The sequence below is a fragment of the Acidovorax sp. GW821-FHT11A03 genome (assembly GCF_058809075.1).
On the sequence record NZ_JBXASG010000003.1, the window covers coordinates 514536 to 569408 of the forward strand.

The 54873-nt window shown below is 67.4% G+C and carries 53 protein-coding genes and 3 tRNA genes (2 of these 56 running past the window's edge); 26 read left to right on the forward strand and 30 right to left on the reverse strand.

Annotation, left to right across the window (positions count from 1 at the left end; all coding sequences use genetic code 11):
• From AC1RVY_RS09650 to AC1RVY_RS09700, 11 genes are all read left to right on the forward strand, one after another.
• Nucleotides 1-174: the 3' portion of a CaiB/BaiF CoA transferase family protein gene (locus AC1RVY_RS09650; protein WP_369642244.1), read on the forward strand. Its footprint begins 1032 nt before the window's first position; 174 of the gene's 1206 nt are visible here — the last part of the coding sequence; its start codon lies off the left edge, out of view; the stop codon is at nucleotides 172-174.
• A complete protein-coding gene (locus AC1RVY_RS09655; protein WP_492806395.1) occupies nucleotides 171-1151 on the forward strand; it encodes a hydroxymethylglutaryl-CoA lyase in 981 nt (326 codons plus the stop codon). The genes AC1RVY_RS09650 and AC1RVY_RS09655 overlap by 4 nt, the downstream gene beginning before the upstream one ends.
• Before the next feature lie 47 nt (nucleotides 1152-1198).
• Nucleotides 1199-2179, forward strand: a complete 981-nt coding sequence (locus AC1RVY_RS09660) for a Bug family tripartite tricarboxylate transporter substrate binding protein (RefSeq protein WP_218338933.1) — start codon at nucleotides 1199-1201, stop codon at nucleotides 2177-2179.
• 82 nt (nucleotides 2180-2261) lie between these two features.
• The gene (locus AC1RVY_RS09665) at nucleotides 2262-3242 is read left to right on the forward strand and encodes a Bug family tripartite tricarboxylate transporter substrate binding protein (RefSeq protein WP_218294241.1); all 981 of its coding nucleotides are present in this window, start codon (nucleotides 2262-2264) and stop codon (nucleotides 3240-3242) included.
• Between the two features lie 112 nt (nucleotides 3243-3354).
• The gene (gene uvrC, locus AC1RVY_RS09670; RefSeq protein WP_492806397.1) at nucleotides 3355-5364 is read left to right on the forward strand and encodes an excinuclease ABC subunit UvrC; all 2010 of its coding nucleotides are present in this window, start codon (nucleotides 3355-3357) and stop codon (nucleotides 5362-5364) included.
• Nucleotides 5365-5424: 60 nt separating this feature from the next.
• A complete protein-coding gene (gene pgsA / locus AC1RVY_RS09675; RefSeq protein ID WP_218294243.1) occupies nucleotides 5425-5991 on the forward strand; it encodes a CDP-diacylglycerol--glycerol-3-phosphate 3-phosphatidyltransferase in 567 nt (188 codons plus the stop codon).
• Nucleotides 5992-6466: 475 nt separating this feature from the next.
• Nucleotides 6467-6739 carry an HU family DNA-binding protein gene (locus AC1RVY_RS09680; RefSeq protein WP_008906675.1) on the forward strand — a complete coding sequence of 91 codons (273 nt, stop codon included), beginning with the start codon at nucleotides 6467-6469 and terminating at the stop codon, nucleotides 6737-6739.
• A 15-nt stretch (nucleotides 6740-6754) separates the two neighbouring features.
• A tRNA-Val gene (locus AC1RVY_RS09685) sits at nucleotides 6755-6830 on the forward strand.
• A gap of 60 nt (nucleotides 6831-6890) precedes the next feature.
• On the forward strand, nucleotides 6891-8819 hold the full coding sequence (locus AC1RVY_RS09690; protein ID WP_492806398.1) for a SurA N-terminal domain-containing protein: 1929 nt from the start codon (nucleotides 6891-6893) through the stop codon (nucleotides 8817-8819).
• Nucleotides 8820-8867: 48 nt separating this feature from the next.
• Nucleotides 8868-8943: transfer RNA gene (locus AC1RVY_RS09695), tRNA-His, on the forward strand.
• A gap of 181 nt (nucleotides 8944-9124) precedes the next feature.
• Nucleotides 9125-9328 (forward strand): hypothetical protein, encoded by a 204-nt coding sequence (locus AC1RVY_RS09700; protein WP_055400780.1) that lies wholly within the window; start codon nucleotides 9125-9127, stop codon nucleotides 9326-9328.
• A gap of 127 nt (nucleotides 9329-9455) precedes the next feature.
• Here the strand turns inward: AC1RVY_RS09700 and AC1RVY_RS09705 are convergent.
• Nucleotides 9456-9532 (reverse strand) — tRNA-Arg (locus AC1RVY_RS09705).
• Nucleotides 9533-9747: 215 nt separating this feature from the next.
• Between AC1RVY_RS09705 and AC1RVY_RS09710 the strand changes: the two genes are divergently transcribed.
• Nucleotides 9748-11499, forward strand: a complete 1752-nt coding sequence (locus AC1RVY_RS09710) for a cation:proton antiporter domain-containing protein (protein ID WP_218294245.1) — start codon at nucleotides 9748-9750, stop codon at nucleotides 11497-11499.
• Nucleotides 11500-11563: 64 nt separating this feature from the next.
• Here AC1RVY_RS09710 and AC1RVY_RS09715 read toward each other — a convergent pair whose 3' ends face one another.
• The 4 genes from AC1RVY_RS09715 to AC1RVY_RS09730 all read right to left on the reverse strand — a co-directional run bounded on the left by AC1RVY_RS09715 (nucleotide 11564) and on the right by AC1RVY_RS09730 (nucleotide 17312).
• Nucleotides 11564-13435 (reverse strand): M14 family zinc carboxypeptidase, encoded by a 1872-nt coding sequence (locus tag AC1RVY_RS09715; RefSeq protein WP_370627725.1) that lies wholly within the window; start codon nucleotides 13433-13435, stop codon nucleotides 11564-11566.
• Nucleotides 13436-13714: 279 nt separating this feature from the next.
• Nucleotides 13715-14824 carry an endonuclease/exonuclease/phosphatase family protein gene (locus tag AC1RVY_RS09720; RefSeq protein WP_492806400.1) on the reverse strand — a complete coding sequence of 370 codons (1110 nt, stop codon included), beginning with the start codon at nucleotides 14822-14824 and terminating at the stop codon, nucleotides 13715-13717.
• A gap of 54 nt (nucleotides 14825-14878) precedes the next feature.
• Nucleotides 14879-15454, reverse strand: a complete 576-nt coding sequence (locus AC1RVY_RS09725) for a Rossmann-fold NAD(P)-binding domain-containing protein (RefSeq protein WP_492255113.1) — start codon at nucleotides 15452-15454, stop codon at nucleotides 14879-14881.
• Nucleotides 15455-15491: 37 nt separating this feature from the next.
• On the reverse strand, nucleotides 15492-17312 hold the full coding sequence (locus AC1RVY_RS09730) for a DEAD/DEAH box helicase (protein ID WP_492806401.1): 1821 nt from the start codon (nucleotides 17310-17312) through the stop codon (nucleotides 15492-15494).
• A gap of 242 nt (nucleotides 17313-17554) precedes the next feature.
• Between AC1RVY_RS09730 and ettA the strand changes: the two genes are divergently transcribed.
• Nucleotides 17555-19216, forward strand: a complete 1662-nt coding sequence (ettA, locus tag AC1RVY_RS09735) for an energy-dependent translational throttle protein EttA (RefSeq protein ID WP_010460919.1) — start codon at nucleotides 17555-17557, stop codon at nucleotides 19214-19216.
• Between the two features lie 58 nt (nucleotides 19217-19274).
• Nucleotides 19275-21740 carry a DUF1631 family protein gene (locus AC1RVY_RS09740; protein WP_492806403.1) on the forward strand — a complete coding sequence of 822 codons (2466 nt, stop codon included), beginning with the start codon at nucleotides 19275-19277 and terminating at the stop codon, nucleotides 21738-21740.
• Nucleotides 21741-21835: 95 nt separating this feature from the next.
• Here the strand turns inward: AC1RVY_RS09740 and AC1RVY_RS09745 are convergent, their stop codons facing one another.
• Nucleotides 21836-23158 carry a TAXI family TRAP transporter solute-binding subunit gene (locus AC1RVY_RS09745; RefSeq protein ID WP_218294250.1) on the reverse strand — a complete coding sequence of 441 codons (1323 nt, stop codon included), beginning with the start codon at nucleotides 23156-23158 and terminating at the stop codon, nucleotides 21836-21838.
• A 300-nt stretch (nucleotides 23159-23458) separates the two neighbouring features.
• On the opposite strand from AC1RVY_RS09745, the gene AC1RVY_RS09750 reads away from it, so the two are divergent.
• Complete coding sequence (locus AC1RVY_RS09750) at nucleotides 23459-24121, forward strand: gamma-glutamylcyclotransferase (RefSeq protein ID WP_492806405.1); 663 nt, start codon at nucleotides 23459-23461, stop codon at nucleotides 24119-24121.
• A 31-nt stretch (nucleotides 24122-24152) separates the two neighbouring features.
• On the opposite strand, the gene AC1RVY_RS09755 is transcribed toward AC1RVY_RS09750, so the two are convergent.
• From AC1RVY_RS09755 to AC1RVY_RS09805, 11 genes are all read right to left on the reverse strand, one after another.
• The gene (locus AC1RVY_RS09755) at nucleotides 24153-24656 is read right to left on the reverse strand and encodes an EF-hand domain-containing protein (RefSeq protein WP_492806407.1); all 504 of its coding nucleotides are present in this window, start codon (nucleotides 24654-24656) and stop codon (nucleotides 24153-24155) included.
• Nucleotides 24657-24666: 10 nt separating this feature from the next.
• The gene (locus AC1RVY_RS09760; protein ID WP_369642256.1) at nucleotides 24667-25464 is read right to left on the reverse strand and encodes a lectin; all 798 of its coding nucleotides are present in this window, start codon (nucleotides 25462-25464) and stop codon (nucleotides 24667-24669) included.
• A gap of 329 nt (nucleotides 25465-25793) precedes the next feature.
• Nucleotides 25794-26804, reverse strand: coding sequence for a P1 family peptidase (locus AC1RVY_RS09765; protein WP_492255116.1), 1011 nt, complete (start codon nucleotides 26802-26804; stop codon nucleotides 25794-25796).
• 65 nt (nucleotides 26805-26869) lie between these two features.
• Nucleotides 26870-27238 carry a copper-binding protein gene (locus AC1RVY_RS09770; RefSeq protein ID WP_218338901.1) on the reverse strand — a complete coding sequence of 123 codons (369 nt, stop codon included), beginning with the start codon at nucleotides 27236-27238 and terminating at the stop codon, nucleotides 26870-26872.
• Nucleotides 27235-27813: a DUF411 domain-containing protein gene (locus AC1RVY_RS09775; RefSeq protein WP_492806409.1), complete on the reverse strand. Its 579-nt coding sequence runs from the start codon at nucleotides 27811-27813 to the stop codon at nucleotides 27235-27237. The genes AC1RVY_RS09770 and AC1RVY_RS09775 overlap by 4 nt, the downstream gene beginning before the upstream one ends.
• 26 nt (nucleotides 27814-27839) lie before the next feature.
• Nucleotides 27840-28337 (reverse strand): cupredoxin domain-containing protein, encoded by a 498-nt coding sequence (locus AC1RVY_RS09780; RefSeq protein ID WP_218338899.1) that lies wholly within the window; start codon nucleotides 28335-28337, stop codon nucleotides 27840-27842.
• Between the two features lie 44 nt (nucleotides 28338-28381).
• Nucleotides 28382-29764: a multicopper oxidase family protein gene (locus tag AC1RVY_RS09785; RefSeq protein ID WP_492806411.1), complete on the reverse strand. Its 1383-nt coding sequence runs from the start codon at nucleotides 29762-29764 to the stop codon at nucleotides 28382-28384.
• 1 nt (nucleotide 29765) lies between these two features.
• A complete protein-coding gene (locus AC1RVY_RS09790) occupies nucleotides 29766-31226 on the reverse strand; it encodes a TolC family protein (RefSeq protein ID WP_492806413.1) in 1461 nt (486 codons plus the stop codon).
• Nucleotides 31223-31675 carry a hypothetical protein gene (locus AC1RVY_RS09795; RefSeq protein WP_492806415.1) on the reverse strand — a complete coding sequence of 151 codons (453 nt, stop codon included), beginning with the start codon at nucleotides 31673-31675 and terminating at the stop codon, nucleotides 31223-31225. The genes AC1RVY_RS09790 and AC1RVY_RS09795 overlap by 4 nt, the downstream gene beginning before the upstream one ends.
• A gap of 103 nt (nucleotides 31676-31778) precedes the next feature.
• Complete coding sequence (locus tag AC1RVY_RS09800; RefSeq protein WP_492806417.1) at nucleotides 31779-32240, reverse strand: hypothetical protein; 462 nt, start codon at nucleotides 32238-32240, stop codon at nucleotides 31779-31781.
• An 87-nt stretch (nucleotides 32241-32327) separates the two neighbouring features.
• Nucleotides 32328-32951 (reverse strand): YitT family protein, encoded by a 624-nt coding sequence (locus tag AC1RVY_RS09805; RefSeq protein ID WP_218294261.1) that lies wholly within the window; start codon nucleotides 32949-32951, stop codon nucleotides 32328-32330.
• A 336-nt stretch (nucleotides 32952-33287) separates the two neighbouring features.
• On the opposite strand from AC1RVY_RS09805, the gene AC1RVY_RS09810 reads away from it, so the two are divergent.
• Genes AC1RVY_RS09810 through AC1RVY_RS09825 form a run of 4 tightly spaced genes read left to right on the forward strand, consistent with a single transcriptional unit; the run spans nucleotide 33288 to nucleotide 37978 of the window.
• Entirely contained in the window at nucleotides 33288-34058 is a 771-nt protein-coding gene (locus AC1RVY_RS09810) for a DUF3348 family protein (RefSeq protein WP_492806418.1), read from the forward strand.
• Nucleotides 34055-36736: a DUF802 domain-containing protein gene (locus tag AC1RVY_RS09815; protein WP_492806420.1), complete on the forward strand. Its 2682-nt coding sequence runs from the start codon at nucleotides 34055-34057 to the stop codon at nucleotides 36734-36736. The genes AC1RVY_RS09810 and AC1RVY_RS09815 overlap by 4 nt, the downstream gene beginning before the upstream one ends.
• Complete coding sequence (locus AC1RVY_RS09820) at nucleotides 36733-37392, forward strand: OmpA family protein (RefSeq protein ID WP_218294264.1); 660 nt, start codon at nucleotides 36733-36735, stop codon at nucleotides 37390-37392. The genes AC1RVY_RS09815 and AC1RVY_RS09820 overlap by 4 nt, the downstream gene beginning before the upstream one ends.
• Nucleotides 37385-37978, forward strand: a complete 594-nt coding sequence (locus tag AC1RVY_RS09825; RefSeq protein ID WP_492806421.1) for a DUF2894 domain-containing protein — start codon at nucleotides 37385-37387, stop codon at nucleotides 37976-37978. The genes AC1RVY_RS09820 and AC1RVY_RS09825 overlap by 8 nt, the downstream gene beginning before the upstream one ends.
• Nucleotides 37979-38068: 90 nt before the next feature.
• Here the strand turns inward: AC1RVY_RS09825 and AC1RVY_RS09830 are convergent, their stop codons facing one another.
• Nucleotides 38069-38344, reverse strand: a complete 276-nt coding sequence (locus tag AC1RVY_RS09830; protein ID WP_218294266.1) for a hypothetical protein — start codon at nucleotides 38342-38344, stop codon at nucleotides 38069-38071.
• Between the two features lie 127 nt (nucleotides 38345-38471).
• On the opposite strand from AC1RVY_RS09830, the gene AC1RVY_RS09835 reads away from it, so the two are divergent.
• A complete protein-coding gene (locus AC1RVY_RS09835) occupies nucleotides 38472-38918 on the forward strand; it encodes a response regulator (protein WP_218294267.1) in 447 nt (148 codons plus the stop codon).
• Nucleotides 38919-38921: 3 nt separating this feature from the next.
• Here AC1RVY_RS09835 and AC1RVY_RS09840 read toward each other — a convergent pair whose 3' ends face one another.
• Together AC1RVY_RS09840 and AC1RVY_RS09845 are read right to left on the reverse strand one after the other, a co-directional pair.
• Entirely contained in the window at nucleotides 38922-39809 is an 888-nt protein-coding gene (locus AC1RVY_RS09840) for a DUF3703 domain-containing protein (RefSeq protein ID WP_492806423.1), read from the reverse strand.
• 3 nt (nucleotides 39810-39812) lie between these two features.
• Nucleotides 39813-40472, reverse strand: a complete 660-nt coding sequence (locus AC1RVY_RS09845) for a cation efflux transmembrane domain-containing protein (protein WP_218294269.1) — start codon at nucleotides 40470-40472, stop codon at nucleotides 39813-39815.
• Nucleotides 40473-40551: 79 nt separating this feature from the next.
• Here AC1RVY_RS09845 and AC1RVY_RS09850 point away from each other — a divergent pair, with 79 nt between their 5' ends.
• The 4 genes from AC1RVY_RS09850 to AC1RVY_RS09865 all read left to right on the forward strand — a co-directional run bounded on the left by AC1RVY_RS09850 (nucleotide 40552) and on the right by AC1RVY_RS09865 (nucleotide 43824).
• On the forward strand, nucleotides 40552-41022 hold the full coding sequence (locus AC1RVY_RS09850) for a Cd(II)/Pb(II)-responsive transcriptional regulator (RefSeq protein ID WP_492806425.1): 471 nt from the start codon (nucleotides 40552-40554) through the stop codon (nucleotides 41020-41022).
• 202 nt (nucleotides 41023-41224) lie between these two features.
• Nucleotides 41225-42025: an MlaE family ABC transporter permease gene (locus tag AC1RVY_RS09855; RefSeq protein WP_218294271.1), complete on the forward strand. Its 801-nt coding sequence runs from the start codon at nucleotides 41225-41227 to the stop codon at nucleotides 42023-42025.
• Between the two features lie 57 nt (nucleotides 42026-42082).
• The gene (locus AC1RVY_RS09860; RefSeq protein ID WP_492806427.1) at nucleotides 42083-43126 is read left to right on the forward strand and encodes an MlaD family protein; all 1044 of its coding nucleotides are present in this window, start codon (nucleotides 42083-42085) and stop codon (nucleotides 43124-43126) included.
• Nucleotides 43123-43824, forward strand: a complete 702-nt coding sequence (locus AC1RVY_RS09865; protein WP_492806428.1) for a hypothetical protein — start codon at nucleotides 43123-43125, stop codon at nucleotides 43822-43824. The genes AC1RVY_RS09860 and AC1RVY_RS09865 overlap by 4 nt, the downstream gene beginning before the upstream one ends.
• Nucleotides 43825-43849: 25 nt before the next feature.
• On the opposite strand, the gene AC1RVY_RS09870 is transcribed toward AC1RVY_RS09865, so the two are convergent.
• Nucleotides 43850-44233 (reverse strand): hypothetical protein, encoded by a 384-nt coding sequence (locus AC1RVY_RS09870; protein WP_492806429.1) that lies wholly within the window; start codon nucleotides 44231-44233, stop codon nucleotides 43850-43852.
• Between the two features lie 157 nt (nucleotides 44234-44390).
• A complete protein-coding gene (locus AC1RVY_RS09875; RefSeq protein WP_218294274.1) occupies nucleotides 44391-44573 on the reverse strand; it encodes a hypothetical protein in 183 nt (60 codons plus the stop codon).
• 410 nt (nucleotides 44574-44983) lie between these two features.
• Between AC1RVY_RS09875 and AC1RVY_RS09880 the strand changes: the two genes are divergently transcribed.
• Nucleotides 44984-45577 carry a low affinity iron permease family protein gene (locus AC1RVY_RS09880; RefSeq protein ID WP_492806431.1) on the forward strand — a complete coding sequence of 198 codons (594 nt, stop codon included), beginning with the start codon at nucleotides 44984-44986 and terminating at the stop codon, nucleotides 45575-45577.
• 47 nt (nucleotides 45578-45624) lie between these two features.
• Here the strand turns inward: AC1RVY_RS09880 and AC1RVY_RS09885 are convergent, their stop codons facing one another.
• Nucleotides 45625-45948 carry a hypothetical protein gene (locus AC1RVY_RS09885; protein WP_218294276.1) on the reverse strand — a complete coding sequence of 108 codons (324 nt, stop codon included), beginning with the start codon at nucleotides 45946-45948 and terminating at the stop codon, nucleotides 45625-45627.
• Nucleotides 45949-46224: 276 nt separating this feature from the next.
• Here AC1RVY_RS09885 and AC1RVY_RS09890 point away from each other — a divergent pair, with 276 nt between their 5' ends.
• Nucleotides 46225-46599 carry a hypothetical protein gene (locus tag AC1RVY_RS09890; RefSeq protein ID WP_492806433.1) on the forward strand — a complete coding sequence of 125 codons (375 nt, stop codon included), beginning with the start codon at nucleotides 46225-46227 and terminating at the stop codon, nucleotides 46597-46599.
• Between the two features lie 134 nt (nucleotides 46600-46733).
• Here AC1RVY_RS09890 and ligD read toward each other — a convergent pair whose 3' ends face one another.
• The 7 genes from ligD to phnC all read right to left on the reverse strand — a co-directional run.
• On the reverse strand, nucleotides 46734-49223 hold the full coding sequence (ligD, locus tag AC1RVY_RS09895) for a DNA ligase D (RefSeq protein ID WP_492806434.1): 2490 nt from the start codon (nucleotides 49221-49223) through the stop codon (nucleotides 46734-46736).
• Nucleotides 49224-49300: 77 nt separating this feature from the next.
• Nucleotides 49301-49456 carry a DUF3606 domain-containing protein gene (locus tag AC1RVY_RS09900; protein ID WP_492255127.1) on the reverse strand — a complete coding sequence of 52 codons (156 nt, stop codon included), beginning with the start codon at nucleotides 49454-49456 and terminating at the stop codon, nucleotides 49301-49303.
• A gap of 148 nt (nucleotides 49457-49604) precedes the next feature.
• The gene (phnY, locus tag AC1RVY_RS09905) at nucleotides 49605-51050 is read right to left on the reverse strand and encodes a phosphonoacetaldehyde dehydrogenase (protein ID WP_492806436.1); all 1446 of its coding nucleotides are present in this window, start codon (nucleotides 51048-51050) and stop codon (nucleotides 49605-49607) included.
• Nucleotides 51047-52156 (reverse strand): iron-containing alcohol dehydrogenase PsrA, encoded by a 1110-nt coding sequence (psrA, locus tag AC1RVY_RS09910; protein WP_218294281.1) that lies wholly within the window; start codon nucleotides 52154-52156, stop codon nucleotides 51047-51049. Before psrA ends, phnY begins: the two co-directional genes overlap by 4 nt.
• A 10-nt stretch (nucleotides 52157-52166) precedes the next feature.
• Entirely contained in the window at nucleotides 52167-53408 is a 1242-nt protein-coding gene (phnA, locus tag AC1RVY_RS09915; RefSeq protein ID WP_492806438.1) for a phosphonoacetate hydrolase, read from the reverse strand.
• Nucleotides 53408-54223 (reverse strand): phosphonate ABC transporter, permease protein PhnE, encoded by an 816-nt coding sequence (gene phnE / locus AC1RVY_RS09920; protein ID WP_218338880.1) that lies wholly within the window; start codon nucleotides 54221-54223, stop codon nucleotides 53408-53410. The genes phnA and phnE overlap by 1 nt, the downstream gene beginning before the upstream one ends.
• Nucleotides 54220-54873 carry the 3' portion of a phosphonate ABC transporter ATP-binding protein gene (gene phnC / locus AC1RVY_RS09925; protein ID WP_492806439.1) on the reverse strand. 171 nt of this gene lie beyond the right edge of the window, so the window shows 654 of its 825 coding nt (coding positions 172-825); its start codon lies beyond the right edge, outside the window — the gene reads right to left on this strand; it ends in the stop codon at nucleotides 54220-54222. Before phnC ends, phnE begins: the two co-directional genes overlap by 4 nt.

The window sequence follows — 54873 nt, forward strand, 5'->3', positions numbered from 1 at the left end:
CGCGACGGCTACAGCGTGGAGGTGCCCGGCATCGTACCCAAGCTCTCGGCCACGCCGGGCAGCATCCGCAGCAGCGCTCCGCACCTGGGCGACGACACCGATGCGGTGCTGGCCGAGGCAGGCCTCACGGCCGAACAGATTGCGCTGCTGCGCAGCAAGGGGGTGATTCAATGAGTGCATCCAATACGGTGTGGCAGGGCGCAGGCCGCCGCATCCACATGCAGGAAGTCGGCCTGCGCGACGGCCTGCAGATGGAGAAGGCCTTTGTGCCCACGGCCGACAAGATCGCGCTGTGCAATGCGTTGTCGGCAGCGGGTCTGGCCAAGATCGAGGTGACTTCGTTCACATCGCCCACCGCCATCCCCGCGCTCAAGGATGCCGAGGTCGTGATGCACGAGATCACGCGCCGCCCGGGCACGGTCTACACCGCACTGGTGCCCAACCTGCGCGGGGCCGAGCGCGCCATCGAGTCGCGCACGGACGAGCTGAATCTCGTCATGTCGGTGAGTACCACGCACAACCTGGCTAACCTGCGCATGACGCAGGAACAGTCGTTCGCGGCGTTGGCGCAGGTGGTGTCCCTGGCGCAGGGCGCCAACGTGGCGGTGAATGTGTCGCTGTCCTGTGTGTTTGGCTGCCCCATGGAGGGTGATGTGGCCCAGGCCGATGTGTTCGGCTGGGTGCAGCGTTTTGTGGATCGGGGCGTGCGTGGCATCACGCTGTGCGACACCACGGGCATGGCCTACCCCACGCAGGTGCACCAGCTCACCGCGGCAGCCCGCGCGCGCTGGCCGGGGGTGGAGTTCACCCTGCATTTCCACAACACGCGCGGCATGGGGCTGGCCAATGTGCTGGCGGCCATTGACGCAGGCGCAGACCGGTTCGATGCCTCGCTGGGCGGCCTGGGCGGCTGCCCCTATGCGCCGGGCGCCAGCGGCAATGTGTGCAGCGAAGAGATCGTTCATGCACTGGCGCTGATGGGCTATGACACCGGGGTGGATCTGGCGCAACTCGTGGCGGTGGCGCGGCAACTGCCTGCGTTCATCGATCACGACATTCCCAGCCAGATCGCCAAGGCGGGTCCGCGCCTGGCGCTGCACCCGGTGCCTGCCGATTTCGAGGCGATCAGCGAAAGGGCGCTTGCCCGCTGAACACGGGCGAGCCCGCATTACCCCAATAACACGAGGAGACAAACGCCATGACATTTCACACCCCGCTGTCCCGCCGCATCTTTACCGCCGCCGTGCTGTGCTCCGCCGCCTTGGCCGCGGGCGCGCAGGACAAGTACCCCTCCAAGCCCATCACCGTGGTGGTGCCCCAGGCGGCGGGCGGCGCCAACGACGCCATTGCGCGCGTGGTGGCGCAAAAGCTCGGCGAGCAACTGGGCCAGAGCGTGATCGTGGACAACCGCCCCGGCGCGGGCGGCACGCTGGCCACGGGCGCCACGGCCCGTGCGCGCAACGATGGCTATACCTTGCTGCTCACGGCCGACAGCGCCCATGTGATCGGCCCCGCGCTGTACAAGAACCCGGGGTTCGATCCCGTCAAGGACTTCGCGCCTGTGGCGCCCGTGGCCACGGCGGGCTATGTGTTGGTGGCACACCCATCCTTCCCCGCCAGCACGGTGGCTGAAATGGTCGCATTGGCCAAGGCCAGCCCCGGCAAATATTCGATCGCCTCGGCCGGCAATGGCACGCTGAACCACCTGATCGGCGAGATGCTGCAGAAGGCCGCCGGCATCCAGCTGCAGCACATTCCCTACAAGGGCTCGGCGGCGGCGGCCACCGACGTGGTGGGCGGACAGGTGCCGCTGTCGGTGCAAAGCCTGCCGTCGGCCATTGCGTTCATCAAGGCGGGCAAGCTCAAGGTGCTGGGCGTGGTCAATGAAAAACGCGTGGCGGCCTTGCCGGATGCCCCCACCATTGGCGAAACCCTCAAGGGCTTTGGCCAGGCGCCCTGGTATGCGCTGTTTGCACCCGCCGGCACGCCTGCGCCCATCGTGGCGCTGCTGCAGGCCGAGGTGGCCCGCGCGCTGGAGCACAAGGACGTGGTGGACAAGCTGGCCACCGTGGGCTGCGAGCCCTTCAAGGGCACGGCGGCGCAGCTGGCCGCGCTGGTGCAATCCGATCTGCCCAAGTGGAGCCGTGTCGTCAAGGACACGGGGGCGACGGTCGATTGATGGGCGGCCGCCGCCCCTTTCGGCTTTTCACTTTTTTGGGGGTCAAACCCTTCGCAACAACGACAACGGAGACATCGCGTTCATGAACACAACCCGCAAACAATTCACCATCCTGGCCCTCGCGGCCCTGGGCACCTGCTGTGTTGGCAGCGTGGGGGCGCAGGGCGCTTACCCGTCCAGGAACGTGACCCTGGTGGTGCCCACCGCCGCCGGCGGCACCACGGACCTGTCGGCCCGCATGCTGGCGCAGGCGCTGGCGCCCGTGCTCGGCCAGTCGGTGGTGGTGGACAACAAGGGCGGCGGCAACGGCAACATCGCGGCATCCGCCGTGAAGCGCGCCGAGGCCGACGGCTACACGCTGCTGATGCAGTACTCCGGCTACCACGTGATCTCGCCCCACATCACCAGGCAAAAGCAGTGGGAGCAAGGCGACTTCCAACCCGTGGCCAACGTGATCTCGGCCCCGCAGATCATCGTGGTGCGCAACGACCTGCCCGTGAAGACGCTGGCCGAGCTCATCGCCTACGCCAAGGCCAACCCGGGCAAGCTCAACTACGCCTCGTCGGGCAATGGCTCGCTGCAGCATGTGACCGGCGCCATGCTGGAGCAGCAGGGCGGCGTGAAGATGGTGCACGTGCCCTACAAGGGCACGGGCCCCGCGCTGCAGGACCTGCTGGGCGGCCAGGTGGACCTGACCTTCGGCACCGCGCCCCCGTTCATGCCCCACATCGCCAGCGGCAAGCTGCGCGTGCTGGCCGTGACCGGCAAGCAGCGCCTGCCCAGCCTGCCCGACGTGCCCACCACCGCCGAGGCGGGCTACCCCAAGGTCGATGCCACCTCGTGGTTCGCGGTGTTCGCCCCGGCCGCCGTGCCCAAGGCCGTGGTGGACAAGCTCACGGCCGACATCCGCACCGTGGTGCAGAACCCGGCCTTCCAGCAGAAGGCCCAGGAGCAGGGCGCCACGGCCGACTACCAGTCGCCCCCGCAGCTGGGCGAGAAGGTCAAGGCCGATCTGGCCAACTGGGCCTCGGTGGTGAAGACCTCGAAGATCGAAGCGGAATAAGGATCAAATTGGCCTTCGGCGCTTGATTGACAAGCGCCAGTGGCTATTATTTCTGTAGCATGTCGGGTGGAGGTGGCTGTGCGCTGTCCTGCGCGCAGCCACAATATGCGGCATGTCTGATGTGCATTCCGAAGAACTGCTGGCGCAGGTGGCTGCGCTGCCCGCGTTGCCCGGTGTCTACCGCTATTTCGACGCCGAGGGCGCGCTGCTTTATGTGGGCAAGGCGCGCCACCTCAAGCGCCGCGTCTCGAGCTACTTCACCAAGAACCATGGCGGCACGCGCATCGGCCACATGGTCGGCAAGATCGTGCGCATGGAGACCACGGTGGTGCGCTCCGAGGCAGAGGCGCTGCTGCTCGAAAACAACCTGATCAAGACGCTGAACCCCAAGTTCAACATCCTGTTCCGCGACGACAAGAGCTACCCCTATCTCAAGATCACCGGCACGCCGGGGGCTGCCGGGGCGGGCCGCGGGGATTCGCCCTCGCAGGTTTTTCCGCGCATGGCGTACTACCGGGGCGCCGTGGACAAGAAGCACCGCTACTTCGGCCCGTACCCCAGCGCCTGGGCGGTGAAGGAGTCCATCCAGCTGCTGCAGAAGGTGTTCCGCCTGCGCACCTGCGAGGACACGGTGTTCGCCAACCGCACGCGGCCCTGCCTGCTGTATCAGATCAAGCGCTGCACGGGGCCGTGTGTCAACCTGATATCGCCCGAAGCCTATGCCGCCGACGTTGCGCATGCCGAGGCCATGCTGCGCGGCGAGACGCAGGAGGTGCTGCAGGCCATGGAGGCGCGCATGATGGCGCACTCCGGCCAGCTTGAGTTCGAGCAGGCCGCAGAGGTGCGCAACCAGATCCAGGCGCTGTCGCGCGTGCTGCACCAGCAGTCCATCGAGACCGCTCATGACAAGGACGTGGACATCCTGGCCGTGCGGGTGTTGGGTGGCCGTGCCTGCGTGAACCTGGCCATGGTGCGCGGCGGGCGGCATCTGGGCGACCGCCCGTACTTCCCCGTGCATGTGGAGGACGCCGCGGCCGTGTTCGAGGAAGAGGGGGGCGAGGGCGCCGACGACGCCACCCCCACCCGCGTCGCCCGCCGCGTGGAGGTGCTGGTGCTCGAGGCCTTCATTGCACAGCACTACATCGGCGTGCCCGTGCCCCCGGTACTGGTCACCAGCGAGCCGGTGGACAAGGCGCTGCTGGAAGCCCTGGGGGACCAGTGCGGCCTGCGCGTGACCGCCGTGCACCAGCCCCGCGAGCAGCGGCGCGCCTGGCTGGACATGGCGCAAAAGAACGCCGACCTGCAGCTGGCGCGCCTGCTGGCGGAAGAGGGCTCGCAGCAGGCGCGCACGCGCGCCCTGGCCGAAGCGCTGGACCTGCCGCCCGAGGACCTGGACCAGCTCACCATCGAGTGCTTCGACATCTCGCACACGGCCGGCGAGTCCACCCAGGCCTCGTGCGTGGTGTTCCACCACCACAAGATGCAGAGCAGCGAATACCGCCGCTACAAGATCGAAGGCATCACCGGGGGCGACGACTACGCCGCCATGCGGCAGGTGCTCACGCGCCGCTACAGCAAGGTGGCCGAAGCCGCGCGCGAGGCGGGGGGCATCGACTTTGCGGCCAACCCGGCGCCAGGGGCCGGCGAGCCCGTTCAGCCCCGCGGCGTGGCCCGCCTGCCCGACCTGGTGCTGATCGACGGCGGCAAGGGCCAGGTGGGCGTGGCACGCGAGGTGTTCACCGCGCTGGGGCTGGACCTCACCCGCATCGTGGGCGTGGAAAAGGGCGAAGGCCGCAAGGTGGGGCTGGAGGAGCTGGTGTTCGCCGACGGGCGCGAGAAGGTCTACCTGGGCAAGGACTCGGCCGCGCTGATGCTGGTGGCCCAGATCCGCGACGAGGCCCACCGCTTCGCGATCACCGGCATGCGCGCGGCGCGCGCCAAGGTGCGCGTGGGCGGGGGCCAACTGGAGGAGATCGCCGGAGTGGGCCCCAAGAAGCGCGCCCGGCTGCTGCAGCGCTTTGGCGGTGTGCGGGGCGTGGCATCGGCCAGCGTGGAAGACCTGGCCACGGTGGACGGCATTTCGCGCGAGCTTGCCGAGGAAATCTACCGCGCATTGCGCTAGACGCCGTGCTGATCGCGGCGCACCCGGAGTTCCCCGTGCCGCCGTGACACAATCGCCGCCATGTTCTGGACTATCCCCACCTTGATGACCTGGACGCGCATCGTCGCGATACCTTTGATCGTGGGGGTGTTCTATGCGCCGCTGGACCCCGCCACGCGCAACCTGATCGCCACCGTGATGTTCGTGGTGTTTGCCGCCACCGACTGGCTGGACGGCTATCTGGCCCGCAAGCTGAACCAGACCTCGTCCTTTGGCGCCTTCCTGGACCCGGTGGCCGACAAGTTCCTGGTCTGCGCGTCGCTCCTGGTGCTGGTCCATCTGCAGCGCGCCGATGTGTTCGTGGCGCTCATCATCATCGGGCGCGAGATCGCCATCTCGGCCCTGCGCGAGTGGATGGCGCAGATCGGCGCGAGCAAGAGCGTGGCCGTGCACATGATCGGCAAGGTCAAGACGACGGTGCAGATGATCGCCATCCCGTTCCTGCTGTACGACGGGCGTCTGTTCGGAATGATCGACACCGGGGTGTGGGGCACCTGGCTGATCTGGGCATCCGCCGTGCTCACGGTCTGGTCCATGGTCTACTACCTGCAAAAGGCATTGCCCGAGATCCGCGCGCGCGTGAAGTGACATGGAACCGTGGGCCGCAGGCGCCATGGCCTGGGCCAGGCCCGACTTTTCGCCCCCTTTCGGCGCGCGCCCTGGCCGGGGCGCCGGCTCCCTGGGGGGCGGGGGCCGCGTACTTCTTGTCACCCCGCCGACGCCCTGCATTCCGGTGCGCGGCAACGTGTTTCAGCCCGCCGTGCAGTGCTGGAACTGGGGTGTCAATACGGAATGCTGCCCATACGGCATGTTTGAGACAAAAACGCCCCACAAGCCCTGTCGCAGCGTGAAATACGACTAGAATTCGACGCAACGCTGCTCCAAAGCAGCGTGTTGTATTGACACCCGGAAACTCGATGGCTTTAATCTGATGCAGCAGCCACTGCTGTGTATGCCAGTCATTCCCCCGTCTGTTTTCAACCAGCCCTTGGCTGTGCTTTCGGACGTGTGAAGACCAGATATCCGCGAGACATTCCATCAACTCTTTTCCGAGAGGCTTCTTGTGAACAAAACCGAACTGATTGAGCACATCGCTACCAACGCCGACATCTCCAAGGCCGCTGCTGCTCGTGCCCTGGAATCCACGATCGAGGCCGTCAAGAAGACCCTGAAGAAGGGCGGCACCGTTTCGCTCGTCGGTTTCGGCACTTTTGCGGTCGGCAAGCGCGCTGCCCGCACGGGCCGCAATCCCCGCACGGGCGCAACGATTAAAATCAAAGCTGCTAAAGTTCCGAAGTTTCGTCCTGGCAAGGCATTGAAAGATGCCTTGAACTGAGGATCAGTTTAGGTGGGGTCCTTAGCTCAGTTGGTAGAGCGGCTCCTTTACACGGAGTAGGTCGGCGGTTCGAGACCGTCAGGACCCACCATCACCGAACAAAGGCGAACGCAAGTTCGCCTTTTGTTTTTTGCCTTCTGAAAGATCGACCATGTTTGAATCCATCCGCAAGCACTCCAAGATCGTCATGGTCTTATTGTTCTTGCTGATCATTCCATCGTTTGTGCTGGTGGGCATTGACAGCAACTACTTCTCTGAAAAGAGCCCTGTGGTCGCGCGCGTCGATGGCAACAAGATCAACCAGACCGACTGGGACAACGCACATCGCATGGAGACTGACCGCATGCGCGCGCAGTCTCCCTCGGTCGATCCCAAGCTCCTGGACTCGCCGCAGGCCCGCTATGCCACGCTGGAGCGGCTGGTGCGCGACCGGGTACTGGCCGCCGCCGCGAAGGACATGCACCTGGTGACGAGCGACTCGCGCCTGGCTCGCAGCCTGCAGGAGATCCCCGCGATCGCCGGGCTCAAGCGCGCGGACGGCACGCTCGATGCGGAGGCTTACCGGGCCCTGGTGGGTACGCAAGGCCTGACACCCGAAGGCTTCGAGGCGAACGTACGGCGTGATCTTTCCACCAGCCAGGTCCTTGGCGGCGTGATGGGTTCGGTGTTCGGCACCAATGCCCAGGTCAAGGTTGCGCTGGATTCGCTGTACGAGCAGCGCGAAGTCCAGGTGGCCCGTTTCAAGTCCACGGACTTCGCCGGCAAGGTGGTGCCCACGGATGCAGACCTGGAGGCGTACTACAAGACACACTCCGCCCAGTTCCAGCAGCTGGAGCAGGCCGCGGTGGAGTACGTGGTGCTGGACCTCGACAGCGTGCGTTCCGGCATCACGCTCAATGAGGATGATCTGCGCACCTACTACAAGGAAAACGTGGCGCGCATGGCAGGCAAGGAAGAGCGCCGTGCCAGCCACATCCTGATCAATGCCCCCAAGGAGGCCTCTTCGGCCGACCGCGAGAAGGCCAAGGCCCGCGCCACCGAACTGCTGGCACAGGTGCGCAAGGCGCCCGCCACGTTCGCGGAGGTTGCCAAGAAAGCTTCGGACGACAAGGGTTCGGCCACGGGCGGCGGCGACCTGAATTTCTTTGGGCGTGGCGCCATGGTCAAACCGTTTGAAGACGCGGCCTTTGCGCTCAAGAAGGGCGACATCAGCGATGTGGTGGAAACAGACTTCGGCTACCACATCATTCAGCTGACCGACATCAAGGCGCCCCGCCAGCCTTCCTTCGAAGAGCTGCGCCCCGCCATGGAGGCGGAGCTCAAGCAGCAGCAGGCCCAGCGCAAGTTCGCGGAAGTGGCCGAAGCGTTCACCAATGGTGTGTACGAGCAGGCTGACAGCCTCAAGCCGGTGGCCGACAAGCTCAAGCTGAAGGTGCAGGCGGCATCCGGCATCACCCGCACGCCGGCGCCTGGTGCGGCTGGCCCGCTGGCCAATGCCAAATTCCTCGAAGCCCTCTTTTCTTCGGACTCGCTGCAGAACAAGCGCAATACCGAGGCCGTGGAAGTCGGGCCCAGCCAGATGGCAGCCGGCCGCGTGGTGCAGTACACCCCCGCCAGGACACTGCCGCTGGAAGAGGTTCGCGCCCGCGTGCGGGAGCTTTACATTGGGCAGAAGGCCTCGGAGCTGGCGCGCAAGGAAGGCGAAGCCAAGCTGGCAGCGTGGAAGGCGACTCCGTCCAGCGCCAGTGGCTTGAGCGCCCCTGTCCAGATCTCACGCGAGCAGGTGCAGAGCCTGCCCCGGCCGGTGATTGATGCCGCGCTGCACACACCTACGGAACCCCTGCCGGCCTGGACTGGCGTGGACCTGGGGGCTGAAGGCTACGCGGTGGTGAAGGTCAACCGTGTGGTGCCACGCCAGGCCCCCGATGCGCAGCGTGCCCAGCAAGAACGTCAGCAATACCTGCAATGGTGGGCATCGGCCGAGGGCCAGGCGTACTACGAGATGCTGAAAAAGCGCTTCAAGGCAGAGATCAAGGCGCCTCGTCCGTCCGCCCTGGCACAAGCTACCGCAGAAAATTGATCAAATTGGCCGTGGGATGAAAATCCCAGGCTATAATACAAAGCTACGGTGGCTGTAGCTCAGTTGGTAGAGTCCAGGATTGTGATTCCTGTTGTCGTGGGTTCGAGCCCCATCAGCCACCCCAAACATGCAAAAGCGCTGCAACGATAGTTGCAGCGCTTTTTTGCTTTTGAGGCCCGCAACGTAGCTCTCGGTCACCAGCGTGCTCCAGGCGAGGGACATCTTTGTGGCTGAAGGCCTCAGTGGTTGCCGCAGATCTTGTGGCACAGCGCATACTGTGCCTTCATTCCTTTTCGGAGTCTTCCATGAGCCTTGTGATCCGCGATGCGTCGCCCAGTGAAAAGCGTGGCAACGCCATGTCCGCAGCCCTTGCCAAGGAGCAACTGGAGTACGCGGTCCAGATCGTGCGCGAGGTTCTACCCCAGAGCGCGGGAGATGGCGCCTTGATCGGAGCAGTGGTGCAGGCCATTGCCATGAACTACGCGGCAGTTCCTCAGCCCAACCGATAGTGGTTCCCGCTGTCCGGGGCATGGAGCTGCCCGGGCAGGTGGGTGCGAAACCGCATGGATGCCTTTGTGGCCTGTGCCCTGGTTTTTGCAGAGGGGCTTGGTACAGCGCCTGGCCTGTAAAGGAAGCTGGCCTGCCCGGAGGGACTCGAACCCCCGACCTATAGCTTAGAAGGCTATTGCTCTATCCAGTTGAGCTACGGGCAGATAGATGGAGATGGGCTTTTGGCGCACGGGGGCCTACTTGCCTTGCGGAAATCTTCCGCAACCGCGCGATTGCGCAGAGCGTGGATCATAACCCGTGGCCAGTGCTGCCCTGGACAGACCCGCCCGCGCTGATGCGGTGGTAGCAGGGGCAAGGCGGATGCGGTTATAACGAGGACACGCGCGCTCGCCATCCATTTCCTCGATCTGGCCACACCATGCCCCACAGCGTCACGCTCATACACACCATTGCTGCTGCGCTGGGGCTTGCTTTGGCGCTGGGTTTCGTGGCCGCGCGGTTGCGGCTGCCCGCGCTGGTCGGGTATCTGCTGGCGGGGGTGGTGATCGGACCTTTTACACCCGGTTTTGTGGCGGATGCAGCGATGGCCAGCCAGCTGGCAGAAATTGGTGTGATGCTGCTGATGTTTGGCGTCGGCCTGCATTTCTCCCTGGGGGATCTGCTGGCCGTGCGAAAAATCGCCGTGCCCGGGGCTGTGGTGCAGATGATGGTGGCCACCGCGCTCGGCATGGCGCTGGCCACCTGGTGGGGATGGGGGCTGGGCGGTGCCCTGGTGTTTGGCCTCGCGCTGTCGGTGGCCAGCACGGTGGTGCTTTTGCGTGCCCTTGAAAGCCTGGGTATTCTGGACAGCCACACAGGCCGCATTGCCGTGGGCTGGCTCGTGGTGGAAGACCTGGCCATGGTGCTGGTGCTGGTCTTGCTGCCGCCGCTTGCCGGCTGGCTGGGCGGCAGCGGACCCGATGGCGCTGCGGCGAAGGATGTGGATGGCGCGGCACTGTGGCAGGCCCTGGGATGGACGCTGCTGCAGGTGGGCGGCTTTGTCGCGTTGATGCTGCTGGTGGGGCGCCGCCTGTTTCCGTGGGTGCTCTGGCAGGTGGCACGCACGGGCTCGCGGGAGTTGTTCACGCTGTGCGTGGTGGCGGCCGCCGTGGGCATTGCCTTTGGCTCAGCGGCCCTGTTTGGGGTTTCGTTTGCGCTGGGGGCCTTTTTTGCCGGCATGGTGATGCGTGAATCAGAGTTCAGCCACCGGGCCGCGCAAGAATCCCTGCCGTTGCGCGACGCTTTTGCCGTGCTGTTCTTTGTCTCCGTCGGCATGCTCTTCAACCCGGCCGTGCTGTGGGACCGCCCGGTGCAGGTGCTGGCGGTGGTGGCGATCATCATGCTGGGCAAGACGCTGGCCGCTGCCGCGCTGGTCCTGGCATTTCGCTATCCGCTCAATACCGCCCTCACGGTGTCCGCGAGCCTGGCCCAGATCGGGGAGTTCTCCTTCATCCTGGTGGCGCTGGGTTCTTCGCTGGGGCTGCTGCCACCTGAAGGGGCCAGCCTCGTGCTGGCGGGGGCACTGATTTCGATGGCGCTCAACCCCATGCTGTTCCATGCCATTGCTCCCTTGCAGACCTGGCTGCGCGCTCGCTCGGAGCTGGCGCGGCGGCTGGAGCAGCGGGACGATCCGCTCGCGGAGCTCCCCATGAGCACCGACGCCCGGTATCTCGCTCGGCAGGTGGTGCTGGTGGGCTATGGCAGGGTGGGGCGCCGCGTGGCACAGGTGCTGGTTGCCAATGACATTCCATTCGTCGTGGCGGAGCAGAACCGTGAACTGGTGGAGTCATTGCGGGAAGCGGGCATTGCGGCGGTCTTTGGCGACGCCGTGGACCCCGCGGTGCTGATCCAGGCCCACATCGCACGGGCCGCGATGCTGGTGATCGCAACACCGGACACGCTCAATGTGCGCCAGATCATCACTACCGCGCGCACTCTCAATCCCCACATCGAAACCGTGGTGCGCAGCCATAGCGGGGACGAGGCCCGCAGGCTGGCGCAGGAATGCGACAGCACGGTGTTCCTGGCCGACGAGGCACTGGCGCAGGCCATGGCCCGCCATGTGCTGGAACGCACGGAGGCCCGCCTCGCACGCCACACCAGCCCGGCATCGCTGCACAGCCGGGTCTAGCTTGGTCTTTGAGGCCTGTAGCGCTTTGGTGGAAAGCGCTGAATGCTATGAATTGAATAGCAAATCAGTCGGTTTCTTCAAATACCAGTGCTGGAGGCGCCATGATGCGCGCCGTGTTCCCCAGCTCTTCGATCAGGTGGTTGGCGAAATAGCTGTTTTGCGTGTCCGGCTCCAGCGCGGCAAGGGCCAGGTTGGCGCGGGGCTGGTTCAGCGGCACGTAGAAGCTGCCTGCGGGCACGTCGATGGCGCTGCGCACGGGCGACACCTGTACACGCACGATTCCTGTGCCACCCGCGATGGTGCCGATCACATCCTGGCGGTCGCCTGCCTCGCGGGCGGTTTCACGGTAGATGTCGGCCAGCGCGGAGCCCGGCTCGGCCACGCGCATGACCTGCAGGCCCAGCAGCCTCAGGCGCTCGACGGCGGCGGTGGAGCTGGCCGAAAGCCAGTAGCCGCAGGGCCGGGCCCGGGTCTTGGTCGGGCGCAAGGTGAGGGAGGAGTTCCAGTCCACGCGGATGGGGCGGTCTGCCCCTGTCTCCGGGTCGAGGAAGTCCAGCTCCCGCTGGGTGGGCGTGGCGGCGGCCTCGATCACGGCCTGGTCGCGGCAGGCGAGGGCACTCACATCCCGCGCGACAAAGGAGCGGACCTGCTCCAGGTTGCCGGCGCGCTCGGCCGTGCTGCGCAGCGCGCTGGCGATGGCCGTGACCTGCGAATGCACGCGGCGCTGGATGTGCATGCGCCCGATGCCCACGCCCCGTGTTTCGATCAGCAGGCTCACCGTGTTCTTCAGGCCGTTCACGTTGCGGCCCGTGTCGGGCTGTGTGCCGCCCATGGAGATGCGCTTGTCCTCCGGATTGGTCGAGGTGGTGTAGTACCAGTCGCTCGTGAGGCCCTGCGCCTTGAGCGCTGCCACCATCGGCTGGTGGTACCACTCCTGGGAGGCCTTGGTCAGGAACTCGGGGTAGTTGGCGGTGGTGGTGTATTGCAGCAGTGCGTCGTAGCGCTGGATGGCATTGAATTTTTGCAGGTAGCGGCCCACCACGGTGTATTCGTGGGCGTCCACGACGAGGATGGGGCGGTAGTCATTGACCACCTTGGCCAGCGCGCGGGCCTCCGGGGTGTTGAGCAGCAGGTGGTCGCGGTTCATGTCCACGCCATTGGCCGTGACACGCGTACCCACGGCCGCGCCGTCGGGATTGGCCCGGGGCACCACCACCACATTGATGCGGTCGAGCAGGGGCTCGAGCAGCCCCTGCACCAGTTCGCGGCTGATCACCAGCAGGGCCTCGCTGCCCGCAGGTTCGTCGCCATGCTGTTGCCCGACCAGAACGACCGTCGGCCGGCCACTCGTGTCCAGGTTGGCGGGCTCGGTGCCAGCGGCACGGGTGACCAGCAGCCCCTGGATGGGCTCCCCGCGTTGGGACGTGCCCAGATGGAGCAACCTGGTGCGCGTGGGGCCGCGGGGGGCCGGTTCAGCCAGCGAGAGCAGCCATTGGCCGAGTTCGGCATTGGTGGTGAAAGCCCGGCGGTCCGGGCCCAGGCCAGGCGTGCTGTAGGCCACGGCGGGGTCGGGGAAGCGGGCTGCCACGGCTGCGCCATAGGGCGGTGCCATGGGGCCTTCGTTTTGGACCACCAGCGCGGCGGGTGGTGGCAGGGGGCTGGCGATGGCCCCCTGACGTTGCGCCTGCGATGCCTGGCCCAGCGGCGTGGGCACCACGGTGCCCTGCTGCACACGCGGCAGCGGGGCCGGTGCGGTGGTCCTGGCGGCAGGGGTGGACGGCCAGGGGGGCAGGGGCGTGCTGGAGCAGGCCGTCAGCAGCACGGCGACCAGCAGCGCCGACGCGCGCAAGGGCATCCGCCTTGTCGAAAAGGCGGGCGCAACCAGGGCGGCAGGGGCGTCCGTTGGGTGGCGGAGAAAAGGGGAATGCATGGTCATGGTGGTTTCTGCCATTGGGAGCCTCGCGGGCGGCTTGTTACGGTGATGTTACCTGCCCGCCCCCGCAGTACCGTGTCAGCGTACATCCCGTTGCAAACACAGGGTTGACACCCGGATTGCCGCTTTTCCACGCAGTTTCACCGGCGACTCTCGAAGGCGCCTTGCCGCAAGCTTGGGTGATCGCGGCCCCTGGGGGCTCAGCGCCACCCCCTGCGAGCGGGCACGTGCCATCCCGCAACCGCCGAATGCGCGCCGGGCCGCGGCGTGCCCTGCCCGCGCTTACATGCCCGGGCCGGAAGCGAGCGGGCTGGATGGAGGCTCCACCGCCGCATGCGCGGCCGCTGGCGCCCCGGGTGCAGCCGTGGTCGCCGGCATCATTTTCAGCCGCAGCAGCGCGCGCACGAACCCGTGGTCCGAACGGGTGCGGTCGCGCCCTTCATGCAGGTGGTCATTGAAGTAGTCCACCCGCCGCACGTCGCCGATGCTGTTTCGGCCGTTGTGCACGAACTCCTCGCTCACCAGGATCTGGTCGAGCACGCTGGGCGAGCCCTGGTGGATGTGCGAGTACGCCACATCCTTCTTCAGCGCCGCGTCGCCCTGCAGGTCGTAGGCATTGAACAGGGCCACATCGCGGGCGGAGCGGTCGTAGGCGATCTCGTTCGTGGCGCAGATGAGCTGCGTTGTCACGCTGTCGGGCGTGTCGTTGAAATCTCCCATCACCACCAGCGGCACGCTGGTGCGGTGCAGCAGATCGATCACCAGGCAGCGCAGCGCCATGGCCTCGGCGCCCCGCATGATCAAGGAACGCAGGGAGGCCAATGCCATCACCTTGCGGTCGTCCCGGTCTTCCGTCGGGTTGCCCTGCGCATCCTGCAGGAATTTGGGGCGTTTGGACTTGAGGTGCGCGGTCAGCACATTCAGGCGCTGACCATGCTTCATGCGCAGCGTCAGGACCAGTGGCGGCCGCTCAAAGCGCGCATGCACCGCCAGCCCTGGTACATCCACGTGAAAGCCCGGCGGGAATTCCGGGAACGACTGCAAGGCTTCCACCTTGAGCCTCGTGGCGATGCCCACGCGTGGCGTGCCCTGTGCGCCGCCATGCGTGGCGTCGTTCTCCGCCCCGGGCACGGCCACGAAGTCGTAGCGCAGGCCGCTGCGGCCGATGGCCCCCTTGAAGGCCGCGTCGTCCCATACCTCCTGCACCGCCAGCACATCGGCATTGAGCATGCGGAAGCGGTCGCCCAGCCAGGTGAGCTTGCGATCAAACTCGGCCTGGGTGTACGGATCCTGGTTCTCATAGAACAGGCGGCCCGGGTTGGCCAGGTTGAGCACGTTGCAGGTGGCCACCATCAGGGTGGCCAGGGGCTGGGGTGGGTCGTTGGGGCGCATGGGCAGAGCATCGCACAAGGATGCCGTGGCTGCGGTCCGCACCGGCTGGCAGGGTCAGAAGGCCCGCAGCGCGTCGCCCGCCAGCACATGCAGTCCGGCAGGGCCTGACCGCACGGCCCGCACGAGCGCCCGCGCCACATCGGTGCCCGGACGGGCGCGGTACTTGGCGGGAATGACCGGATCCAGCCACCTGAACAACTTGATGGAGATGGATTCGGCGGGGCGCGCTGCCTGTTGCAGGGCCTGGCGTTCCCCGATGAGCAGGGAAGGGCGCGCGATCACCAGCGTGGCAAAGCCCAGGCTCTGAAGGTCGCGCTCGACCTCGCCCTTGACGCGGTTGTAGAAGATGCCCGACTGCGCGTTGGCGCCCATGGCGGTGACCACGCCGCAGCGGGTGGCCCCGGCGGCACGCGCTGCGCGGGCGGTGGCCAGCACGGCGTCATGGTCCACGGCGCGAAAAGTACTCTGGCTGCCCGCGGCAGCCATGGTCGTGCCCAGCGTGATGTAGACCTCGTCAATGGGCGGCAGGGCGGGCAGGGCGGCAAAGTCCACCGCGTGCAAGTGCAGGCGGGGGTGGCTCGTGGCTGGCGCGCGCCGTCCCTTGGCGTGCAGCACATGCACGGCTGCCACGCGGGGGGCGCCTGGAGCGCCCCCTGCCTCATCCGTCTCAGCGGTTAAAAGATCCGCGAGAACCGCCTGGCCCACGAGACCCGTTGCCCCGGCCACCAGAACCACCCGTGCCTCCGCCATAGCCGCCACCTCCACCGTTGCCGCCACGATAACCGCCACCACCACGGCGACCGCCGCCGCCCATGCTGTCCACGCTGGTGCGCATCGGATCAGGCTGGCCGCCCGCGCCGCCGCCGGCATGGCCGGAACTGCGGTGGCCCGGGTTGGCGTGGCCCATGTGCGTGCCCAGGTGGGCATTGGCGCGTGGAGGTTGCGAGTCGTCATAGCGGTTGCCGCCTTCGTAGCCACCACCACCGCCGCCGCCGCCGGAGCGGCCGCGTGCAGGGGCCTGGCCACCAGTGCGTGCGCCGCCGCCCTGGCCGCCACCACCGCCGGCACGGGCGCCGCGCGGGCTGTTGCTGCCACCGCCGCTGCCTGCTGCTGCGCCACCACCGGCGCGGCCGCCACGGCCGCCGCCATTGCCACCGCCGGCTGGGCGGGGGCCACGGTCACCGCCGCCAGCACCCTGGCCTGCCTTGTTGGTGCGGATGCGTTCCATCATTTCGCTGCGCGCCGCCTTGGCGGCGGCCTGCATCACTTCGCGGCTCGGGGGCTTGCCGGCGCCGCCCCAGATGGTCTGGCGGCCCATGGCGATGGGCTCGGCCTTCTCGCCTGGCTCGGGCCCAAAGCCTTCGATGATCTGCACCGGGATCTGCTGCTTGGTGAAGCGCTCGATGTCCATCATGAAGCCCTCTTCGTCCATGCAGACCAGGCTCACGGCTTCGCCGGTGGCGCCAGCGCGGCCCGTGCGGCCGATGCGGTGCACGTAGTCTTCCGAGACGTTGGGGATTTCATAGTTGACGACGTGGGGCAGGTCGTCGATGTCGATGCCGCGCGCGGCAATGTCGGTGGCCACCAGGGCGCGGATATCACCGCTCTTGAAGCCGGCCAGGGCCTGCGTGCGGGCGCTCTGGCTCTTGTTGCCGTGCAGGGCCATGGCCTGCACGCCGTTCTTGGTCAGGAACTCGGCCACGTTGTTGGCGCCGAACTTGGTGCGCGTGAACACCAGCACCTGGCTCCAGTTGTGCTGCTGGATGATGTGCAGCAGCACCTGCTTCTTCTTGCCGCGGCCCACGGGGTGGATCACCTGCGAGATGCGCTGCACGGTCGTGTTGCGCGGGGTGACCTGGATGCTCTGCGGGTTCTTGAGCAGCGTGCCCGCCAGCTCGCGGATCTCGTCGCTGAACGTGGCGGAGAACAGCAGGCTCTGCTTGTCCTTGGGCACCAGGGCCAGCACCTTCTTCACGTCGTGGATGAAACCCATGTCCAGCATGCGGTCGGCTTCATCAAGCACCAGGACCTGCACGGTCGACAGGTCCAGGAAACCCTGCTGCTGCAGGTCCAGCAGGCGGCCCGGGGTGGCCACCAGGATGTCCACGCCGCGCTTGATGCGGTCGATCTGCGGGTTCATGCCCACGCCGCCGAAGACCACGGTGGAGTTGATGTCGAGGTACTTGCCGTATTCGCGCACGGACTCTTCCACCTGGGCGGCGAGTTCGCGGGTGGGGGTCAGCACCAGGGCGCGGATGCCCTTGCCGCCGAACTTGTTCTTGGGTGCGGCGCTTTGCGAGAGGCGGTGCAGCATGGGCAGGGTGAACGCGGCGGTCTTGCCGGTGCCAGTCTGCGCGCCGGCCAGAAGATCGTGGCCTTCCAGAACGGCGGGGATGGCCTGGGCCTGGATGGGCGTGGGGGTTTCATAGCCCGTTTCGTGCACGGCCTTCAGGATGGCAGGAGCCAGGTTCAGTTCGTCAAATGTCATGTCGTTGATTGCGCCCGTCCGGGGCGCTGGGTATCAACCTGTCGTGCAACCGGGGGGTTGCCGAGCCAGTCTCAGGCTGATGAGGTTCAGGATTGGGAGCCCGGAAGCGTTGCTTCTTTCGTCCCCAGCAGTGTGCTGATGTGACGGGCAACTGGAGCCCGCTACGGTGGGTATTGTCGCATGGCCCGATAATCTCGGTTTGCACGCAGAATTTCTGCTCACTTTTGCAGGTTTGACATTCAATGGCCCAATACGTTTTCTCCATGAACCGCGTCGGCAAGATCGTGCCGCCCAAGCGGCAGATCTTGAAAGACATCTCCCTGAGCTTCTTCCCGGGCGCCAAGATCGGCGTGCTGGGAACCAACGGTTCGGGCAAGTCCACCCTCCTGAAAATCATGGCGGGCCTGGACAAGGAAATCGAGGGCGAAGCCATTCCCATGGCGGGCCTGAACATCGGCTACCTGCCCCAGGAGCCCCAGCTGGATCCCACGCAAACCGTGCGGGAGAGCGTGGAAGCGGGCATGGGCAAGCTATTTGCCGCCAAGGCCCGCCTGGAGGAGGTCTACACCGCCTACGGCGCCGAAGACGCCGACTTTGATGCGCTGGCCGCCGAACAGGCCGAGCTGGAGGCCATCATCGCCACCGCCGGCACCGACTCCGAGCACCAGCTTGAAATTGCCGCCGACGCGCTGCGCCTGCCCCCGTGGGATGCCAACATCGGCGTGCTTTCTGGTGGTGAGAAGCGCCGCGTGGCCCTGTGCCGCCTGCTGCTCTCCAAGCCCGACATGCTGCTGCTCGACGAACCCACCAACCACTTGGACGCGGAATCCGTGGACTGGCTGGAGCAGTTCCTGCAGCGCTACTCCGGCACCGTGGTGGCCATCACCCATGATCGCTACTTCCTGGACAACGCGGCCGAGTGGATCCTGGAACTGGACCGTGGCTCCGGCATTCCCTACAAGGGCAATTACTCCGACTGGCTCACGCAAAAGGGCGCACGCCTGGAAGCCGAGCAAAAGGGCGAAGAAGCCCGTGCCAAGGCCCTGAAGAAGGAACTGGAATGGTCGCGCCAGAACCCCAAGGCCCGCCAGGCCAAGAGCAAGGCCCGCCTGGCCCGCTTCGAGGAATTGAGCGACTACGAATACCAAAAGCGCAACGAAACGAACGAAATCTTCATTCCCGTGGCCGACCGCCTGGGCAGCCAGGTGATCGAGTTCAAGAACGTCACCAAGTCCTTTGGCGACCGGGTGCTGATCGACAACCTGAGCTTCAACATTCCCGCGGGCGCCATCGTCGGCATCATCGGCCCCAATGGCGCAGGTAAATCCACGCTGTTCAAGCTGATTGCTGGCAAGGAAAAGCCGGATTCGGGCGAAGTCGTCATTGGCTCCACCGTCAAGATGGCCTTCGTGGACCAGCACCGCGATGACCTGTCCAACGACAAGACGGTGTGGGAAGACGTGTCCGGCGGACTTGACATTCTCAATGTCGGCAAGTTCCAGATGGCGAGCCGCGCCTACTGTGGCCGGTTCAACTTCAATGGCGGCGACCAGCAAAAGAAGGTCGGCATGCTTTCCGGCGGCGAACGCGGCCGCCTGCACCTGGCCAAGACGCTGATTGCTGGCGGCAACGTGCTGATGCTCGATGAGCCGTCCAACGATCTGGACGTGGAAACTTTGCGGGCTCTGGAAGATGCGCTGCTGGAATTCGCCGGCACGATGTTGGTAATCAGCCACGATCGCTGGTTCCTGGACCGGATCGCCACGCACATCCTGGCCGCCGAAGGTGACAGCCAGTGGACGTTCTTTGACGGCAATTACCAGGAATACGAGGCGGACAAGAAGAAACGCCTGGGTGAAGAGGGTGCAAAGCCCAAGCGGATGCGTTTCAAAGCCCTCAAATAAGGCGTCAGGTCAAGTAGCATTGCATCTGGAAACTTGTCGTCCGATTCCTTCCCCCACCATGTCCCAGACTGCGTCTCGCTCGAGAACCGTTTTCCGTGCCTGTGTCGTCAACGCCGTGCGCGGGGGCGAGGCGCTGATGCAGCAACTGGTCAAGGTCACGCAGGCGGCCTTGACGGAGGAAGAGTCGGCCAACCGCAACATCCAGCAGCGCAACCTAGTCAGCGACAGCCTGCGGCTGCTGAACCAGCATGAGGCTGCGCTGGTCAAGGGCTACCCCATGGCCTTGCTGGAGATCTTCGCCGAAGGGCCGGGCATCGCCAAAGGCCGCAGTTCGGCGGAAGACACGGGCATGGACTTCGGCGAACTCTCGCTCATGGATGAGAGCGAGATGCAGGCGCAGGTGGAACTCTCCAAGGCGCAGCAGTCGGCACTGCACGCCACCGACGCGGTGCTGGCCGAACTCAATACCCTGGTCAGTTCGGCGCAAGGCCTGCGCAGCGTGCAGCCCGAGCGCAACCCCTTGCGCCCTGAAAGCTACATCCGCGCCCTCCAGCAGGTCGTGGGCGACACCGGTGTCTCGCCCGAGGTGCGCCAGCTGTGGATGCAGCACATGCGCGATCTGCTGGGCAAGCTCCTGGTCGATGAATACAAGAAAACCGCTGCGAGCCTGAGAGAGCACGGCGTGCAGCCGGTCGGCTATGCGGTGCTGGGCACGCCTTCCGGAAACTCGGGGCGCGGCGGAGGATACGGCGGCCCTGGCATGAACACCGGCATGGGGACGGGCTATGGCGGGGGGTATTCCGGCTACGGAAACTCCATGGCAGCACCGATGGGAGACTATGGCACCACCGGCTATGGCCGGGGAATCGGCCCGTCGACCGGCTGGAGCGGCGATTCCATGCAGTCGCCCATGGCGCCCGCCGCGGAAGAGGCCCTGTTGACCGTGGGCATCCTGCGCCAGATGCTGGCGGGTGGCGACCCCTTCGATCCGCGTGCGTACGGGGCGGCGATGCCCTCGCAGCCGGTGGCGCTGCAGCCTGCGTGGGTGGCGTCGCCTCAAGTGGGGGGCGCCGTGGCCGGAGCACAGGCGATGCCCCATGGCGGTGGCTATTTCCCTGCGGGCGCCGCGGCGGAGGCCATCGAGGACATGGCCCAGCTTGAACGCCTGGTGGGCCGCCTTGCAAGTGGCAGCCAGTCGGCTTCGCTGTCGGCCCCGCTGTCGGGATGGCGGGGCCCCGGGGTGGCGCCGGTGGTCTATGCGGCCATGCCGATGGAGGCCGCCACGCAGTCCACGGCCATGGCCATCGAAGTGGTCGGCCGCATGATGGAGAACATTGCGCAAGACTCCCGCCTGCTGCCGCAGGTCCAGCAGGCCGTGAAGAGTCTGGAGCCTGCGCTCAAGCAACTGGTGCGGCACGATGGGCGGTTCTTCTCCGACGGAACCCATCCCGCCCGGCGCCTGCTCGACGAGCTGACGCAGCGCAGCCTCGCTTTCACCGCGGAATCCACGCCCGGGTTCAGCCGCTTCATGCGCCTGCTCAATGGGGCGGTGGAGCACCTCACCACCAACGAAATCAAGGATGCGGGGCCCTTCGACACGGTGCTCAAGGCCCTGCAATCCGCCTGGGAGGCGCAGGAGCAGAAGATCAAGGCCCACCAGGAGGCGCAGCAGAAAGCCCTGTTGCATGCCGAACAGCGCGAAATGCTGGCCGAGAAGATTGCGGCGGACATCCGCAAGCTGCCGGATCTGGAGAATGTCCCTGCCGACGTGCTCGATTTTGCGGCAGGTCCCTGGGCCGATGTGATCGCGCTGGCGCAGGTATTGAAGGCGGACGACAGCCGGGATGAAGATCCTGGTGGCTATCTGGCGCTGGTTCCAGTGCTGCTGTGGAGTTCGCAGCCAGACCTGACGCGCAAGGAGCCTGACCGCCTGAATGAGGCGATTCCCGGCTTGCTGGCCAAGCTGCGCAAAGGGCTCAAGACCGTCAACTACCCTGCCGTCCAGACCAGCGCCTTCTTGCAGCGGCTGGTGGGCCTGCACCAGTCTGCCTTTGAAAAGCCTGCGCCCGCCCCCGTGGCGGCAGCGCCTCAGCCAGAGGCAGCGCCAGAGCCCGAGGCCGATGCTCCGCCGCCGGCGCCGCAGCCTGCCGAAGCCGCATCCTCCGCCCCGGCACCGGAGGACAGCGCACAGGCGCCTGTCGAGGCAGCCCCCGATCCCTATGCCGATTTCGTGATCGGTGCCTGGGTCGAACTCATCACCAATGGCCGGCTGGTGCGCACCCAGCTCACCTGGGCCAGTCCGCATGGCACGCTGTTCCTGTTCACGGCGCCCGATGCGAGCACGCAGTCCATGACGCGGCGCATGCGCGACAAGCTGGCCGCGGAGGGTTCGTTGCGCGTCGTGCCAACCCTGCCGGCCACCACCCGTGCCCTGGATGCCGTCGCCGCAGGAGCGGCCCGCAAGGGTTCGGGCGGATCCGGGTCGACGTCGGGCTCCAGGTCTTCCTCTTCCAAGACGCGCTAGAAACCAACCGGCCCCGGTTCCGGCGGCATTCCAGGCACTGGCCCAGCGGCTGCGCCGGGGCTCCTTTCCCCGCCACACGGGTCAAGTCCCGGGGGTCATGCGCGCAGCAGCTTCTTGCGCACCAGGTGAATATGGTTGCGCAGCGCGTACAGCTCGTCGGCGTAGGACAGCGGCACGCTCACCTTTTCGGCCTGTGCCTCCAGCGTGTTCAGGGCCTTGAGGAGTTCGGCCGAATCCGCCTTGCCCGCTTCCATGTCGTTCTCGATCTCGCGAAGCCGGCCATACCAGCGGAACACGCGTGAACGCACCCGGAACTGGTACAGCGGCGGCACGATGCGCGACAGTGGCAGCATGATCGCCAGCAGGATGCCCAGCACGAGCCACATGCGCTCAATCAGATTGGCCATCCAGAACGGCAGGTAGCGCTGCAGCATGGGGACGGGCTCGTTCATGGCACGGTCGCCTTCCTTGGCGATGGGCAGTTCGCTGCTGCGCGAGTTGGGGAACTCCCGTGCGCGGTTGAACCAGCCCGAGCCGCCGTGCAGCTTCTGCGCGTTCTGTGCGAACAGGGTCAGCAAAGCGGGGTGCGTGCCCTCGCGCGCCAGCAGCGAGGTGGTGGAGGCGACCAGGCGCACGTCCCGTGTGGGCACATTGGCGGCCAGGTCCACCACGCCACGTGGCAGGGTCACCGGCGTCAGGAACGGAAAGCGCCTCGCATAGGCCTCATGCTGGGCGAAGTCGAGCAGTTGCACGCCGGGCGTCTGCAGCAGCATCTGCACCATCAGCGATTCAGGGGCGGAGGCAAAAACCAGCGCATCGAGCTTGCCCGCCAGAAAATCCATGGTGGCAGGTGTCTGCTCCAGCCGCGACATCTTCACCGCGCCGGGCTCCACCTTGTTCGCGTCGAGCAGGCGTTCCATCAGCTTGGGCACGCCACTGCCTTCGGACCCCACATTCACACGCCAGCCGCGCAGCTGGCGCAGGCTGTCGAGCCTGGGTACGTTGTAGGCACGCTCGGCGGATTCCGTCCGGTAGAACAGCCACACGGGCTCTACAAACAGGCTGCCCAGCGATACCAGCGCGTCCGCATCATCAGGCTGCAGTTCGGCCGTGCCGCCCTGCACGAATGCCACGTCGGCCTTCCCCTCGCGCAGCAGCTGGAGGTTGTGCGAGGACCCGTCGCTGGGCAGCAGCACGACCTCGATGCCGTCCACCGCCAGCGCTTTCTGGTAACGCTTGCCAAACTCTTCATACGCACTCTGACCGGGGCCGGTGGCCAGCGTCACCGTCTTGGGCGGGTTGGGGTTGAGCCACCAGTACGCCACCATCAGCAGCCCCACCGCCAGAAAGGCAAGCGGGCCGGCCGACACGATCAGGTCGCGCAGGGAAAGCAGGGTGTTGCGAAAGGCCTGGGACATGTGATCGGTGTGGAGTGCAAAGGGTGGACGGCGGGGGCTGCGAGAAGGGCGCGGGTACGGGTATCACGCCGGAGGCGGTTGAATCAGGGCGGATGGCCGGCCGCGGTGCTGGCGATGCTCCCTGCGGGGCCGGGGCACGCTGATTATCCGTGCATGCGCGGCCGCGCCAGGGGAGCAAACGTATCCGTTGGTGCGGTATGCGCCGGGCCCCGCCCCTGCGGCCCCGTGCGCGGGACGGGGGCGGCATGGCAAACTGTCTGTTGCTTCATCTTCCGTGCCCACCCTGGCGCCGTCGCTCCCATGACGATCCTGACCCGCGAGAACCTCGGCAACGGCAGCTTTCGCAGCCACCTGGCCATTCCGGAACATGCTTCATGGACGGATGCACGGCTCGATCAGTCCTTTGCAGAGACCTGGGCCCAGCGCCCCGGCGGTCCTGTCTGGGTCTTTGGGTATGGCTCGCTCATCTGGAACCCGCTCATGGTCTTCGAAGAACAGCGCACGGCCACGCTGCGGGGCTGGCACCGCAGCTTCTGCCTGCGCTCCATCTCGGGGCGGGGCAGTCCCGGGCAGCCTGGCCGCGTGCTCTCCCTGCTGTCCGGCGGCGAGGTCCAGGGGGTGGCGCTGAGGCTTGCCACACCCACGGCCCGCGACGAAGTCCGCCTGCTGTGGACGCGCGAGATGACGGGCGGCAGCTATGTGCCGCGGTGGTTGCCGGTGCAGCTGGCCGGGGGCGGTACGGTCCATGCCATTACTTTCGTGGCCAACACCGAGCACCCACAGCACGAGCAGGACGCGTCAGCCTCCACCGTGGCACGGCTGGTCGCCCGCGCCCGTGGCGTGTTTGGCCCCAATATTGACTACGTGCTGGCGCTTGATCGTGCGCTGCGGGAGCACGGGCTGCATGATCCCTACATCGAGGCGATCATGGCCAGGATGCGGGAAGCGTCCGAGGCGCCGTAGCCTACGCCGCATCCCGGGGCTCGCACGGCATCTACGGCTTGCTGCTGCGCCGCTGGCGCTCGTAGGCCACGCATTCCTGCAGCGACAGCTCGTCATTCTGGTCCGTGTCCGCGGCTTCGAAGTAGGCCATGCGGGTTTCCACAACCTCCTTGAACGAAAGCCTGCCGTCACCGTCCTTGTCGGTGGCCGCCAGCCGCTTCAACCGGCCCTTGCCCATGCGGGGCACGTTCGCCAGGCCGGAGAGCGGGACATAGCCGTCCGCGTCAGGGCCCAGGCTGTGCCAGCTGCGCACGATGTCCTGGTGAAACTCATCCAGCGAGACGCTGCCATCGTGGTTGAGATCGGCGGAGGAGCAGATGGCCTGGAGCCGGTTGGCGAGGGGCTTGGGTGCGGGTTTCTGGCCGGCAGCGGCAGGCCTGGGCGGCGTGGCGGGCGAGGACACGGGGGTGTCGGCTGCGTGGCCCGCTGCCACCAGCGTCAGCGTGCAGGCGGCAGCGCCAAGAAGGCGAAGGGCGGGATTCGTCATCGTCGTCATCTCGGGCTCCTTACCACCACCAGCGCTGGCTGGGGCTGCGGTTGCATGGCCACACCATGGTGGGCGCTCCCTGGCGGACCCGGCCGTCTTCCACGTCCAGGCACTTGCCATTGAGCTGGCTCACGATCTGCCCACCCCGTGTGGACCAGCTCTGGCTGCGGGAGCCGGAGCACGACCACAGCACCACGCGCGCGCCGTCGCGTGGATCGCCACGGTCCACATCCACGCACAGGTCACGCACGCGGATTTCGCCGCTCCGGCCCACGCTGAAGCGCTGGGATGCCGTGCCGTTGCAGTCATACACCTGCAGCGGGGTGCCAGGCCGGATGTTGCCCTTGGTCACGTCCAGGCACAGGCGGCCGTCCACACGGATCTCGCCGCCACGGCCACCGTAGTCGGGATAGTCCGGGTACTCGGGCCTCCGGTCGTCGTCATGCCGGTTGTGGTTGGCCAGCAGGGCAATGCCTGCGATGGCGGCGACGGCAGCCACGGCCGCGCCGGCATTGGAGCCGCTCTGGTTGTTGCCGGACGCGTAGGCCCGGGTGACCTTGAAGCGGCCGCCGCAGCCGCCGTTGGTCCACAGCTCGCGGCGGGTCAGGTCATAGCCCCAGGTTCTGTTGAAGCGGCAGGCGCCTTGCGTCTGTTCGCTCAGGTCCACCTGGGTGGTGTCGTCCGGCAGGCGGTAGGAGGCATAGCCTCCGTTCGACTGCAGGTCCACGAACTGGTCCTGGGCCATCGCGGCCTGGGCGTTCACCAGGAGAGGCAGGCACAGCAGCCAGGCGCGCCGTAGACGGGTCGGGTCTTTCATGGGTTCTCCTCGTTGCAATCGGAACTGTGGTGCTCGAAGCCCGCCGCGCGGCCGGGCCGCACTGCACGGCTGCCGGAAGCCCGGCGCATGGGGGCCGTCCGGCGTATGCATCATAGGGGCTTCCGGGGGGCTTGCCGTGTCGGCTGTTCCAGCCGCCGTGCCTGGAATCCTCTGGCGAGGGGCGCCGTTGCGCCGGGCCGGCGGGGGGCAAGGCGCACGCCTTCTTCGGCGCTGGCCTGCCGTGCGGTGGCCCGCGCGGAAAGCCCCAGCGGCAGTGCCTGCATCGGCGTCAACCGGGCAGGCGTGGCCGGTCAGGGATCAGGGAGGCGTCATCCCAGGTCGCCCGCCCAGGGCAGGTGCAGTCCCTCCGCCGTGGTGATCGCGCGTGCTGCCCGTGCTGCCCGCGCCGTGGCGATGGCCGTGGCTTCCGCGGCCATGGTGGCCAGGACCATCATGCCCAGGCTCTTGTTGGCGCGGCCGGTGCCCAGGCTGAAGATCGTGTCGCCATCCGACATGGTGTGCACGGGGTTGATGCTGCGGGCCAGCCCGTCATGGGCGGCAACGGCCAGGCGATGGGCCTGGACCTTGGTGATGGCGGCGTCGGTGGCGACCACGCCGATGGTGGTGTTGGTGCCCGCCAGCAGCGGCTGTGGCGGGTCGCCGCGCAGCAGGGCGCGGCGGGTGTCGCGCAGGCGCAGGCCGTCGTCGGTGCGGGCGCCGGCGATCACCTGGGCGGTGTCCGGGTCCACCACGTCGCCCAGCGCATTGCAGGCAATGAGGGCCCCCACGGTCACGCCATCGACCGTGACCGAAGCGGTGCCGATGCCGCCCTTCATGGCGCGCTGGATGCCGAAGATCTTGCCCAGGGCCGCGCCGGTGCCAGCGCCCACATTGCCTTCCGCGGGGTCTGCGGTGGAGGCCGCATCGCACGCCGCATACCCCGCCTCGGCATCCGGGCGGATGCGCATGTCTCCCACCAGCAGATCGAACAGCACGGCGGCGGGCACGATGGGCAGGCGACCCACCGCCACGTCGAAGCCGATGCCGCGCTCTTCGAGCCAGCGCACGGCGCCGGTGGCGGCATCCAGCCCCCAGGCACTGCCCCCGGCCAGCATGATGGCGTGCACCTTGTCCACCAGATTCGACGGGTCGAGCAGATCCGTCTCGCGCGTGCCGGGCGCGGCGCCGCGCACGTCCACGCCTGCCACCGCGCCCTCGCGGGTGATGATGACGGTGCAGCCCGTGGGGCGACGGGTTTCTGTGAAGTGGCCGACTTCGATGCCGGCCACACGGGTGATGCTGCCGGCGCTGCCGGCCAGGACGTGGGGGGATGAACTCATGGCTTTGATTATGTGCCCGGGCACCGCGCTGTCCTTGCGCGGTGTCAGGGCTCCGGGCGATCCTGTCAGGGCGCTTTTTCGAGGCGCGTGACGTGGTAGGCCCCGCCCACCTGTTCGGCCCTGAAACGCACCTTGTCGCCGGGTTTCAGGTCGCCCACCACGCTGGCGTCCTGCACGCGAAAGACCATGGTCATGGGTGGCATGTCCAGGTTTTTTATCTCTCCGTGGCGAAGGGTGACGCGCAGCGTGCGCGCGTCCCAGCGGGTGATCTCGCCTTCGCTGAGCGCATCCTGACCACCGGCGTGCGCGGACGCTGCTTGGCCGGGGGCGGCCGCAGGCACCTGGGCCACGGCGTGCTGCGCCGCTGCAGCCAGCGCGAGCGCGGCCAGGACCGGAAGGAGGGTGGAGGCGGTGATGGCTTGCAAGGATTTCATGGGGTGCCTTTCGCTGTGGTAGCGTGGTAGCTGTTGAAGACGCGGGTGGTGCCGTCGCGGGCGACCAGCAGCACGTCGTAAGGGTCGCGGCGGTTGCCATAGGCGGCGCCATCCATGCCGGGCGAGCCGATGGGCATGCCCGGCACGGCCAGCCCCAGGGCCGGGGGCTTTTGCCGCAGCAAAGTGCGGACATCGCTCGCGGGAACGTGCCCCTCGATGAGGTAGCCGCCCACCAGCGCGGTGTGGCACGAGCCCAGCTTTGGCGGCAGGCCGAGGCGGGCGCGCACAGCGTTGTTGCCGGTCTCGTGCACCGTCACCTTGAAGCCGCTGGCTTGCATGTGGTCCACCCAGTCCTTGCAGCAGCCGCAACTGGGGTCTTTCCACACTTCCATCGGGGTGGCGGTGCCCGTAGCGGCCCGGGCCAGCCCCGGCAGCGTGGCGGTTGCCAGCGCGGTACCCAGCAGGGGCAGCGTGGTGGCCAGCCACTGGCGGCGGCTGGACTGGCCTGCGGATGTTGTCGTGCCCGTGGCTTGGGGCAGGGCGGCGCCGTGCGCGGCCGTGGTGTATCGGTTCATGGGTTCTCCTGGGGTGCGGGGCGGTATCACGGCTTGCGGGGCAGCACGGTGATGGTGCCGGTCATGCCCGCCTGGTAGTGGCCCGCGATGAGGCAGGCAAAGTCGAACTGGCCCGCGCGGTTGAACTGCCACACGATGTCGCCTTTCTTGCCCGCGCCCACATGGGCCATGTAGGGCTCGTCGTGCTCCATGCCGGGGTGTTTGGCCATCATCTCGGCGTGTGCGTCCAGGTCGGCCTTGGTGCCGATCACGACCTCGTGCAGCACCTGGCCCTTGTTCTCGGCGCGCAGCCGCACGGTTTCACCCTCGCGCACTTCGATGTGGCTGGGGGTAAAGCGCATGTCGTCCGTCATGCGCAGGGTGATGGTGCGGGCCACGGCCTGGGTGTCGCCCGCGATGCCCCATGCCTTCTGTTCCTTCACCGCCGCTGCGCGGGCCCCGGGGTGCGGCATGTTTTCATGGGAAAAACTGCTGGTTGCGGATGCCAGTAAAGCGATGGCTGCTATGAATTTGATAGTTTTCATGATGGATGATTCCTTTTCAATGGGGGAGGTGCTGGCCGTGGATGTCAGTGCCGATGTCCGCTGGCCGCGGGCTTGCGCGCGGAGGCCGCGCCGGTTGCGGTGCCTGGCGTGTCGCCGCGGGGCGGGTGCGGGGTGCTGGCCGCGAGGCCGTTCCATTCCTGGGCCTGGGTGCCGGGCGGCTGCTGGTAGTCGCCCGGGTCCCGGTAGTCGCCCGCCGCCTGGCCGGCGCGCACCTTGAAGGTGGTGAACATGCCGCCCATCTCCAGCGGGCCATAGGGGCCGGTGCCGGTCATCATGGGGAAGGTGTTGTCGGGCAGGGGCATTTCCATCGCACCCATGTCGGCCATGCCGCGCTCGCCCATCACCATGTAGTCGGGCACGATCTTCTGGATCTTGCCGACAAGGCCCTCGTGCTGAACGCCGATCATGGTGGGCACGTCGTGCCCCATGGCACCCATGGTGTGGTGGCTCTTGTGGCAGTGCAATGCCCAGTCGCCGGGCTCGTCGGCGATGAGCTCGATCTGGCGCATCTGGCCCACGGCCACGTCGGTGGTCACCTCGGGCCAGCGCGCGCTTTTGGGCACGGGGCCGCCGTCGGTGCCGGTCACCTCGAACTCGTGCCCATGCAGGTGGATGGGGTGGTTGGTCATGGTGAGGTTGCCCACGCGGATGCGCACGCGCTCGCCCTGGCGCGCCACCAGCGGGCTGATGGCGGGGAACACCCGGCTGTTCCAGCACCAGATGTTGTGGTCCAGCATGGTGTTGACCTTGGGCGTGCGGCTGCCAGGCTCCACGTCGAACGCGTTGAGCAGGAAGGCATAGTCGCGCTGCACGGGGGCGATGTGCGGGTGCGCCGCCTTCGGGTGCGTGATCCACAGGCCCATCATGCCCATGGCCATCTGCACCATTTCGTCCGCATGCGGGTGGTACATGAAGGTGCCCGGGCGGCGTGCCGTGAATTCGTAGACAAAGGTCTTGCCCGGCTGGATGGCGTTCTGGTTGAGCCCGCCCACGCCGTCCATGCCGTTGGGCAGGCGCTGGCCGTGCCAGTGGATGGTGGTGTGCTCGGGCAGCCGGTTGGTGACGAAGATGCGCACGCGGTCGCCCTCCACCACCTCGATGGTGGGGCCGGGGCTCTGCCCGTTGTAGCCCCACATGTTGACGACGAAGCCCGGCGCGACCTCGCGCACCACGGGTTCGGCCACCAGGTGGAACTCCTTGACGCCCGCGTTCATGCGCCAGGGGGTGGTCCAGCCGTTGAGGGTGACCACGGGGTTGTAGGGGCGGCCCGTGGTCGGGTGCAGCGGCGCGGACGTATCGGCGCTGCTTTGCATGGCGGGCTCGGGCAAGGCGGCCAGGGCCGCGCGGCTGACGGAAACAGCGGCCACGGCCGTGGCGGCGCCGGAGAAGAAATGGCGTCTTTGCATGTCAGTGGCCTTGTGGGGATGAGGAGGGGGCAGCGCTGGCTGCCAGGTCTTGCAGCGCGCCCGGCGACGTGCCGGTGAGGGTGAGCTGCAGGTCGGTCTCGGCCAGCCAGAAATCGCGCTGGGCTTCGATGGCGTTGGCCACCGACTGCGTGCTGGCGCGCGCCTCGGCCAGCAATTCCCAAACGCTGGCGAGCATGCCGTTGTAGCGCAGGGTGGTCTCCTGGGTGATGAGCTGGCGCAGGGGCACCACCTCGTCGCGCTGCTGGCGCGCCAGGTCGAGCGCGGTGCGGTAGGTGAGCCACGCGGCGCGCACTTCGCCACGGGCGCGCACGGCGGTCTCCTGCAGCTGGGCAGCGCTTTGCTCCACCTGGGCCTGGGCCCGGGTGCGGGCGGCACCGCCCCAGTCGAACAGGGGAAGGGGCGCATCGATCTCCCAGCCGCGCGTGATCTCGCGGTGGCCGGAGCCGCGCTCGGCGGCGGTGTTGCGGCTGTAGGCCAGGCCCACGTCGCCAAACACGGCCCCCGCGCGGCTCCAGCCCTGGCGGACCGCCTGGGTGTCGAGCTGGCGGCGTGCGGCCTGCACATCCAGCCGCTCGCGCAATGCGATGGATTCGATGCCGTCCGCGGGCAAGGCGCCGTCTGGAAGGGGTGGAAGCGCGTCCGCCAGGCGGTACTGCGCCTGCAGTCCCCACAGGCCCATGCGGCGGTTGAGCTGTTCGCGCTCGGTGGCGGCGGCAAGCCGGGCGCGGGAACGCAGGCGGATGGCCTCTTGCAGCACCGCCTGTTCACGGGCGTGCTGCAGGCGGCTCCAGTTGCCTACGCGCGCCATGCGGCGGGCCAGTTCGGCCCCGGCTTCTGCGGCTTGCACCATGCGGTCGTGCGTGGCGCTGACCTGTTCGGCAGCCACGGCGCGCAGCCAGGCGCGCCGTGTGTCGGCGGCCAGCGCCACCACCTCCTGCGCGGCTTGCAGCGTGGCGATCTGCATGCGCTCTTCCTGGCGCTGGCTGCGCCATGGCAGGGTGATGAGATCCAGCAGGCTGAAGGCCAGGGTGCGCTCGATTTCACGCTCCTGGCTGTTGGTGAAGCGCCCCAGGGCCAGGTGTGGGTTGGGCAGCGTGATGGCCTGCACGCGTTCGGCATCCGCCACGCCCAGGGCAGCCAGCCGCGCCTGCAGGCCGGGGTTGTTGAGCAAGGCGATGCGCACGGCGGCATCCTGCGTGAGGGGCTGGGCCAGCCACCCCTGCAAGGACTGCTCCGCCTTGGCCCGGGCTGCCGCGTCGTTGGCGGGCAGGGCCGCGGCCTGCGTGCTGCCCGTTCGGCCCGCGGTGAGCGCGGCCACGTCGCCCCGCAGGCCGTCGGGCGAGACGCTGGCGCAGCCCGCGAGCACGGCCGCAGCGGCCAGCACGGACAGGCTTGCGGGACGGCGGCGTGCCGTTGAAGAAAGGAACTGCGGCGCGCTCATGGCCGGCTCCCGGGCTCGTGGTGGTGGCCATGCGGGGAGGGGTGCGGGGTTGCGGAACCACCCTGGCTTCCGTGGATGCCGTGGGAGTCGCCGCGTTCGGCGCGGGGCCCCTGTGGCGTCGGGGCGCTGGGGGTGGGAGGCTGGGCGCCCTGCCGGGCCTCCCAGGCCAGGATGTCGGCATGGCCGCGGGGGAAGGCGGCCACCGCCCTGTGCGCATCACGCCATGCATGGGGTGCGGGCGCCTCCTGCGCCAGTGCAGGCTGGGGCCCGGTGGCGCGGTGGACCAGCGCCGCCGTGGGCGCATCGGGGTCCGCCGCAGGGAAGGGCAGGGATCCCGTGCCCGGGGATGCGGTGCCGTTGGCGAGTGAAAGTGCCGGTGCGAGCAGCACCAGGCAGGCTGCTCGCCGGAGCGGCGGTAAAGACAGGAAAAATGAAATGGGGGCGCGCATGGCGATCTCCAGACAACAGACGAACAGGGCATGGCGCTGCCGCCCCGCCACCCGATGGCGGGTGGCTGTGGGGCTCGGGCAGACGCACTTCGGGCGTCAGAGGTCAGGCGATGGGTGGCTTGATGGCCAGTGCCGCGGGAGCACTGTCAAACTGCGCGGAGGCGACGGGCAGCATGGCGCCCGTGGGGGGGTGATCCGGTGCTGGCGCCATGGGCGCATCCAGCATCGCGGAATGGCAGATCTCGCACGCCGAGCAGGCGGCGGAGTGGTGCTCGTGCGCCGCGCAGCCGGCGCTGGTGCCGTCGCACCCGGCGGAGGCAGCGGCCAGCATGGCATGGGCAGGGTCCTGTCCGTCCCCGCCCTCTCCGGCAGGCAGGCCCTGGTGGTGCTCCTGCCCCGCCATGCCGACGGAGTCGCCGCCAGCGGCATGGTGATGGGAATGTTCCTGCGGGTGCGACGTGCCTGCGGGGAGCAGCGGCGGCAAGACGCCCGCGGCCATGGCCGTGCCGGTGAGGCCCCGGAGGACCAGCACCAACATCAACACGAAATAGAGGCCGCGACGCATCCACCAATGATACGGCGGCGGGCCCCAAGGTTCCCGGCGCCTTTCCATATTGTCATCTGGCGGCCATCGCCGGGCCGCCCAGGCTGCTCATACCGCCATGTAGCGCCCCGGGCGGTGGTTCATGGCCAGCACCAGGTTCAGCGCCACGGCCCCGGCGATGGACCAGGCGACGCGAAGGGGTTCCACCGTCCACAGCGCCAGCAGCACGATGCCGCAATCCACGGCCATCTGGATCTTGCCCGCGCGCCAGCCATAGCGTTCCTGCAGGTAGAGCGCGGCGATCCCCACGCCGCCCAGGCTGCACCGGTGGCGAAACAGCACCAGGAACCCCGTGCCCGTGATAAGCCCCCCCGCGATGGCCGCATACGGCGGCTGCAGCTGCGCAAACTGCAGGAACTGCGCCTGCAGTTCGGTCAGCAGCGACAGCAGCAGCACGGCGGCAAAGGTCTTGACCGTGAACGCACGCCCCAGCTTGCGCAGGGCCAGCCAGTAGAAGGGCAGGTTGAGGACGAAGAAAATCTTGCCGAAACCGATGCCCGTGGCGTAGTGCAACAGGAAGGCAAGGCCTGCCGTGCCCCCGGTGAGCAATCCCGCATTGGTGAAAAACGCCACGCCCACGGAGATCAGCAGCACCCCCGTGAAGATGGCCACCGCGTCTTCCGTGAGCGTGTGGGGCGCTGCGGCGGCAGCCGGCGTGGGGGTGGAGGGCATGGGAGGAACAGCGGGAGAACTCGGCATGGTGCGCAGCGACGGGCCGTGGGGGAGGGACAACCGCCGGATTGGACCATGCAATCCCCGTGCCCGGCTTGAGCGGCGTCAAGGCTTGTGCGCGCGGGGAAGGAGGTGGGGAGGCGCTCCCGCCGGCACGGGCCCCTGGCCAGGTTTTTGCCTTGGACCAGATGTAACACCTGCAACCTCGGGCCCGGCGCGGCAGGGCGGCCCGCGGTTCCTGCGAAAATAGCTGGTTTTGCCCACTGGGGACCGGTTCCCTGATGCCCCCGCCCCCCGGGAGGGCGGCAAGAAGCGCAGTGAAATGGTTTTCCAGGCATGTATCCGCACCACAGACTCAGCAGCTCAGGACTGGTTGTCCTGCTCCAGCAATGGATGCAGGCCGATGCGGGTGCGGCCGCGCGCGCCGACGTGGCGCAGGAGCTGGGCCAATGGCTGAGCACGGTGGACGCCGTCACGCTGAGCCGTTCGCTGCATGCCATCGACGCCTTCCCGCAGGGGGAGGTTGCGGGCGCGGACGGGGCGGACCTGCAGGCACTGCAAGCGCTGTTTCAGCGCACCCAGGCAGAGCTGACGGCGCTCGCGTCGTCCAAGCCCGCACCCGCCAAGCCGGCCCGCGAGCGCGCCGACAACACGCGCGCCCAGGCGCCGGACCCGCAGGCCGAGGCCGAGTACGGTTTTCATGCGCCGCGCTACCTGGGCCTGCAAAAGCAGATGGATGCGAAGTTGCTGGGCTTGCGCGCGCAGGTGCGCCACGGGGTGTCGCAAGGCTCCCGGGGCCTCAGGCAACTGGTGGCACTCGATGCCGTGATGGAACAACTGAGCTTTGTGCGCGAACAGCGCCTGTGGGCCTCCCTGTCCGCGCACCTGGACCGGCGCCTGGTGCAATTGCGCCGCGCCCACCAGGAGCGGCTTTCGGCCCAGGGGCTGCCGGATGACCCGCAGCGCTGGCGCCTGCCCGGCGGGTGGCTGCACGCGTTCGAGCGCGACATGCAGGCGCTGCTTCTGGCCGAGATGCATGTGCGGCTGCAACCGATCCTGGGCCTGCTGGAAGCAGCCCGCAACGAGAACTTGGAACGACACGAATGAACAAGAGTGTGATGGCCGCCGTATTTGCCCTGGGCCTGGCGGCAGTGGGATGGGTCGGTGGGGGATTCGTGGGGTCGAGCCCGCTGGCACTGGCGATGACGGTGGTGATCGGCGCGGTCTATGTGCTGGGTGCGCTGGAGCTGGTGCAGTTTCGCCGCGGCACCGTGGCATTGACCACGGCGCTGGCGGATGGCGCGCAGCAGCCCCCGGTGGTCCTGGGCTCCTGGCTCGACCGCCTGCCCGCCGCGCTGCGCCACCCGGTGCGCCAGCGCATCGAGGGGGAGCGTGCCGTGCTCCCGGGGCCGGCCCTCACGCCGTATCTGGTGGGACTGCTGGTCATGCTGGGCATGCTCGGGACCTTCCTCGGGATGGTGGTCACCTTCAAGGGCGCGGTGTTTGCCCTGGAGACCTCGGGCAGCCTGGAGGGCATCCGCGCCGCCCTGGCCGAGCCCATCAAGGGCCTGGGCCTGTCGTTCGGCACCTCGGTGGCGGGCGTGGCGGCTTCGGCCATGCTGGGGCTCATGTCCGCGATCGCCCGCCGCGAGCGGCTGGTGGCCGTGCGGCAGCTCGATGCGCACATTCCCACCCTGTTCCGCCCGTTCTCTGCGAGCCATCGCCGCGAGGAGACCTTCCAGGCGCTGCAGGCCCAGGCACAGGCCATGCCGCTGATCGCCGAGCGCCTTCAGGGCCTGGTGGAAGGGCTGGAACGCCGCCACGACAAGCTGGCCGCGCAATTGCTGGCGCAGCAGAAGGATTTCCATGGGGAGGCGTCGTCGGCCTACACCCAGCTGGCGGGCGCCGTGGGCGCATCGCTGCACGACAGCCTGGGCGCCAGCGCCCGCGTGGCCGGCGAAACGCTGCGGCCCGTGGTCGAGCAGGCCATGGCCGAACTGGCGCAGGAATCGCAACGCGCGCACCAGCGGCTGACCGAAGCCACGGCGGCCCAGATGCAGGCGATGTCGGCCCAGTGGGAGGGCACGGCCCGCCAGGTCTCGGACACCTGGACATCGGCCCTGGACAAGCACACGCAAGTGCAGGACCGCCTGATGGGCGGGTTCGATGGGGCGCTGCAGTCGGTGACCCAGGCGTTCGAGCAACGCTCCGCGGCGCTGCACGCGGCCCTGCAGGACACGGCGGCGCAGTCGCACGCCGCCCAGAAGGCGGCCGACGAACAGCGCCTGGCCGGGTGGACCCGGTCGATGGAGGGCATGGGCCAGACGCTGGCGGCGCAGTGGGAGCGGGCGGGCACACGCGCCGTGGAGCAGCAGCAGGGCATGCGCGACGCGCTGGAGGGCGCCACGGCGCGCCTGGACCAGTCCCTGCTGGCGGCCACCCAGGCTTTCGAGCAGCGCTCCACGGCCCTGGTCGCGTCGCTGCAGGACACGGTGGCGCACACCCACGCGGCCCAGGCAGCGGCCGACGAGCAGCGCATCGCCGGCTGGCGCGCATCGATGGAAGACACGGCCCGCTCACTCGCCGCCCAATGGGAGCGCGCGGGCGAGCAGGCCGCAGCCCAGCAGCAGGGCGTGGCGCAGGCGCTCGCAGGTGCTGGCGCGCAGCTGGGCGAGTTGCTGCAATCGGCCACGCAATCGTTCGACCAGCGCTCCAGCGCGCTGCTGTCGTCGTTGCAGGACACGGTGGCGCAGTCCCACACGGCCCAGATGTCGGCCGACCAGGCGCGCCTGGCCGGCTGGAACGCGTCCATGGAGGGTATTGCGCAATCGCTGACGGCCGAATGGCAACGCGTGAGCACCCAGACGCTGGAGCGCCAGCAGGCCGTGTGCGATGCCCTCGAGACCGCGGTGACCGGGCTCACCGGCCGCATGGGCGAGCAGGTGGCCAAGACCCTGGACGGCACCGCGCGCCTGATGGACCAGTCCGAAGCGTTGCTGCGCACCCGCACCGACGCGGAGGCCCAGTGGCTGCAGGCGCAGGGCGACCGCATGGATGCGCTGGCAGGCGTGTGGCGCACCGAGCTGGCAGCGCTGCGCGATGCCGAGGCTGAGCGCGGGCGTGCGGCGGTCGACCGCCTGGAGGCCTTGCAGGAGGCCGTGGCCCAGCACCTGGCCACGCTGGGGTCGGCGCTGGAAGCACCGCTCACGCGCCTGCTGCAGACGGCGTCCGACGTGCCGCAGGCGGCTGCGGAGGTCATCGCCCAGCTGCGCCATGAGATGACGCAGCTGAGCGAGCGCGACAACTTGGCGCTGGCCGAGCGCACGGCCATGATGGAGCAGCTGGGTACGCTGCTCCAGTCCGTCAACGAGGCCGCTGTAGAGCAGCGCGGTGCCATCGAATCCCTGGTGGGCACGGCCGCTTCGGTGCTGGAGCAGGCGGCATCGCAATTTGCACAGGCGCTGGACATCCAGGTCGGCAAGGCGGACGAAGCGGCCACCCATGTGGCCGCCAGCGCGGTGGAGCTGTCGAGCCTGGGCGAGGCCTTTGGCCACGGCGTGGGGCTGTTCACCGCCAGCAACGAAAAGCTCATGGACAGCCTGCAGCGCATCGAAGGCGCCATCGGCCAGTCCCTGTCGCGCAGTGACGAGCAACTGGCCTACTACGTGGCGCAGGCACGCGAAGTGATCGACCTGAGCATCGCGTCGCAGCAGGGCATTGTGGAAGACCTGCGCCGGCTCAAGGGCAGGGCGGTGGCCGCTGCCGAACCGGAGGTGGCCGGATGATGGGCCTGGACGACGCCCTCGACGAGGGGACCGAGCAGACCGCGCCGGTATGGGCCGTGTTCGGCGATCTCATGGCCGGCCTGCTGGGCGCCTTCGTGCTGATCCTGGTGGGCGTGCTGGTGGTGCAGATCGATCTGGTGGCCAGCCTCAGGCAGGAGGTGGAAAAGCGCCAGCAGGAAGAACAGCGCCGCATGGCCCTGGAGAAGGCGCTGGCCATCCCCTTGGCCAGCGGCCGTGTGACGGTGAATGACGGCCGCATCGGGATCAGCGGCAGCGTGCTGTTCGCCACGGGCTCCGACGAGTTGCGGCCCGAAGGCCGCCAGCTTCTCAGAAGCCTCGTGCAGCCCCTGCAGGTGTACCTGCGCGAACGCGACGAGATGCTGATGGTGAGCGGGTTCACCGACAACACCACACTGCTGCGCGGCAGCCAGCAGCGCTTTGCCGACAACCTCGAGCTGTCCGCCCAGCGGGCGCTGACGGTCGCGCGGGCGCTGATCGACGAAGGCATGCCGTCGTCGCAGGTGTTCGCCGCAGCGTTCGGCGCGGAGCAGCCGGTGGCCTCCAACGCGGATGAAAAAGGCCGCGCGCAGAACCGCCGCGTGGAAATGGCTCCCGTGCCCAAGGCATCGGGTGCAAAGCCTGCGCGGCATGAGTGAACCCACGCTCGAATCCCTGCGCGCCGAGGGTGCGGACCGCCACGACCCCGTGCGCTACCGCTACCTGGAGGTGCTGGCCGCGCGCCTGCCCGCACAGCCCCCCGCGGTGCAGCAGATACTGGAACAGCGGCTGCGGCGGGCCGTTGGGGCCTATGCGGACGGAGCCCGCGCGGCCGGCGGGCCGGCCCCCGGCGCGGTCGAGCCACCGGCGGCATCACCCCTGGCCCGGCTCAACCGCGACCTGGATGCACGGGCGCAGGCCGATGCGGAACGGGTGCGCATCGAAGGCGGTGCCGGCGCGTCGGACATGAAGAGCGTGCGCCAGTTCGGCGAGGTGTGGTCCCGCATTGCCGCAGAGCAGCAGGTGGTGCAGGCGCTGGACCGTGGACCGGAGAACGCGGGGCCGCTCAACCCGCACAAGCTCATGCTGCGGTCGCTCTGCCTGATGCGGGGCCTCTCGCCCGACTACCTGCGGCGCTTCCTGTCGCAGATGGACTCGCTCCTGTGGCTGGAACAGGCGAATGCAGCACGCCCGAGAAACCTGGGCCCAGCAGCCCGCGGGGGGCGAAGCCGGCCCAGGGCATAAGAAGTCCCTGTCGAATCCGGCGGGCCTGCCCAGGGCGGGCCAGGCGCCGCACAGGCCGCCCCAGGGTTGCCTGGCCTGCGGCCATGCCCCTCACTGGGGCTTGGCCGCGATGTGGCGTTGCAGCAGCGCGTTGGACTGGTCGAGTGCCTCGGCGGTGTCGCTCAATTGCTGCTCGAGCTGATCCGTGCGCTCCACCGCCGCCTGCAGGTCGCCTTGCAGGGCGTCGGTGGGAATTTGTGTCGTGAGCACCGCGTGCACGACATCGAGCTCGTTGGCCGTGGCCTTGATCTGCTCGGCCGTTTCCAGGTTGCGGTTCAGTACCTCATCGATCTCGGAGGGCTGGGGCTGCTTCGTTGCGCTGGGCATAGGTAAGTCTCGCTGAGTATGAAGAATCAACTTCTGCCATCGGGGACGCGGCGCCATCGCCTACAGGCCGGGAGGTCGGATCAGGCGACATTGTAGGCAGCATCACAACAGAAAACGCAGCTCCCAGATGCCCCTCAACACCATCCTTGTCGAAGACAGCAAAACCATCCAGGAAACTCTGGTGCCCGCGCTGGAGGAACTGGCGGACGCGCGCGTCCTCGCCATCGCCGAAACCGCCAGCGACGCCACGGAGGCCGTCGCGCACTGGCGGGAAGACTGGCAGCTGATGGTGGTGGACCTGTTCCTGCGCGAAGGCTCCGGGATAGAGGTGCTGCAGGCCCTGCAGCGCGGGGATCGGCTGCGCGCAACGCCTGGCGCACGGCAGGGCAGGCCCGGACAGCATGTCTACGTGTTGTCCAACTATGCGACGGCGGACATGCGCCGCCGGTGCGAGGAGTTGGGCGCCGATGGGGTGTTCGACAAGTCCACCGAGCTGGACGCCTTTTTCGAGCGTTGCAGCGAGCTGCCGCGCCGCGCAGGCACCGGCAGTTCCGCCGCAGCGGATCGCCGGTAGCCCTCAGCTACCGGGGGCCGGGCCGGGATCGCTGACTGTGCCATCCTCCAGCGCCCGTTCGATGAGCGCAGCCACTGCGGGGTCCGGTGCCATGGGCCGGAAGGCGCTGACGTGCGCGCGTCCGATGTTCCCGGCGGGCAGGCGGGCCAGCAGGTGGCCCAGTGGTACCAGCGCGAGCCGCGCCATCTGGCCGGCGGCCTCGTGCGAATCCCGCAGCTGCAGCGCGTAGCGCAGCATCGCGCAGTGCGATCTCCAGTGCAGGGGCAGGGAAGCCTGGCCCAGCACATGCGCTGCCTCCAACCACCGCCAGCGCACCGCCGGGGGGGCCTCCGGCTGGCCCGCAAAACCGGCGAGCAGATGCTCGAACGATCGGCGTTTGTGTTGCGCACAGGAGGGCGCTGCATGTTCTGCCGCCCGCAGCCTCGCGTGCTGTTCCGCCAGCTTGCGCCAGCGGCGCTGGCGATGCCGGTAGAACACCTGGGCGAATGCCGTGCTCAACGGCGTCATCAGCCAGGGCAGGTGGCGGGCCACGACCTTCACGTCGTCGGTGTACAGGGTCGTGCCGTCCGGCAGGGGCTCGAGCGTGATGCGGTGGTCCCAGCGGCGCATGAGCAGGCCGTCGCCGTTGTCGCGCAGCGTGGGCCAGCCGCCTGCCTGCGGTGGCGGCTCGATGGAAATGCGCACGGTCTGGGGGCCCATGGGCAGCACGCCCAGCAGCCGCATGTCCAGCGCGAACTCGCCCTGTTCCCAGTGCGCGGGCCATCGCGCGCCTTGCACGGGCCGGAACCGCATGAGGGGCGCGGTGATGTGGCGAAAGACGGCGGTGCTTTGCAGCTGCGTGGCCACCCACTCGGGCGGCGCGTTCAAGCGGGTGGACAGGTGCACGCGCATGGCTCAGTGCCCTTGCGGCTGCGGGCGGGCAGCACCACCCGCCAGTTCCTGGCGTGCCTGGCGGATCACGCTCCAGCCCCCGGTGATGGCCAGCCATGCCATGACGGCAGCCACCGCCAGGTCCGGCCAGGCCGTGCCCGTGCCGAACACCCCCAGCGCCGCGCCCATCACCGCGAGGTTGCCCAGCACGTCATTGCGCGTGCACAGCCACACGCTGCGCATGTTGGCATCGCCTTCGCGGTAGGCGTACAGCAGCACCGCCACGCCCAGGTTCGCGGCCAGGGCCAGCAAGCCCACGCTGCCCATCGTCAGGGGTTCGGGCGCAATTCCCTGCCAGGCGCCCCAGGCCACGCGTCCCACCACCACGAGGCCGAACACCAGCATGCTGGCCCCCTTGACCAGCGCGGCGCGTGCGCGCCATGCCAGGGCCATGGCCAGCACCCACAGCGAGAGGGCGTAGTTGGCCGCATCGCCCAGGAAGTCGATGGCGTCGGCCAGCAGCGATGCCGAACCGGACTGCAGGCCCGCTCCGATTTCGAGCAGGAACATCGCGGCATTGACGATGAGCGCCACCCAGAGGATGCGGCGGTAGCGCGGGTCCGCGCTGGTGGGGGCACCGTGGTCGTGGCCGTCGTTGGAATGGTGATGGCAATGTGCGGACATGGCGGTTCTTCTTTCTCCCGGGAGGGTTTTCAATGTGATGGCATCATTGGAAACCTTGAAGTCACTTGAAGGTCAAGCGATGGCACAGCCGGTTGCACAAACCCCCCAGTACCGCATCGGCGAGGCAGCCCGGCAATCGGGCGTGTCCGCCGCGAACATCCGCTACTACGAAAAGGAAGGGCTGCTCGCGCCCGGTGTCCGGGAGGACAACAGCTATCGCCTGTACAACGCGGACGATGTGCACCGCCTGCGCTTCATCCGCCTGTGCCGCGCGATGGACATGTCGCTGGACGAGGTGCGCACCCTGCTGGCGCTGGACTGGACCCGCAAGCAGGACTGCGAAGCCGCGCGCGACACGCTGGATGAGCACCTTCAGCATGTGCGTGGCCGCCTGGCGGAACTGCTCACGCTGGAGGCCGACCTGCTCGCGCTGCGCAACCGCTGCGACGGGTCGGACACGCACTGCCACATCATCGAGGCCCTGCATGCGCGCGCCGATGAGCAGTCTGCCGTGGCTGCCTCGGCCGGCGTGGGAAAGCGCCATGTGTAGGCCAGCCGGGCGGCCCGCCGGCGGCACGGCCATGCCAGGTGGCCGCGAGGATGTGAAGAGCTGTTTCCTCCGTGCAGCCTATTGCTCCTGAAATGATAGCTTTTAGCGCTTATGAATGAAGCGCTGGAGGCCAAAAACACTCGCAATGGCCCTGGCGGCTCGTGGCCGGTGCGGGCCCGGGTCACGCCGCTATGATCCGGCCATGATTTCGCGCTTGCCCGGCCTCTCCCTGCCCGAACGCGTGTGGAACACCGCGCGGCGCTGGGCGGTCGCGTGGTGGCGCATCCTGTACCTGGGCGCCGTCGTGCTCGTGCTGGTGCTGTCTCCGTCCAGTTACGGCAAGGGCACGCGCAGGGCGCTGGCGCGCCATCTGTACCTCGATACGGCACCCGTGCTGCTGGGGTTCACGGTGCTGGCGGCGCTGATCAGCCTGGTGCTGACGCGCATCGTCGTGGTCACGGCGCTCAGCTATGGCCTTTCGCGCTATGCGCTGGAGATGGTGATCCGCGTGCTGGTGCTCGAGCTGATCCCGCTCACGGCCGCGCTGTTCGTGGCGATGCGCTGCACCATTCCCAACGGCACGCAGATCACCCGCCTGCGGCAGAACGGCCGGTTCGACGCGCTGCGCGCCCAGGGCTCGGACCCGGTGCGCATCGAGCTTCTGCCGCGGGTGATCGCGGGCGTATTCGCGTGCATCACGCTCGCCGCGCTCAGCTGCGTGGTGGCACTGGTGTTGGCCTATCTGGGGGTGTATGGTTTCAACTTGGCGGGGGCGCCCAGCTACACGCGCATGTTCGGCCAGGTGTTCACGCCCAGCGTGACGATGGTGTTCGTGCTCAAGACGGTGTTCTTCAGCCTGGCCGTGGCGCTCATTCCCATGGCTGCGGGCCTGTACGACACTGGCGACCGCACCCAGCCCGATTCGGAGCTGGGGGGCTTGGCCCGCATGTTCGCCGTCCTGCTGCTGATCGAGGTCGCCTCGCTCATGGGCAACTACTACTGACTCCAGCCTGCCGACATCCGCCAGACCCTTACACCCCGCGACCCACGCCCGGCATCCATGAACGACGAGAACCCCCACCACCGCCCCACACCGCCCCCCGGGCCCGCGCCAGCGCCGGCACCTGCGCCCGCCGAGGTGCCGCCGGTGGAAACCTTGCGCCCGGTAGCCTACCTGGAGCTCAAGGCGGCGGCGCTGCTGCTGTTCACGCTGGCGCTCATCGTGGGATCGGGCCTGTACCTGCTGTACGCGCGCGGTGCGTTCGAGCCCACGCAGACCCTGGTGCTGACCGCCGACGACTCCGAAGGCGTGGTGGTGGGCATGGACATGACCTTCTCCGGTTTCCCCATTGGCCGCGTGCGCCGCATCGAACTGGCCGAAACCGGCAACGCCCGCATCATCGTGGACGTGCCGCGCAAGGACGCCCACTGGCTGCGCGAATCCAGCGTGTTCACACTGGTGCGGGGCATCGTGGGGGGCACCAACATCCGTGCCTACACGGGCATGCTGAATGACAAGCTCCTGCCGGACGGCTCCGTGCGCCCCGTGCTGCGCGGTGATGCCACCGCCGAGATTCCGCAGCTCATGGCCTCGGCCCGCGAACTGCTGTCCAACCTCAATGCCCTCACCGCGCAGGACGCGGCCCTGGGCGGCAGCCTGGCCAACGTGCGGGCGCTGACCGACCGCATCAACGGCCCGGGGGGCGTGCTGGGCGTGCTGATGGGCAACGAGGCCGATGCGAAGAAGATCGTGGCCACGCTGGAACGCACCAACGCACTGCTCGCGCGCCTGGATGGCATGGCGGCACGTGCCGATAAACAGGTGTTTGGGGCCGATGGCAGCAAGGACGCGCTGGTGCCCGAAGTGCGGGCCACGGTGGCCCAGCTGGGGGGCCTGCTGGCCGACACCCGCGCGAGCCTGCAGAAGGTGGACGCGGTGCTGGTGGAGGCGCAGGCCATCGGTGCCAATGCGCGGGAAGCCACGACCGACCTGGGCGCATTGCGCGCCGAGGTGGAAAGCAACCTGCGCAAGGTGGAGAGCCTGGTCAATGAGATCAACCGCAAATGGCCTTTCGCGCGGGACACGGAGCTCAAGCTGCCATGAAGCGTCTTATCCCCACGCCCCCTGCTGTGCTGCGGCGGCACCTGACCCATGCCGCGCTCCTGGCGGCGGCGCTGCTGCTGTCCGCCTGCTCCGGCAAGCCCCGGGTGCCCGACTGGCAGATGAACGCCCAGGCCTCCGCGCAAAAGGCGCTGGAAGCCTATCTGTCAGGCAATGACCGTGTCGACAGGCTGGAGTGGGACCGCGCCCGCGCGGAGGTCGCCCGCACGGGCCGCCCGGATCTGCTGGCCCGCCTGGAGCTCATGCGTTGCGCGGCGCAGGTCGCCAGCCTGGTGGCTGGCCCCTGTGAACGCTTTGAGCCATTGCGCGCGGATGCGGCGGCGCCGGAGCGCGCCTATGCCGACTACCTGGGCGGCAGCGTGCCGCCGCAAGGGGCAAGCCTGCTGCCCGAAGCGCAGCGCAAGGTGGCCGTGTCGGGGGATGGGGCGGACTTGTCCGCCATCGAGGATCCGCTCTCGCGCCTGGTGGCGGCCGGGGTGCTGTTTCAGGCAGGGCGTGCCAGCCCGGCCGTGATTGGCAACGCCATCGATGCCGCGTCCACACAGGGCTGGCGGCGGCCTTTGATGGCCTGGTTGACGCTGCAGGCGCAGCGCGCTGACGCTGCAGGAGACGCGGAGTCGGCATCGGCGCTGCGGCGGCGCATTGCCATCGTGGAGCAGGGCGCCGCAGGCTTGCGCTAGCGGGCGGGGACTCCAGGGGCGATTCTCAGCGCAACCGGGCCTGCAGCTGTGTTTCGATGTGGTCCCGCTCCGAGGCAAACTGCTGGGCGCTGATTTCATTCGCCTCGTATTTGCGCGCCGTGGAAAGCAGAAGCACGGTGTTCTCCAGCCGTGTGTCTTGCTGCAATGAAGGGGGCAGGGCCGTCAGGCGGTCGAAGCTCTGTTTGTAGAGTTCGCTCCAGCTCAGCGTCCCCGCCTGGGCCTGGGCGCGGGCGCCATCATGCCAGCGGGCGAACTCTTCGAGGGAGCTGTCGCGCGGGCTCGTGCAGCCCAGGAGGCCCGCGATCAGCGCCAGGACGGACCAACGCCATGCGATGGTGTGAGAGGAAGAGGAATTCAGGCCTGCAGAGATTCGAAAACGTGTGGTCACGATCGTCCTCCATTCTTGAATGACAACGGAAATGCCGTTGTGCAGCGCCAGATGGTACTCCGATGCTATGATTTTTTCTACTTTGTCAAAAAAGTGCAGAAGCGCGCAACGGATGTGGGCAATCTACGTGCCCTGGCAACCCAGTGCCGGCAGTCCGCTACTGGAACAGGCTCGTGGGCAGGAGTTGGTCCAGCCCATGGGGCAAGAGCGACATGGAGTCCACCGACTGCACCGCCACATCGGGCATCAACAAGGATGCCGCTGCAAGTACCGCAAGCACGACCGTACCGGCAAACGCTGCCAGTGCGCGGGCTCCGGGGGGCAAAGGGTGGCGTTTCATGATGGTTCCTTTGTCAAAAAAGGTGGGAGTCGCAATGACATCCCGGGCCAGCCTCAATGGCTGATAGCGGAGATTTCAGCAAAGCAACCGGTGTGCGTCTGTCAGACAACTGCGATACCGGGCGCTGGCTGGACGCTGTTGCCTTTGGTTGCAATTGCTGGGATGAAGAGCCCCCGGGTGTCCGGGTGCTCGCAGGGGTGAATCTGTAGGACCCGGCCCATGGCGGATGGGCAAGGCTTCCGACCTGCCGGCCGGGCAAGGCACTCCCACAATCACCGCAGCCCGGCAGGGCCCTTCAGGCGAGGGCTGGCGCGACCGGGCTTTTCCCTTGGCTGCTTGCAGGCCGTGCGCTGCGGATCGGCGGCGGCAGCCCTCCGGCCCTTGACCAGTCAGCGAGAAAGGAAGTACCCATGAAAGAACCACTACTGCAGCAGGGCGAGGGCACGGATGCGATGGGTGCCATGCCTTCGACCAGCAGCCCGTCTTACGCCACCCGTACCTCCGTGCAGGCGGCCTTTGACCATTTCGCATCGCATGTCACGCGGTGGGCCGGATCTCCCGGCATGTTCTGCGCCGCGCTCCTCATGGTGCTGGCCTGGGCCGTCACCGGGCCGATCTTTCACTTTTCAGAGAACTGGCAACTGGTCATCAACACGGGAACCACCATCGTGACGTTCCTGATGGTGTTTCTCATCCAGCAAAGCCAGAACAAGGACAGCGTGGCCATTCACCTCAAGCTCAATGAGCTGCTGGCGGCCAATCGGCATGCGAGCAACCGCATGATCGGCATCGAGGACCTGGACGAACAGGACCTGCGCGAGGTCGCGAGCTTCTATGTGCGCTTGGCCGAACGGGCCAGACAGGCCGGCAGGGACAAGTGCGCGCACTCCATTGACGAAGAAGGCATGTCCGCTTCGGCCATGGACGCGCATCGCCCCGCCCATGCGCGCCAGGCCGTTGCGGTTCTCGGCGCAGGCTGCAGTGGGCGGGAAGGGGCTTTGTGAATGGGGTCGTGGATCCTGCACGCCCCCCTTGAAAACGTCCGCAGGTGCTAGGAATCCAATGTCGTCCGTGTCGCATCGCGTTCCATGCGGCAGCTGTCCAGCGAGGGCAGCCAGTCGGGAATGATGGAGCCGGAAGACAAGGTGGAGGTGAACCTGAAGGCGTGGTGGGGATAGGCTTTTGCCAATGCCGCGCGACCTTGCTGGGAAATGCCGAAGACCTCCGCCACCTGGTCGCGGGCCCCCACATCCGGGAGCCGCACGTCAACAAGCTGCGCGGCCGCCAGCACCCGAAGCTTGTCCACGTCGCAAGGCTTCTCGACGGTCTTGGGCAACTCGGTCTGTGCAAGGGCGAACAGTAGCTCCATGGGCATGTTGCACTCCATAGGGGGGTGGAGTGACTTATTGTGAATAGAGCAGATTCTCATGACAACAGATCGCACTTTTTGAAACAAATTCTGCAATTTGTTGCAATTTCGGTTGTGTTGCCACGACCACGTGTCCGACTGGCGGGCAGGCATATGACTGACATCCGCGCACGAACGCGGGGCATTCAATGAATGCTTGCATGACGGGCCCGTGGGGCGATTGCCAGCGCTGGAGACAGCACCGAGAAACGGGCCCCTTGGCGATGAGAATGCGAGGTTGAAATGCAAAATGACCTGTTGAATCAAGCGCATGTCCGGGAATCCATTGCCGGGGAGGAGGATCCGGGCGCCGCGCTGGACGTGGTAAGGGCCATGGTGGGCCGAAATCCTGATGAGGCGCATTCCCCGCATGGGGTCAACGCAAAAATCAATTTCAGCTGCAGTGATGGCAAGGAGAGCATCGCCGTCGACGTGGTCTGGCCGCGGCACCATGCAAAGGAAGATGTCGCAAAGCTGCTGGGGCTTGTGATGGCCCACCATGGCGCCATCGCGGACACGGCCTGGTCCTTGTTTGCCGCCACCGGAAAGAGCCCCATGGAGCTCGAGGTGGACGAGGGACAGGACGGCGTCTTCTATATCAATCGCAGAGATGCGTGAGGCGAAAGCAGGGGCGGTCGATGACGTTCCTGGCGGAGTTTTCATCGATTTTTGAAGCGGCGTGTCTTTTTGAAGCGGCGTGTCTTTTTGAAGCGGCGTGTCTTCGTCGAATGGAGTTTTAGGGTGGCGCGGCTTCAGTCCAGCGCTTTCAGGGCGCTGGATATCGACACCGCAGCCTGCCCATAGCCCTCCCAGGCGCCATTGCCCACGGGCAAACGTGGACCTACGTTCTGGATATTCCAGTGCGCACCGCTGCCCAGCATGTCCAGTTCCGGCCACGATACCGGGACCGATATGCCCATCCCGGGGCGTGCGCGGGCCGTCCAGGCGCTTGCTGTCGTCGCTCCGAAACCATTGCGAAGGTAGTCCACGAAAACCTTTCCCACGCGGTTTTTGGGCCCGCTCTTGGCCACGAACCGCTGTGGAATCGTCTGTGCCAGATGCCGCACCACCGCCTGGCTGAATCCCTTGACCGTTTCCCAGTCATGAAGCCGCTTGATCGGCACGACGATGTGCAGGCCTTTGCCTCCGCTGGTCTTGAGAAAGGCGGGCAGGCCCAGTTCGGTGAGCATCAGGCGCACCAAGGTCGCTGCTTCCTGCACGTAGGTCCAGGGCACTCCCTCGCCGGGGTCCAGGTCAAAGGTCATCCGGTCCGGTCGCCCTATCCTGTCCTTGCGGGCATTCCATGTATGCAACTCGACCGTGTTCATCTGCGCGGCCGACAGCAGCCCTTGCGGGCCCGCGATTTCAAGCAGAGCAGGGTGCCCGGGAAAAAGGCTCTCCGCGAGCTGCCGCACGCCCTCCATGCGGCCAGTCTCCAGGTGCTTCTGAAAGAACAGTTCACCGCTCACCCCGTCTGGTGCTCGGACGAGGGAAACCGGGCGGCCTTCCAGGTGGGGCATCAGCAGCGGCGCCACGGTGGCGTAGTAGCGGATGAGGTCGATCTTCGTGGTGCCGGTGGATGGGTCAATGACCCGCTCGGGATGCGATACGCGCAACGAACCGATCCCGGAGCCGGCGGTGGCCGGGTGTTTCGCCCACTGCTTCGGCCTTTCCTGGACAATGGCCTGGGGCGGCTTGTCATCGCGCAGGCCATGAAACACGGAGTGCCGGATTCTGCCTTCCTTTGTCCATTCTCCAAACGAGACTTCGGCGAGGAGCTTCGGCTCGACCCAGTGGGCTTTTTTCCCGATGGCGCGCGGATTGGCGAACGGGCTCGCGCTGGTGCGCAGCGCACGGAGCCTTCGGCTCAGATCGGCCAGGACGCGTTCACTGAACCCCGTACCCACATTGCCCGCATAGCGCAGTGCGCCGGTGTCGTCTTGGACACCGAGCAGCAAGGACCCAATCCCCGTGCGAGATCCCTGCGGGTCGGTGTAGCCGCCGATCACGAATTCCTGGCGGTGGGTGCACTTGAGCTTGATCCACTCCGCGCTGCGCCGAGAAGCGTACCCGCCCGCCTTGAGTTTTCCGATGACCCCTTCAAAGCCCAGCTTGCAGGCCGAGGAAACCAGGTCGGCCGGCCGCGCTTCAAAGGCCTCGCTGAAGCGCACCCGGTCGGTGGGTGCCCCTTCCACGACCTTGCGAAGATGCTCCCGCCGCTCCACGAGAGGAAGCGCACGAAGGTCATGGCCATCCGCGTAGGGCAAGTCGAACACATAGAAAACCAGTGCTTGCGTGGACTGGCCATCGAATGCATTTTGCAGCGCCTGAAAGTCTGGGACGCCATGGGCATCGAGCATGAGCACTTCACCGTCGATCCAGCCGGACTTCAACGCAAGCCTGGCGATGGCCGCCGCCAGGTCCGGCATCCTGGCCGTCCAGTCATTGCCGTTGCGGGTGAACAGCCGCGCCTTGCCTCGTTCCACGCGGACCAGGAGGCGGTAGCCGTCGAACTTCAGCTCCCAGATCCAGCCCGTGGTGTCATGGGGTGGACCGTCCACCAACGTGGCGAGCTGGGGCGACAGCGTCTCCGGGAGCGGCGCTCTGGGCGCCGTCATCGCGCTCGCCTGGCGCTTGGCGGACGGCGCCACGCCGCCGGGCCTTGCCGGGGCCTTTCGGGGCGCGGAGACCGCGGGCGCCGCCGCGACGCTGTCGGGCATTTCATCCACCACGCTGAACTCGTGGCCGGGGCGTTCCAGCCCGTCGTGTTCCTTGATGAGCAGCCAGGGGGGCTGCTTTTCGCCTGCGCGGCCGTGCATGCGCACCAGCGTCCAATGGCCCTGAAGCTTGTGCCCGTGAAGCTCGAACTTCAATTTCCCCTTGCGGTAGCCCTCGCGGGGATCCCCGACCGGCACCCAGTAGCCGCGATCCCAGATGATGACCCGGCCGGCACCATACTGCTTTGCCGGAATCTGGCCTTCGAAGCGGTTGTAGGCGATGGGATGGTCTTCCACCTGCACGGCCATGCGCTTGTCGGCCGGATCGTAGCTCGGCCCTTTGGGCACGGCCCAGCTCTTCATCGTGCCGTCCAGTTCAAGCCGCAAGTCATAGTGCAGGCGGCTGGCCCAGTGCTTCTGGATCACATACTGCAGGGCATCGCCGCCCGGCACACCGCCTTCCGCGGGCTCCGGCGTCAGCGCAAAGTTGCGCTTCTTCCTGTACTGGGCCAAGGGCTCCTTCATGGTGGCTCGAGGCGACTATGCCGCAGAACGGCGTCCGGGGTGGGCGCGTTGCCTTGGGGGTGCCATGGCAGGCCCCACTACCGCGAAACCAGGTACTCGCGGACCTTGTCGGCGGACGGGCCGGCCGGGGCTTCCGCGACGCCCAGGCTATGGGCCCAGTCGCGCACTTCACAGGGTTCGCTGAGGTTGATGAAACGGCGGTCCTGTACCGTCTGGCTTTTGTCATCGCTCATTGCCGGCTCCTTGAATGAACGGCCAAAGCTATCACGTGGCTAGCCTGCACGGTGTAGGACAAGACTTCTATGAAGCGGTGCGCGACACACCCGGCCTTCTGAACGGCATCCACTGAAGAAGCGGGCCTGTCGGGTGCTTTCCAATCCGCTACCAAGGCAGGGTGAACGTCTTGCAGTTGGTGAACGACTTGATCGCCTCCTGCACCCCTTCCTTGTAGCCCAGGCCCGAGTCCTTGATGCCGCCGAACGGCGTCAGCTCGATGCGGTAGCCGGGCACCTCCCAGAGGTTCACGGTGCCGACCTGCAGTTCCTTGGCAAAGCGGGTCACGTCGTCCAAGCGGTTGGTGCAGATGCCCGACGACAGGCCGAACGCCGTGCCGTTGGAGATGCGGATTGCCTCGTCGATGTCCCTGAAGGTGATGATGGGCGACACGGGCCCGAAGGTCTCCTCGCGCACCACGGTCATCTCCGGCCGCACCCGGTCCAGCACCGTGGGGGAGTACAGCGCGCCCTCGCGCACATTGCCCGCCAGCAGCCGGGCACCCTGGGCGATGGCCTCGTTCACCACCTTCTCGAAATGGCGGGCCGCGGCCTCATCGATCACCGTGCCCATCTCGTTGGCCTTGTCCATCGGGTCGCCATGGCGCCATGCCTTCGTCTTGGCCACCACGCGATCGGTGAACTCGGCCGCCACCTTCTCATGCACCAGCATGCGCTTGACGGCCGTGCAGCGCTGGCCCGAGTTCTTGTACGAGCCCTGCACCGCCAGATCGCTGGCCTTGTCCAGGTCGGCATCGTCCATCACGATCAACGGGTCGTTGCCGCCCAGTTCCAGCACCATGCGTCGGTAGCCGGCCTTCGACGCAATGTACTTGCCAATGGCCACCCCGCCGGTGAAGGTGACCAGATCGACGTGGCGGTGGGTCAGCAGCTCGTCGGCGATCTCGCGCGGATCGCCGGTCACCACCTGCAGCATCTCCACGGGCAGACCGGCCTCGTACAGCAGGTCCGCAAAATAGTAGGCCGACAGGGGCACCTTCTCCGAAGGCTTGAGCACCATGCGGTTGTTGGTGGCCACGGCCGGCACCACCTTGTGCGCCACCTGGTTCATGGGGTGGTTGAAGGGCGTGATGGCCGTGATGACACCCAGCAGCGGTTCGCGCGTGGTGATCACCTTGCGCTTCTTGCCGTGCGGCGTGAGGTCGCACGAGAACACCTGCCCATCGTCGCGCAGGGCCTCGTTGGCGCCGAAGTTGAGCACGTCGGCCACGCGCCCGATCTCGTAGGTGCTGTCCTTCTTGCACAGGCCCGACTCGGCGGTGATGATGTTTGACGCCTCGTCGGTGCGCTCGCGCAGCAGCGCCGCCGCACGGTTCAGGATGGCCGAGCGCTCGTAGCGCGACAGCGTGGGCACGTAGGCATGGGCGATGTCCATCGCCCGGCGCACGTCCTCCACGCTGGCCATGCCCACCGTGCCCACGCGCTCGCCGCTGTAGGGGTTGACGACGTCGATGTTGCGCTCCGTGCGCACCCTGGCGCCGCCGATGCGCAGGGCCTCCGCGCGGAAGTCCACGCTTTCCATGATGCAACTCATGCTGCCTCCTTGATTGCTGCCGTGTTGGCTCCGATGAAGTTCTTGCCGCGTGCGCCGGTCAGCGCATGGGCCACCATCTGCTGCGCCTGGGCGTCGCTCACGCCGTAGTCGGCAAAGCGCGTCTTCACGCCCAGTTCCTCGATGAAGCGGGCCAGCAGGGCCGGCGCGCCGGCCAGGTTTCCCAGCGCGCTTTCCAGCACGGCGTCGCGCTCCGGGTTCTGGCCAATGGCGCGCTCCAGCACCATGGGCAGCGGAAAGCTGCAGGCAATGCCGTGCGGCAGCCCGTAGCGCAGCGTCATCTCGTAGGAGATCGAGTGCGCCAGCGCCGTGCGCGTGTTCGAGAAGGCCATGCCGGCCTTCAGGGCCGCCAGGGCCATGCGGCCGCGCAGCGTCGCGTCGTCCAGGTGTTCCATCAGCTGCGGCAGAGCCTCCAGGATCTCATGCACCGCCGCCACCGCGAAGGTATCGGACACAGGGTTGGCATTCACGTTCCAGATCGACTCCAGCGCGTGCGACAGCGCGTCCAGCCCGCTTTGCAGCGTGACCGAGGCGGGCAGCGACAGCATGAGCTCGGGGTCGATCAGCGCGATGCTGGGCCAGGTCTCGGGCAGGTGCAGCGAGTACTTCTTCTGCGCGCCGCGGTCCCATACCGTGGCCCAGGGCGTCACTTCGCTGCCGGTACCGGCCGTCGTCGGCACGGCGATGAGCGTCTTGGTCCGCGCTGGCGTGAAGGCCTTGCCGGATGCCAGCAGCGCCACCAGTTCAGAGAAGCGCCCGCTGGGCGTGGCCACCATCAGCGCCTTGGCGGTATCGATGGCACTGCCACCGCCCACCGCAATGATCACCTCGGCACTGGCGGCCTCGCCGGACCAGAAGGCGTCGTAGACCGCCGCAAGCTCCGCGACGTCCGGGTTGGGCCGCACATCGTCGATCACGCCGGCCAGCTGCTCGCCCAGCAGGCCCTCGATGCGGGCCACCAGGCCCAGCTGGCGGGCCTCCGGAAAGGTGACCAGCAGTGCCCGTCGGCCGTCCAGCAGCTTTGGCAGGGACAACAGTTCCCCTGCCCCGTAGACGCTGCGTACGGGGTTCAAGTATTCATGTGGCATGGAAAGACCTTTAGGCGGGGGGAAGAGCGTGGTTCAACGCGAGGTCGAACACGTCGAAATTGCGCAACCGCCGGCCGGGGGCGACGCCCTTCAGGGGCCGGTTGAACAGCAGCGGCACCTTCTGCTCCGAGATGCCGCCGTGCGAGCGCAGGGGCACGGTCAGCCCGCTCAGGTCGTGCCGCGCCGCACTGGTGCCCAGCACCGTGAGGTGGTCCGACACCACCACCAGGTCGCCAATGCGGTCGCCCGCCAGCTCGAAGCGGGCCACGGCCTCTTCGCGCGTCAGCACCACCTCCACGCCCGGCAGTGCCAGCAGCGCACTGCGCACACCCTCCAGCGTGGCGCCGGCATTCACGTAGATGGTCGCGAACGAGCCCAGGGCTCCGTGGTGCACCACATAGGGATCGGTGATGGGCAGGATCACCCGCGTGCTGCCCACACCGAGTTGTGCATCCAGCTCCTGCTGCAGGTAGACCACGCGCGGGTTGCCCGCGGCGTCGGTCTTGGGGCTCATGCCATGGTCGGCGGTGAGGCCGATGACCGCGCCCAGCGCATCGAGCTGGGCGAGGTAGCCGTCCATCATCGCGTAGAAGGCGTTGGCCTCCGGCGTGCCGGGAGCGCACTTGTGCTGCACGTAGTCGGTGGTCGACAGGTACATCAGGTCCGGCCGGCGGGTCTCCATCAGGCGCACGCCGGCCGCAAAGACGAACTCGCTGAGGTCAGCGCTGTACACCGAGGGCACGGGCTTGCCCACCAGCTCCAGCACATTCTCGATGCCGCACTCGGCCAGCGTGGCCTTGTCGGCCTTCTCGGCTGAAAAGCAGATGCCCTTGAGGCCGTGGCCGAGCATGGTGCGCAGCTTGTCCTTGGCCGTCACGGCCGCCACCAGCGCACCGGCATCGGCAAAGGCGGCCAGGAGCGTCGGGGCACGCAGGTACTCGGGGTCGTTCATCATGACCTCGCGGTCGGCGGCCACGTCGTAGAAGTAGTTGCCGCAGATGCCGTGCACCGAAGGCGGCACGCCGGTCACGATGGACACATTGTTCGGGTTGGTGAAGCTGGGGACCACGCAGTCCCCGATCAGCGAACTGCCCCGCGCCAGCATGCGCTTGAGGTACGGCGCCGCGCCAGCCTGTATGGCCTGCGTCAAGTAGTCGGGCTCGCAGCCATCCACGCAGACCACCACCACCGGGGCTTGGGGTCGGGCATACTGCCGGCCGTTGGCCTGCACGGTGTCAACAGCGGTATTCATCAACGGGCTCCTTTTTGAATCCAGGCACGCAGCCGGGTCGAGATGGTGTCGGCCACCATCACCATGGCGATGATCACGGCGATGCAGGTGGCGGTGTCCTGGTACTGGAACAGCTTCATGCTGCCCACCAGTTCGAATCCGATGCCGCCCGCGCCCACCATGCCCAGCACGGTGGCCTGGCGCAGGTTGGTCTCGAAGCGGTAGAGGACCACGGCGATCCATGCGGTCACCACCTGGGGCAGCACGGCAAAGATGATGGTCTGTATGGGCCCGGCCCCCGTGGAGCGCAGTGCCTCGATGGGCCCCTGGTCTATCTCCTCGATCGACTCGGCGAAGAACTTGCCCAGCATGCCCGCACCATGTACCGCCAGAGCCAGCACGCCCGGAAACGGCCCCAGCCCCACGGCGGCCACGAACACCAGCGCCAGGATGATCTCGTTGACTCCGCGCGTCACGTTGAACAGCTGGCGGGTGAACTGGTAGACCACCACGTTGGGCGTGAGGTTGCGCGCGGCGAAGAAGCACACGGGGATCGCCAGGAGCACGGCGAGCAGCGTGCCCCACACGGCGATCTGGATGGTCTCGATCGCCGGGACTATCAGCTTGTCCAGAAACGCCCAGTTGGGCGGCAGCATGCGCCCCAGGAAATCGCCGATCCACGGCAGGCCCTTGGCCAGTTCGCCAAAACTGACCTGCGCGCCGCGCGCGGCCCACCACAGCACGCCGACGAACAGTGCACCGATGCCGATGCGCGGCCACCACCCCAGCCCGCCGCTGGGCCGGGCCACCAGAAAAGTGTAGGAACCGATGTTCATGCGCTTGCCTCCTCAAGTTTCAACTGGCGCAGCGCGGGCGCTGCTGCGGCTGCCACGGCAGGGGCGCTGCGGCTGCGGGCGTCGCTCTCGTCCAGTCCGGGGTAGATGCGCTTGAGCACCTCGTCCGTCAGGCCCTCGGGCCCGCCGTCGTAGACGATGCGCCCGCCCGACACGCCCACAATGCGTTCGCCGAACTCGCGTGCATAGTCGATCTGGTGCAGGTTGCAGACCACGGTGATGCCCAGTTCGCGGCTCGCCTGCTTGAGGTAGTTGAGCACCGTGCGCGAGGTCTTGGGGTCCAGGCTGGCCACGGGCTCATCGGCCAGGATCACCTTGGGCTGCTGGGCCAGCGCACGCGCAATGCCCACACGCTGCTTTTGCCCGCCCGAGAGCGTGTCGGTGCGCAGCCCGGCCTTGTCCTGCAGTTCCACGCGGCGCAGGCATTCGAGCGCAATCGCCACGTCCTTGCGCGGAAAGATCTGCAGCCACGACAGCACCGCAGGCACCGCCCCCATGCGGCCCGTCAGCACGTTCTTCTGCACCGACAGGCGGGGCACCACGTTGTAGTGCTGGAAGATCATCGCCACCTGGCGGCGCAGGCCGCGCAAGCTTGCGCCGCCGGACTGGGCCAGTTGTCCGTCGATGTGGAT

Bases quoted from the DNA above. Each gene is read 5' to 3' on its own strand.
- AC1RVY_RS09880 (WP_492806431.1), top strand. From the start codon at position 44,984: ATGAAAGAACCACTACTGCAGCAGGGCGAGGGCACGGATGCGATGGGT.
- AC1RVY_RS09740 (WP_492806403.1), top strand. From the start codon at position 19,275: ATGTCCCAGACTGCGTCTCGCTCGAGAACCGTTTTCCGTGCCTGTGTC.
- AC1RVY_RS09855 (WP_218294271.1), top strand. From the start codon at position 41,225: ATGATTTCGCGCTTGCCCGGCCTCTCCCTGCCCGAACGCGTGTGGAAC.
- pgsA (WP_218294243.1), top strand. From the start codon at position 5,425: ATGTTCTGGACTATCCCCACCTTGATGACCTGGACGCGCATCGTCGCG.
- AC1RVY_RS09900 (WP_492255127.1), bottom strand. From the start codon at position 49,456: ATGAGCGATGACAAAAGCCAGACGGTACAGGACCGCCGTTTCATCAAC.
- AC1RVY_RS09845 (WP_218294269.1), bottom strand. From the start codon at position 40,472: ATGTCCGCACATTGCCATCACCATTCCAACGACGGCCACGACCACGGT.
- AC1RVY_RS09700 (WP_055400780.1), top strand. From the start codon at position 9,125: ATGAGCCTTGTGATCCGCGATGCGTCGCCCAGTGAAAAGCGTGGCAAC.
- AC1RVY_RS09745 (WP_218294250.1), bottom strand. From the start codon at position 23,158: ATGTCCCAGGCCTTTCGCAACACCCTGCTTTCCCTGCGCGACCTGATC.
- AC1RVY_RS09805 (WP_218294261.1), bottom strand. From the start codon at position 32,951: ATGCCCTCCACCCCCACGCCGGCTGCCGCCGCAGCGCCCCACACGCTC.
- AC1RVY_RS09790 (WP_492806413.1), bottom strand. From the start codon at position 31,226: ATGAGCGCGCCGCAGTTCCTTTCTTCAACGGCACGCCGCCGTCCCGCA.
- AC1RVY_RS09820 (WP_218294264.1), top strand. From the start codon at position 36,733: ATGATGGGCCTGGACGACGCCCTCGACGAGGGGACCGAGCAGACCGCG.
- AC1RVY_RS09770 (WP_218338901.1), bottom strand. From the start codon at position 27,238: ATGAAATCCTTGCAAGCCATCACCGCCTCCACCCTCCTTCCGGTCCTG.
- AC1RVY_RS09750 (WP_492806405.1), top strand. From the start codon at position 23,459: ATGACGATCCTGACCCGCGAGAACCTCGGCAACGGCAGCTTTCGCAGC.
- phnA (WP_492806438.1), bottom strand. From the start codon at position 53,408: ATGAATACCGCTGTTGACACCGTGCAGGCCAACGGCCGGCAGTATGCC.
- AC1RVY_RS09860 (WP_492806427.1), top strand. From the start codon at position 42,083: ATGAACGACGAGAACCCCCACCACCGCCCCACACCGCCCCCCGGGCCC.
- AC1RVY_RS09775 (WP_492806409.1), bottom strand. From the start codon at position 27,813: ATGAACCGATACACCACGGCCGCGCACGGCGCCGCCCTGCCCCAAGCC.
- AC1RVY_RS09865 (WP_492806428.1), top strand. From the start codon at position 43,123: ATGAAGCGTCTTATCCCCACGCCCCCTGCTGTGCTGCGGCGGCACCTG.
- AC1RVY_RS09785 (WP_492806411.1), bottom strand. From the start codon at position 29,764: ATGCAAAGACGCCATTTCTTCTCCGGCGCCGCCACGGCCGTGGCCGCT.
- AC1RVY_RS09755 (WP_492806407.1), bottom strand. From the start codon at position 24,656: ATGACGACGATGACGAATCCCGCCCTTCGCCTTCTTGGCGCTGCCGCC.
- AC1RVY_RS09655 (WP_492806395.1), top strand. From the start codon at position 171: ATGAGTGCATCCAATACGGTGTGGCAGGGCGCAGGCCGCCGCATCCAC.
- AC1RVY_RS09815 (WP_492806420.1), top strand. From the start codon at position 34,055: ATGAACAAGAGTGTGATGGCCGCCGTATTTGCCCTGGGCCTGGCGGCA.
- AC1RVY_RS09715 (WP_370627725.1), bottom strand. From the start codon at position 13,435: ATGACCATGCATTCCCCTTTTCTCCGCCACCCAACGGACGCCCCTGCC.
- AC1RVY_RS09875 (WP_218294274.1), bottom strand. From the start codon at position 44,573: ATGAAACGCCACCCTTTGCCCCCCGGAGCCCGCGCACTGGCAGCGTTT.
- AC1RVY_RS09710 (WP_218294245.1), top strand. From the start codon at position 9,748: ATGCCCCACAGCGTCACGCTCATACACACCATTGCTGCTGCGCTGGGG.
- AC1RVY_RS09825 (WP_492806421.1), top strand. From the start codon at position 37,385: ATGAGTGAACCCACGCTCGAATCCCTGCGCGCCGAGGGTGCGGACCGC.
- phnY (WP_492806436.1), bottom strand. From the start codon at position 51,050: ATGAGTTGCATCATGGAAAGCGTGGACTTCCGCGCGGAGGCCCTGCGC.
- AC1RVY_RS09885 (WP_218294276.1), bottom strand. From the start codon at position 45,948: ATGCCCATGGAGCTACTGTTCGCCCTTGCACAGACCGAGTTGCCCAAG.
- phnE (WP_218338880.1), bottom strand. From the start codon at position 54,223: ATGAACATCGGTTCCTACACTTTTCTGGTGGCCCGGCCCAGCGGCGGG.
- psrA (WP_218294281.1), bottom strand. From the start codon at position 52,156: ATGCCACATGAATACTTGAACCCCGTACGCAGCGTCTACGGGGCAGGG.
- AC1RVY_RS09890 (WP_492806433.1), top strand. From the start codon at position 46,225: ATGCAAAATGACCTGTTGAATCAAGCGCATGTCCGGGAATCCATTGCC.
- AC1RVY_RS09780 (WP_218338899.1), bottom strand. From the start codon at position 28,337: ATGAAAACTATCAAATTCATAGCAGCCATCGCTTTACTGGCATCCGCA.
- AC1RVY_RS09720 (WP_492806400.1), bottom strand. From the start codon at position 14,824: ATGCGCCCCAACGACCCACCCCAGCCCCTGGCCACCCTGATGGTGGCC.
- ettA (WP_010460919.1), top strand. From the start codon at position 17,555: ATGGCCCAATACGTTTTCTCCATGAACCGCGTCGGCAAGATCGTGCCG.
- AC1RVY_RS09850 (WP_492806425.1), top strand. From the start codon at position 40,552: ATGGCACAGCCGGTTGCACAAACCCCCCAGTACCGCATCGGCGAGGCA.
- AC1RVY_RS09760 (WP_369642256.1), bottom strand. From the start codon at position 25,464: ATGAAAGACCCGACCCGTCTACGGCGCGCCTGGCTGCTGTGCCTGCCT.
- AC1RVY_RS09730 (WP_492806401.1), bottom strand. From the start codon at position 17,312: ATGACATTTGACGAACTGAACCTGGCTCCTGCCATCCTGAAGGCCGTG.
- AC1RVY_RS09690 (WP_492806398.1), top strand. From the start codon at position 6,891: ATGTTTGAATCCATCCGCAAGCACTCCAAGATCGTCATGGTCTTATTG.
- uvrC (WP_492806397.1), top strand. From the start codon at position 3,355: ATGTCTGATGTGCATTCCGAAGAACTGCTGGCGCAGGTGGCTGCGCTG.
- AC1RVY_RS09800 (WP_492806417.1), bottom strand. From the start codon at position 32,240: ATGCGTCGCGGCCTCTATTTCGTGTTGATGTTGGTGCTGGTCCTCCGG.
- AC1RVY_RS09765 (WP_492255116.1), bottom strand. From the start codon at position 26,804: ATGAGTTCATCCCCCCACGTCCTGGCCGGCAGCGCCGGCAGCATCACC.
- AC1RVY_RS09795 (WP_492806415.1), bottom strand. From the start codon at position 31,675: ATGCGCGCCCCCATTTCATTTTTCCTGTCTTTACCGCCGCTCCGGCGA.
- AC1RVY_RS09835 (WP_218294267.1), top strand. From the start codon at position 38,472: ATGCCCCTCAACACCATCCTTGTCGAAGACAGCAAAACCATCCAGGAA.
- AC1RVY_RS09830 (WP_218294266.1), bottom strand. From the start codon at position 38,344: ATGCCCAGCGCAACGAAGCAGCCCCAGCCCTCCGAGATCGATGAGGTA.
- AC1RVY_RS09660 (WP_218338933.1), top strand. From the start codon at position 1,199: ATGACATTTCACACCCCGCTGTCCCGCCGCATCTTTACCGCCGCCGTG.
- ligD (WP_492806434.1), bottom strand. From the start codon at position 49,223: ATGAAGGAGCCCTTGGCCCAGTACAGGAAGAAGCGCAACTTTGCGCTG.
- AC1RVY_RS09665 (WP_218294241.1), top strand. From the start codon at position 2,262: ATGAACACAACCCGCAAACAATTCACCATCCTGGCCCTCGCGGCCCTG.
- AC1RVY_RS09840 (WP_492806423.1), bottom strand. From the start codon at position 39,809: ATGCGCGTGCACCTGTCCACCCGCTTGAACGCGCCGCCCGAGTGGGTG.
- AC1RVY_RS09810 (WP_492806418.1), top strand. From the start codon at position 33,288: ATGTATCCGCACCACAGACTCAGCAGCTCAGGACTGGTTGTCCTGCTC.